Here is a 49395-nt window from a genome sequence, read left to right as displayed (position 1 = left end):
GAACGGGGCGGGAGGTACGCCGTGCGTGTGCTGTCGGGGCGGTACGAGTTGGTGGAGACCGTGGGCCGGGGCGGCATGGGCGAGGTCTGGCGCGGGATCGACCGTGAGCTCGGCCGTGCCGTGGCGGTCAAGGTGCTGCCCCCGGAGCTGACCCGGCACGAGGAGTTCCGGACCCGATTCCGCCGGGAGGCCCGTACGGTCGCCTCGCTCACCCACCGGGGGATCGCGGTGCTCCACGACGTCGGTGAGGACACCGGCGGCGAGGAGGTCGTCCCCTACCTCGTCATGGAGTTCATCGAGGGGCGCACGCTCGCCGAGGTGCTGGGCGACGGTCCCCTCACGATGGAGCGCTCGGCGGCGATCATGCGGGACGTCGCCGACGCCCTGGCCCACAGCCATGCGCAGGGGCTGGTCCACCGCGACGTCAAACCGTCCAACGTGATGATCACGGCTGACGGCCAGGTCAAGATCCTCGACTTCGGCATCGCCAAGGTCGTCGCCGACACGGCGACCCGGCTGACCGCGACCGGGATGACCGTGGGGACGCCCGCCTACCTCTCGCCGGAGCAGATCCACGGCACGGCGGTGGACGCGCGCACCGACCAGTACTCGCTGGGGTGCCTGTTCTACGAGCTGCTCACCGGCCGGCCGCCCTTCACCGGTGACTCGCCGTTCGCGGTGATGAACCAGCACCTCGCCAAGGACCCGGTGCCGCCCTCGGCACTGCGCCCGCAACTGCCCGGCGCCGTCGACTCCGTGGTGCTCCGCGCGCTGGCCAAGCAGCCCGAGCAGCGGTTCCTGGGCATGGGCGCCCTGCGCGACGCCCTGGGGAACCTGCACAGCGGCGGCAGCCTGGCGGGCACGGCTGGCGGCACCCGCCTCGCGGGGCCGCAGGAGCAGGTGGCGGTGCCGGCCGGGCCGCCCCCGGCAGCGCGTGTCGCGCAGCCGGCACCGCCGGCGCCCCCTCAGCCCGCGTCGGCGCCGACGATCCCTCCGGTGGCGGGCACGGGCGCGGCGGCGCCCCCCCGCCGCACCCGCACCGGGCGGGGTGAAGATCGGCTCCCTGTGGCGGGGCGAACGGCTGGCCCCCTTCGTGGCGACGTTGCTGGCGCTGCCCGTGGTGATCTCCACGTGGGATTCCTACGCCTACTCGAGCTCGGCCATGACGGCTCTGGTCGCCGCCTGGCTCACCGCGCTGATGCTGACCTGCCTGCGTCCCGGCCTTGCGGGGGCCTTCGCGGCGGTCGCACCGGCCACTTTGCTGTGGGTGCGCGACGACATGCCGGGCATCGTGATTCTCCTGCTGCTGGCCGTGGCGTGCGCGGTGGGGGTGTTCTACCGGTCGGGGACGGCCGCCCAGGTCCTGTCCTACGGCGCGATCCTGTGCGTCGGGCCGGTCATCGCGAGCACGTCCGGCTCCTACGGAGAGGGGGCGACGTTCCTGCTCCTGGCGGCCGCGGCCTGCACCGGCCTCGCCGCCGTCCGGCACCCGCGCCGGCGCAGCGACAGCTGACCCCACACGCATCGGCGGCCGGTGTGGGGGAGGATGGGGCCCGGCCTGTCGGCGCGTGCCGGTGGGGACGTGTCGGGGCAGGCCCGGTGGAGCAGTTGAGAGGGGGACGGTGGAGATCGCCATGCAGTCCGGAGCCACGATGCGGCCCCGCAAGCCGTTGAGCCGGGAGCGGATCCTGGGTGCCGCGGTGGCCCTGGCCGATGACGGCGGGGTCGCGGCGCTGAGCATGCGGAAGATCGCGGGGGCGCTCGGTGTGGTGCCGATGGCGCTGTACAAGCATGTGGCGAACAAGGACGAGTTGCTCGACGGCATGATCGATGCCGTGGTCGGCGAGATCGACCCGCCGGTCGCCGGGGCGGACTGGCAGGGTGCGGTGCGGGGGCGTGTGCTGTCCGCGCGCCGGATGCTGCTGCGTCATCCGTGGGCGTCCGGGGTGATCGAGGCGCGGATGAAGGCGCGGACGACCCCGACGCCGGCGGTGCTGGCGTACCTGGACTCGATGATCGGGATCTTCAGGGCCGGGGGTTTCCCGCTGGACCTGGTCCATCATGCGATGCACGTCATGGGCAGCCGTGTCCTGGGCTTCTCCCAGGAGTTGTTCGAGGACAGCCCGGGAGGCGAGCCGGATCCGGACGCACCGCCACCCGAGGAGATGGCCGCACGCTACCCCCACGTCACCGAGCTGGCCATGGCGGTCGCCCATGACGCGCAGTCCGTCGTCGGTGCCGGCTGCGACGACCAGCTGGAGTTCGAGTTCGCCCTCGACCTGATGCTGGACGGCCTGGAGCGGCTCCGGAACCGGGCCTGACGCGGCGGCAGGATCGCCGCCCGGGCGGCCTTCCCCTCCCACACCTCTTGACGGGTGTACGCCGTACACCTACCGTGCGTGACAAGGGAGTTGAGTGGCGCACCGCCCGGGCGTACCGCTCCGGGCGGTCGGCGACGAGGGGCTGGGGAGCTCGATGAAAGCGATCGTCCAGAAGAGGTTCGGTCCGCCGGAAGTCCTGCGCCTGGAGGACGTCGAGCGGCCCGAGGCGGGAGCCGGCGAGGTACTGGTGCGGGTGCGTGCGGCGGCCGTCAACCCGTACGACTGGCACATGATGCGCGGCGACCCGTATGTGGCACGGCTGATGGGCGGCATGGGGGCAACCCGGCCGAGGGTGCCGGTGGCGGGCATCGACGCGGCCGGGCACGTGGAGGCGGTCGGCGCGGGCGTGCACGGCGTCACACCCGGGGACGAGGTGCTGGGCTTCTGCCCGGGCTCCTTCGCCGAGTACGCCCGTACCACCCCCGACCTGGTGGTCCCCAAACCCGCGGGGCTGACCTTCGAACAGGCGGCGGCGGTGCCGATGGGGGCGGTGACCGCGCTGCGCGGCATCCGCACCGTGGGCCGGGCGCAGGCCGGGCAGCGGGTGCTGGTCAACGGCGCCGCCGGAGGCGTGGGCCACTTCGCGGTGCAGATCGCCGCGGCCCTGGACGCCGAGGTCACCGCGGTGTGCAGCCCCGGCAACGCCGACCTGGCACGCTCCTTGGGCGCCGCGCACGTCGTCGACTACACCCGGCAGGACTTCACCGGGTCGGGCGCACGCTACGACCTGATCCTGGACAACGTCGGCAACCACCCGCCGGCCCGGCTGCGCCGGGCACTCACCCCGGAAGGCATCCTGGTGGCCAACGGCGGCGGTTCGCCCGGCCGCGTGTTCGGTGCGGTCGCCTCCACGCTGCGCGTGGTCGCCGCCAACGCGTTCGTCCGGCAGCGGCTGCGCGTCATCTTCCCGGCGGCCCCGGCCGGGCCCACCCACGAGGACCTGCTCGCCGTCGCCGCGCTGATGGAGGCGGGCCGGCTGGCCCCCGTGGTCGACCGTACCTACCCGCTGGCGGAGGCTGCCGAGGGCATGCGCCACGTGGAGCGGGGCCATGCCCGCGGCAAGACCGTCATCACCGTCGGCCGTCAGGCACCCCCGAGTGAAGGGCCGGGAGCTGCGAAATGAGACCCCTGGTCGACCGCGTCGCGATGGAGTCGGTTTTCGGCCCCGACGAGCTGGTGACCGTGGATGACGCTGCCCTCGCCGGCGTCATCCACGAGCCGACCCGGGTCTTTCTGAGGGACGTGGGCCTTCCGGACCGGATCGGCTGGTTCATGGCGGACCAGCGGCTCGTCGACGGCGACCTGCGCATCGGCGGCGAGGCTTGGAAGGCCGTCTCGGAGAAGTACCCGAACTGCCCCTTCGACATGTCGTCGTGGCTGTCCCTCGGCGGGATCGGCATGGACGACGTCGTCGCCGACACCAGGACCGGGGCCGTGTACTGCATTCCGGAGGACGGGGGACCGCACCTGCTCAACAGCACGGTGGACGCGCTGGCGTTCTTCCTCCACGCGCTGGAGGAGGAACGGCCGGACTACGACCCCGAGGCCGCCACCGACGAGGGCGTCGACCCGGAGGGTGCGCGCGACAGGCTGCTGGCACGCATGCGTCGTGCCGACGGCGCGGTCATGGAGGACGAGGACTCCGCCTGGTACAGCGTGCTGCGCTACGTGCGGAACCTCATGCAGGACTAGGGCGTGTATCGGAAGTGGATCTTGGGTGTGGGGTGATCTCGATCTGTGGCACGCGGAGATCTGACGGATACACAGTGGGAGGTACTGAAGCCGCTGCTGCCCAAGGGCAAAAAGCCGGCTGCCGACATGGACCCTGCGGCAACTGATCGACGGCATACGGTTTCGGATCCGCACCGGTATCCCATGGCGGGACGTGCCCACCGACTACGGACCCTGGGGCCGGGTGTACGACCTGTTCCGCCGCTGGCAGCGGGGCGGAACCTGGAAACGAATCTTCACCCAGCTCCAAGCTCAGGCCGACGCGAAGAACCTGATCACCTGGGACATCAACGTCGACTCCACCGTCGTGCGCGCCCACCAGCACGCCGCCGGGGCAAGAAATAGGGGGACCTGCAGAAGGAACGGCCCGGCGGTATCGCCACCGAGCCGGACGACCACGGCCTCGGACGCTCGCGCGGCGGCCTGACCACCAAGCTGCCCCTGGCCGTCGAACGCGGAAACGTCTAAGTGTCGAGCTCGGTGAAGAGGGTCAGCTGAAGAGCGCCCGGTGCCTCAAGCCGGGAGTTCAGTGAGTTCCAGGGGGTGCGCGTCGGCCCGGCGACCACCTGAGCTCCGGCGGCGGCCAGCTTCGACGTGGTGGCGGCGGAGTCGTCGACCTGGAAGGCAACCCGAATGTGGCCAGCTACTCGCCGCCCTACCTCGACTTCGTCGATGAAGGCAGCGTGGTTTGGATCAGTCAGCTCCAAGGTGGCTCGGCCGGCATCGAGGATGGTGACGCGTCCGTCGGGAGAGGTGAAGGCGCCGCGCTCGGTCAGGCCGAGGACGTCGCGGTAGAAGTGCAGCGCCGCATCATAGTCGGCTGCCGTGACCACTAAGCGGAGCTCGCGGACAGCGGGTTCGTCGGACACGTCGGCTCCTTGAAAGATCTCGAGTACTGACTCGTCAACCCAGTGATCCGCCGGACGATTCCCCGGCCGGACGGATTCGATGATCTCGCCACCGTTGCACGATCGTGCTGGCCGCAGCCATCAACGAGTCGCTGTGACCTGCGCTTTCGATACACGCCCGAGTGCTGTGACCGCATGGGTTCGCCGGGTTGCTCGTTGATCTCACTCAAGGGCAAGTTCCCGTGCCTGTTTCAGGGGTGCGTGGCGTGTACCGGGGGACGGGTGAAGCCCGCCACTCCCGCCGGAGTAGGGAGTACACCAGGTCGTCGCGCCATGCCCCCTTGAAGAACTCCGTTCCGATGAAATGGGCCTCCCGGCGCATGCCCAGCCGTTCGAGGAGCCCGGCGGAGGCGGCGTTGTCCGCGTGGCAGCGGCCGATCACCCGGTGCAGCTCCAGTGCGTCAAATGCCAGGTGCAGGACGGCGAAGGCGGCCTCGGTGGCGAAGCCCTTGCCCTGGTGGGCGGGGTGGAAGACATAGCCGAGCTCGCCCTGGCGGTGTTCCGCGCTGATCAGGACCAGTTCGACCTGCCCGACGACCGTCCCCGTGCCCGGCTCGACGACCGCCAGGCTGAGACAGTCCCCGTCCGAGTCCAGTGTGGTCTCCCGGGCCATTTGCTCCACCGCCACCCGGACGTCCTCCGGTCCGCGCGGCTCCCATCGCATGAAGCGGGCGACGTCGGGCCGGCGCTGGTACTCGCAAACGTCCTCCGCGTCGTCGGGCCGGAACGGGCGGAGTATCAGCCGGGCAGTGGCGATCGGAAGGTCGATACACAACATCGGGCGACTGTACCCAGGCCACTGCGCCGACCAGTCGCCGTGTCACCGGATCGGTGGTGCGCGCGGCACGGCCGCTTCCGCCGCGTTCGGAACATGGACGCCCCTGGCGCTGTGACCGCGTGGGTCGGCTCCCGACCACCAACCCGGCGAACCTAATTCCTTGTTAACGGTGCCTCGAGCAGCTGTGAGCCTTGGGGTGCTGTTCGAATGCTGGACTGTGACGTCTAAACGGTGCCTGGCGACTGACGCCTCGCATCAGAGCGGCGGGCAGTCCGGCGTACTCGCGATGGCGGTCGAAGAGGTTTTCCCTCAACACCCTGACGCTGACGTGATCCTCAGCTTCCCTGGTCTCGGCGTCCAGCTCGGAGCCCGGGTGCTTGCCGAGATCGGAGACGACCGTCAGCGGTTCGCCGACGCCCGAGGTCTGAAGGCATACGCAGGCTCCTCACCCATCACCCGCGCTTCGGGAAAGAAGTCGTCCATCACCCGCCGGTGGGTGAAGAACGACCGCCTTAACCACGCCGGCTACCTGTGGGCTTTCTCAGCGATCACCGCTTCACCCGGCGCCAAAGCCCATTATCGCAAGCGGCGCAATGATCACGGAGACTGGCACGCCGCCGCCCAACGCAAGCTGTTCAACCGCATGATCGGCCAGCTCTACCACTGCCTCCAGAAGCACACACTGTTCGATGAGAGCACGGCCTTCCCCACCGAACTCGCGGTCGCCGCTTGACCTGCTAACCGCCTGAGGTGTCTGATGCGGTCACCGCACTGGTGAACCGGCCCCCACCCTCATCCGGCCCCGGGCTTCACCGCCCGGGGCCAGGAGGAACGGCGGGTCGACTGCCGCCGACTACGGACGGGTGTAGGTCCGGGTCATGACCTCCATGTTGTGACCGTCCGGGTCGGCGAAGTACGCGCCACGACCACCGAACAGGCGGTTGACCCGGCCGGGCTCGGCATGGCCGGGGTCGGCGTAGTAGGTGACCCCCACCGCTTCCAGGCGGGCGATCACCTCGTCGAACTGCTCCTCGGACACGAGGAACGCGTAATGCTGCGACTGGACCGGCTCGTCGAGCTTCTCGTAGTAGTCGAGTGTGACGCCGTTGCCGAGATCGACGGGGAGGAACGGACCGATGGGCGCGCCGACCCTCAGGCCCAGCATGACGGCCAGGAACTCGGCCGACAACTGCCGGTCCCGGGCGTAGACAGCGGTGTGGTCCAGTCGGGCGGGAGCCGCGGGCGGCTGGTTCGCGTACGGGTTCTGCTGGTCGTTCGGCATGGGTGACATCGGTCTCCGGGTCTCGAATTCGCGGGGAACAGGCACCGCGTGGGGCGCCGCGGGGAGACTCGGAAGGAAGGCGGGGCTCTTGCCCGCCTCGTGCTCACGCCGAGGCCGGCGACCCAACTCGTGCATGGCTCAAGGCCGACCCGGCAGTCACCCGATCGAACCTAGTGACTGCCACGGGCCTGGGCAACCCCTCAGAACACCTGCCGGAAGCCTGGTCAGCCGGTGGCGCTCTCGGCGGCCTGCCGGATGATGCGGGCGACGGCCTCGGGCTGGGAGACCGACACCGCGTGGGAGGCGTCGAGTTCCACCGTGCGGGCCTTGGCGCGCTCGGACATGAAGCGCTGCGCCGCCGGCGGGATGTTGCGGTCCGCGGTGGCGACCAGGCTCCACGAGGGGATCGACCGCCAGGCGGCCGCGGTGGCCGTCTCCTCCAGGGCCGCCGCGGCGACCGGGCGCTGGGTGGTGGCCATCAGGTCGGTCACGGACTGCGGCACGTCGGCGGCGAACTGGTCGTGGAAGCTGTCGGTCTTGATGTACAGGTCGGTCCCGGTGCCGCCGTCGGCCAGCGGGAAGGGCACCGCGTCGAGGTTCGGGCCGAGGGTGCTGCCCGGGTAGGCGTTGGACAGCTGCAGGGCGCTCTCGCCCTTCTCGGGGATGAAGGCGGCGACGTACACCAGGGCCTTGACCTTCGGATCCCCCTCGGCGGCCTGGCTGATCACGGCGCCGCCGTAGGAGTGCCCGGCGAGCACGACGGGTCCGTCGACGCTCTTCAGCACGCTGGCGAGGTACGCGGCGTCACTGGCCAGGCCCCGCAGCGGGTTGGCCGGCGCGAGGACCGGATGCCCCGCCTGACGCAGGTGCTCGATGACGCCGTTCCAGCTGGAGGAGTCCGCGAACGCGCCGTGCACCAGGACGACCGTGGGCCTGTGCGGGGCGGGGCGGGCGGTGGTGTCGTTCATGGTGGTTGTTCTCCTTGGGCAGTGCGGGTCGTGTCCTTCGCCGGTGCGCCGCTGGGGTGCCGCCGACACCGAGAAACCTAGCGCCATATTTCCTCGTACACAAGTCGATTGCTGGCAAGGCAAATTTGGCCTTCCCGGCGTCCTTCGCCCTGGCCCGCGTGCGCCACGGGGCGCTCTGCGCGGCGGTACTGGTCGTGGCCCCGCTCTTCGTCCTGCTGTACCCGTACGAGGTGGCGGCCGCCGTCCCCTACGCCTCCGGGACGCTGTGGGCGAGGACCGCGATCCTGACGGGCGTGGCCGCCCTCGCCATCCGCCTCGGTCTGCGTTCGCGTGCGGCCCGGGAGCGCCGCGGGACGACCTGAACCGGCGCCGTTCAAGCGCCGGGGGCGCGGTCTGACGGAGGGTGGGCGCCGCGGTGCCCACCCTCCCGACGCCGAGGCGAGAGGGCTGCGAGGACGATGAGGACTACGAGCAGTTGATCGAGTTCGGCCGGGAGTTCCGCACCACCCCTGCGGGGGGTCCACGTCGCCCGAAGGTGAGGCCGGAGCTACCGGCGGCAGTGCGTGCCGCGCCGCCTGATGTGGACGGCCGCCCCCACACGGGAAGCGGCCGAACCCCATTGGTACAACCCTGTCTGCGCATCTTCAGGGTCGGTCCTGCCTGCGTACCGACCATACGAGCCGTGTCCGATGCGTGCACGGCGTGTCAGCTTGCATTCGGCTCGACGGGTGACGGCACGCCAGGTCTGACTGCTGTAGACGGCGCGAAGGTCAGGAGGGTGACAGGCCCCGTGGACGGACGACGCGGACCCACACGCGTCTTCGGCAGGCACCCAGGGGAAAGGGTGGGCAATAGGCCTCCACCGACGGCTAGGCGTTGATGCCCACGTTGCCCGGCACGAAAGCCGACACCGCCAGGAGACCGTGCGAGCAAGGTGAAACGTCGATGGGGAGGTATGCCGTGCGGGCGGCAATCGGAGCGCCCACGATGTATGCGGAGCCGGCACGGCAGACGTCGCTCACCCCTTCCGGCACGCGTTGCCACGCGACGTTGAACGAGGCTTCGCCCGAAGGCTGCACGACAAGGCGGCGAGCGGGTTCAGTGTAGAAGGCTTGGCCGCCATCGTGCGTGATCCTGGTCGCGACGCGACTGCCATTCCTGTCTGCGACGGCAACGGAAGGATAGCCCCACAGCGCGCATGGCCGGGTCGAGGTGTTGATGAGGACGATGAGATCCCGCTGATGTCCCGCGTCGACCTGGCTGTTGCCCAGATGGGCCTCCAGTTCGGTGCACGGCCCTGGTCCCGCGGAAAGGCGATTGTTCGCCCGGGCGGGAAAGTCGGACGTCATGGTGTCGACGGTGACGGTGACGGTGACGGCGGACGCCGAGCGAGAGGGGGCCGCAGCCCCCGGGCTGCGCGTGGCGGACGAGCAGCCCGGGAGGGCTGTCGCAGCACAGACGGCACCCGTCGCCAGCAGCACGCCGGCGCGGCGGCCGGCAGACTTGGTGAGGACCACGGGAAGCTCCCTTCCGGCAGGACGCCGGTCACTTGGGTTCGGGCGGCACCGACGGTGGCGGACCGACAGGTGATGTCCTGGGTCTTCCGGGCTAACGAACCGTGGCCGAAGAGATGACGGCGCCGGCCGCCCGTGATGCGCCGCCGGGGTGACCTTTCACCGTCCGCCCCAGGGATTTCCCGGGTACGGTGCAGCGACGGCGTCGGCCGACCGCATGCGCACCGAATATTTCGCCCCTTACCTTGCGGGCGGTGAACACGGCGGGCACACGTGCTGTCCCGAACGACCGGCCTTCGCGCGGCCCGTCGCCGAGGGATGTCCGATCCCGCGGGCCTTCCGGATTCACAGGAACGTGTCCCCCGGCACTTACGGCTGCCGAGCGGATCGGAAATGACCCTGACCAGCCGAGGAGTGAGCGTTCCAAACGCATCAACAACCGTCACGCAACTCGCCAAGGTCGCCTATCCCCATTGCGTGTAGGGTCACGTTGGTTGTCCGGGAAAGGAACAAGAAAAATGGCGCAGCGCGTGCAGACTCTGCTGGTCGATGACATCGACGGCGGTACCGCTCACGAGACGGTGAACTTCGGCCTCGACGGGCGTGAGTACGAGATCGACCTCAGCGACGACAATGCGGCTGCGTTGCGCGATGCGCTCGCTCCGTTCCAGAAGGCTGCCCGCAAGCAGTCGCGCAGCCGTGGCAGGGGAGTGCCGCAGCAGCGGACGCAGGTCGGTGCCGACAATGCCGCGGTGCGTGCCTGGGCGAAGTCGAACGGCGTGGAGATCAGCGACCGCGGCCGTATCTCGGAGAGCGTCCGCCGTCAGTTCGAGGCCGCGGTCAACGGCTGAGACCCCCACTGGCACGACGGTCCGGCCGGCAGGGACACATCTGCCGGCCGGACCGCGTTGCCCGCCTCACCGCAGTGGACGCCCTGGGTCCTCCTGCCGCTGCGGCGCCGACGCCAAGCGCGGTGGTACTGGACGGGGGTGGTGACCTTCCCGACCAGTGCCGTGGCCGCGGGGCGCGCCCAGTACGGGTCGCGCAGCAGCACGCGGCCGAGGAGGACGGCGTCGGCCCTGCCGGAGGCGACGACGGCCTGCGCCTGGCCGGGTCCGGTGATCATGCCGACGGCATCCCCGGCGCGCGGCTGGAGGTGATGGCCGACACCGATCATTACCTGCCACTCCGGGCTCCAGGGCGACTTCTCGAACTCCTCCTCGACTTCGACGTCTTCGTTGATTGTCGTGGGGTCGCTCAGGCGGGTGATGTGGCGTCATAGGGCAGCGCGGGTCCGGACCCGACCGTCCCCGCCTCATTGCTCGCCATCTTGGAGTTGGTGGCGGGGAACTTCACGGCGCCTGCGTTCCGCACCTTCGCCGCGCTGGTCACGGGGCTGATCGCGCAGACAGGTGTTTGCGTGTTTCTCAGCGGGCCCAGGCGCGCCGTTGTTCCTCTCGTTGGGTGGTGACGTCGGGAATGGCGGCGATGGCTTCCGCGCAGCGGCCCTGCTGGACCAACAAGCGGGCCAGCTCGGTCGCTGACCAGCGGCCGGGGTGCTCGCGGAGGTGGGCGATGGCCTCCTCCGCGCAGCCGTCCTTCGCGAGCAGCAGTGCGATGGTCACGTCCCGGTCGTCGACCTCGTCCGGCGGCAGTGCCTCTATCTCCGCGATGGCCTCACGGCAGCGCCCCACTTCGCCCATCAGCCACCAACGGTTGGAGGGGAGCCAGTACCCGCTCTCCTCGAGGAACTCGGCGCTGCGCCCCTCCGTGAGCTCCACGGCTCTGCCGGGGTGCCCGTGTTCGGCCAGCAGGAGCATCGTGGGCTGGAGGAGGTTCTCGTAGGGGTCGTCGAACGTGGACGCCACCGCCTCGATGGCCTCCTCGAACCGACCCTGCCGGACCAGCAGCTCGAGCAGTTCGTTCCGGTACCTGGTCGCATGCTCGGCGGTGGCGATGAGGCGGCGGAGGTACGCCTCTGCGTCCCCGGCCCGTCCCAGGTCCTCCAGGGCCGTCACGTAGGGGCGGGCGGCGACGGACATCTGGGTGCCGGTGGCGAGCTCGTGCAGCTCCTCGATCCGCCCGTGCCGTACCAGCAACTCGGTATAGAACTCAACGGTGTTCTGCGGCCCGTACCGGCGCGCGGCCACATCCGCGCCAAGCAAACCGATCGCCTCATCCGCCCTGCCGGACCGCTCCAGGACGAGAGCCTGCGCAGGCAGGACCTCCCACAGGCCATGGCCGCCGCACCTGCACTGCTCCTGCCCGCGCCGGAACTCCTCGGCCATCGGGGCGAGCAGCTCCAGCACCTGGTCGTCGCGCCCCTGGCCCTCGGTCATCCGCACCAGGGACCGGAGCACCCATCCGTCGCACAGGTGCGGCACGAGCACGTCGATCGCCTCGTCCACCTGCCCGGCCTTGACCAGTACCTCGGCGTAGTCCGGCCACGTGTCGGGCGTCTCCTCGTCCCATTGCTCGGGGTCCGCCAGCTCCAATGCCTGTTCGATGCGGCCCCACCCCATCAGGACGTCGGCGCCGACTCGGACCGCGGGCTGCCAGCCGGTGGCCGCGAACGGCTCGATCACATCCCAGGCCCGCTCGAACTCACCCCCGGCGCACAGTCCGCGGACCGCGCCCTCGGCGCAGAACCAGTCCCCGCGTTCCTGCGCCGCCTCCACCAGCGTCTCCAGGCCGCCGTGTTCGAGGATCTCGTCCACGATCCGCGGCGGAACGCCGCCGAGATGGACCCGCTGCCACTCGAGATCATCAACATCCACGGGAGCACCCTAGGACCCCCCACTGACACCGCCCCGCCGTACCGGAAGCCTCGTGCACTCGCCCATGCCAATGCCCGCAAGGGCGACTCCGCTCCGTCAGCGCCCCGCTCGTGACGGTCGACGGGGGCGCGGGCAAAGGTGCGACCCGCCTGGAGCCGGCCCACCTGCTCCACGACCTCGGCGCGGTGGACGCCCTGAACATGGACGGTGGCGGCTCGGCCACCCTGGTGTGGCAGAACGCGTTCGCGAACACGCCGTCGGACGAGAGGAACGTCCCGTCGCCGACGCGGTCTTCGCCGGTCCGGGCGGATACCCCCTTCAGTGAGCCGGCGCGCCCGGCGGCGTCCGCTCCGCCGGACGAGGGCGCCGTCGCCTGAGATGCGCCGCCACCGGTCGGAATGGAAACCGGTGGCGGCGCAGGGCGGCTCATCGGAAACTCCGGCCGGGGTCGGACCGCCGACCCCGGTGACCGGGTCGGAGGAACGGAGGGTAGGGGTTGAGCGGATGACGAGGGACGGTGCTGACCGCCTATTCGTTGCCGTGGACGAGCGCTGACCCCAACGGTGTACGCCGGTAACGGATCTCGTGACGGTGTCGCGCCCCGACGACGAGGCCGCTGTCGCGCAGCACCTTCAGGTGTTCGGAGACCGTGGCGGGTGCCAGCCGGTGTCGTCGCGCCAGGCCTGTCGTCGACGCCGGCTCGTCGAGTGCGGTCAGCAGGGCGGCGCGGGTGCCCCCGACGAGTCGTGCCAGGGCGGCGCTCGGGAGTTCATGCGTCGGCTGCCAGAGGTTGCCCAGGCCCCGGGCCCGGTAGGCGACCGCCGGCTGCCAGGGCGGCTGCGTGATCACGATCGCCTCGTCCCACTTGAACACGCTGGGCATGAGCAGCACGCCACGCCCGGCGAGCGCGACGTGCCCGTTGCCGCCGGGGTCGCGTACGAGGGTGTCGCCGGTCCAGTGCAACGTCCGGTCGAGATCGGCGAACAAGCCGTCCAGACCGCCTTCGGCAAGGCGCCGCGAGCGGTAGGCGATGTCGGCCTCCAGCGCTGCGCGCACCTGCGGCCACACCGGTTCGACGAGCGCTTGCCACGCCGCGCGCACCAACTGTGTGAGGAGCCCGAGCACGTCGGCCGGGTCGCCGAGCAGCAGCCGCCCGAGTTCGCCGGCCTGGGCACCCGGGGTGTCGAGCAGTGACATCTCGATCTCGCGGCGCACGACGGAAGCGGGCGTGGCTGCCATCCGGGTGAGCTCGCCGTCGAAGTCCGGGGAGGAGGTGAGCGGGGGCAGGGAGAGGAAGTCCGGGGTGTAGCCGCGACGTGGCTGCAGCAGAGTGAGCGGCCGCAGGTCGACCGCCTGCAGACGGGGCAGCGCCTCCTGCAGCCACCGACGGTGATGCGGCCCGGGTCCAGGGCCCCGCGCTCCGGTCGCGATGCGTACTGCGGCGAGGGTCTCGAAGACCGGGGAGTAGGCGAACCGGCAGCGGGCCAGGTCGGACGGCCCGAAGCCGAGGCTGATGGCCACGCCCACCCCCGTGGGTTCCGTGTCCCGAGCGTCGTGCGCCGGCGACGGTGATTCGGCCCGTACCGAATCACTGGTGGTGATCCTAACCGCCTGGCCAGGATTGATCACCTCGGCCGGGACCGGTCGAACTCACCGGGGAATCGAAGGAGTACGGCATGCACGACGTCACCGACCATGCGGAGCCGGGCGGCCGGCACGCCGAGGTCAACCGCCGCGCCGCCGCGCTGTTCGCCGTCATCGACGACCACGAGGAGGCCGCGTTCCTCGCGCAGATCGACGCGCTCGCGGCCGAACTGCCCGAAGGAGATGCCGACGGCCTGTTCCACAGGGCCTGCGCCCGCGACTCCTGGGGCCATTCCGGCGCGGCCGTCCCGCTCTACCGCGAGGCGCTCGAACGCGGCGGCCTGACCGGCGAGAACCGCCGCCGCGCCGTGATCCAGATGTCCAGTTCCCTGCGCAACACCGGCGACGCGGCCACGGGCCTGGCGATGCTGGAGGCCGAGCGCGCCCACGGCCCGGACCACCTCGATGACGCTCTCGACGCCGTCACCGCGCTGTGCCTCGCCTCACTCGGCCGTGAGCGCGAAGGGCTGTCCCTCGTCCTGATCGCCCTGGCCGAGCATCTGCCGCGGTACAACCGGTCCATGGCCAACTACGGAAAGGCTCTGATCGAGGACTGAGCCGGCACAGCCTCGCCGGCACCCCGTACCGCGCACCCCGCCGCGGAACCGGATCGCCGCCCGTCGCGTCGGAGCGACAGCCCACCACGGAAAGGCACGCCGATGCCGAGACCTCACGCACTCCTGCTCACCGCGGTATCAGCGCTCGCGCTCACCGCGACCGCCTGCGGCTCCGATACCGAAACGGCCCCGGAGCCCCGATGGGCCGAGCCAGCGCGGTACTCCTTCACGCTGCTCTCCGAAGGCGGCGAACGCGGTGGCCTGGGCAAGTACCGGATCACCGTGGCGGACGGCAGGGTGGCCGAGGCGGTCGGTCTCGACGAGCCGGCCCGGCAGACCATCGCCCGCGAGCCGCAGAACGTGCGGACCCTGCGCGACCTCCTCACCCAGCTCCGGCAGGCCCGGGCGGACAAGGCGGATGTCGCGGACGCGGTGTTCGCGCCCGACGGACACCCCACCGAGATCCACCTCGACTGGGAGACGAACTCCGTGGACGACGAGGCCGACTACCTGATCACCGAGTACCGCGTGCACCCCTGAGGATCGTTCCCGCTTCCGCACCCCACACCACCCGGGTCGCAGAGCACGACCGTACCCCTGCCCTCTGCTCCTCTACAGCGCCGTCGACGGGAGAGGGACGCCGCGGTCCGCGGCCACGGCGCGGGCCGCTTCGGCGCAAGCCGAGAACCGCTTTCCGGCGCGGTCGACCACCCCGGTCACGGGGTCGTCCGTACACGGGTGCGCACGGTCGCCGTGCCAGGTGCACCGGGCGGCGGACACGCTGCCCGGGTCGAGTTCGGACAGATCGATCCACACCGTACTTTTCTCCATGCCGCACAGACTGGCACGCCCGGCATCCTCCGCGGGCGGGAAAGCGGCCTGCGCCGGCCTGCTCAGCCCTGACCAGGAGGCTTCCGGTCGGACACGACCGCCTCGTTCCTCACCCGGACCCCGTCGATGGACCACGCGCACAGTCCCACCAGGAGGGCCCGCTCCGGCCGCGTAGACCGGCAGCGACCGGACGGACGTCTCGCCGACCGCCCGGGGCGGTCGTCAGCGGATGCCGGCCTCGGCCCGCGCGTAGAACGCGGCGAGTTCCTGGGCGTTCTTGGTGTAGACGTCGATCTTGCGCACCGCGCCGTCCTCGACCTGGTGGATCTCCACCATGGTCAGCGGGAACTCCTCACCGGTGGTGTGGGCCGTGAGCGTTCCGGTGAGCGTGCCGACGACGCCGGCCGGCCCCTCGTACACCTCGGCCGCGGTGATGGCGACGGCGGCGTAGCCCATCATCGCGCCGAGGACCGACTGCACGAACACCTCGCGGCCCTGGTGCACACCGCCGTACGGGAGCTGGTTCGGCTCGTCGACGATCACCTCGGGGGCGAGCCTTTCCAGGACACCCGGTACGTCGTCCCTGCTCAGCGCTGCGTACAGCCCCCGCACGACATCCGCGGGGCTCTGAGTCACCGTCTCGGTCGTCTTGTTCATCGTCTGCGTCCTTCCGGTCCTGTCCACCCATGAAGGTGGGGCCCCGGGCGATCGGGGCACACACCATGCAACGCCGGACGGCCGGGGCGGGGGAGTCCCTGCCGTGAGGGGTACTGCCAGGTCCCCCACGCTTCGCGCGGCCTGCCTACCCTGTCCGTATGGACAACCGGGACGCCGTCAGCGCCTTCCTCCGCTCCAGACGCGACAAGATCACCCCCGAGCAGGCCGGGCTGCCGACGTACGGTCAGCGGAGGGTGCCCGGACTGCGCAGGGGTGAGGTGGCCACGCTCGCCGGGGTCAGCGTCGAGTACTACACGCGCCTGGAGCGCGGCAACCTCAAAGGTGTCTCCGACAGCGTGCTGGACGCCCTCGCCCAGGCGCTGCGGCTCGACGCCACCGAGCGCATGTACCTGTACGACCTCGCCCGTGCCGCGGGACCGGCGCCCGCGGCGCGGGTACGGGTGCCGCAGCAGAGCCGGCCCGCGGTGCGGCCGAGCGTGGCGCGGATCGTCGAGGGGATGCCGCGGATGCCGGCGTTCGTGATGAACAACCGCCTCGACACGCTGGCCGCCAACCCCCTGGGCCGGGCCCTGTACGCGGAGATGTACGCCGACCCGACCTGCGGAGCGAACGTCGCCCGGTTCGCGTTCCTCCATCCCGCGGCCGGGCGGTTCTACGCCGACTGGGAACGCATGGCCCGTTTCGCCGTCGGCGCCCTGCGTGTCGAAGCGGGAAGGCACCCCTACGACCGGGAACTGACGAACCTGGTCGGTGAACTGTCCACCCGCAGCGACGCCTTCCGCATGCTGTGGGGAGCCCACGACGTGCATGTCTTCCGCGACAGCACCAAGCGCCTCAACCATTTTCTCGTGGGCGACCTGGAACTCGATCAGGAAACGATGAGCCTGCCCGACGAAAGCGGCCTGAGCGTGGTCGTCTACAGCGCGCCCCCCGGGTCCGCCGCCGAGGACGCGTTGACGATCCTCGCCAACTGGTCCGCGACCGGAGCGGAGCAGGAGGCGGACCACATCGACGAGCGGCGCAAGGGCTAGCGATCGGCGATGCGGCGCCGGCCCCCACCAATGCGCGGTGCGCGGTGCGGGCCGGCGCCGCCGGAGTGCCGCGGTGCCGGGGTGCCGGGGTGCCGGGGTGCCGGACAGGCTGTCAGAAGCCGCAGTACTGGTTGGACCCGTTGTAGGGCAGCAGTGAGTCCTTCACCCATCCGGTGCGGTCGTCGTGCTGGTTGTAGAGGTACGTCCAGGTGCCGTTCTGGCCGGACGTCCAGCAGTAGTAGATCAGGACGTCCTGGTTGTCGGCCCAGCCGACGACCCCGCACGCCGCGCTGGAGCCGCTGCGCATGTTCGCGCTGACGCCCGGCGTCATGCGCACGTCCGTGCCGTCCGTGCCCCAGGCGCCCTGACCGCAGGACGCGTTGGCCGTCGCCGGCCCCGCGGTGCTCACGACCAGGGCCGCCGGTACGGCGAGCACTCCGGCGGCCAGTGCCGCCCATTTCGCCTTGCGTGTCGATCGCATGCTTGATCCCCTCCCGTTGGCGCCGGCGTGGTTCCGGTGGGGCGAACCCGCCGGCGGCGGCTGTCAGAAACCGGACGGCGGTGCGACGTTCGTGCTGATCTTGCCGTAGGTCGAGTTGGAGCCGTAGGCGATCCTGATGAAGATGTTGGTGGCCCGGCCGCTGAAGGTCGCCGACTTCGCGGTGTAGAGGCCGTTGCACTCGCTCGCCTGCGAGCTGGCCCCGGTGGGCGACAGGATCACGTTCGACTTGGCGCAGACGCCGTCGGTGAGGGCGTCGTACAGCTCGAACTTCACCGTCTGCCAGTAGGAGCCGTCGAAGATGTTCTTGCCCCAGGTGACGGAGCAGTTCCGGAGCCTGGCGTGGGTCGTGCCACCGGAGTCGTTGACCCACAGGGACGCGCAGGCCACGGTCGACGTGCGGTCGCCCGTGTCGGCGGCGGCGGTGGTCGGCGCGACGGCGGCGCCCGCGAGCGTCGATCCCAGGGCTAAGGCGAAGGCGCCTGCGGCGCTGGTCAGCGACCTGCGCGACGGACGTACGGACATGGTTCCCCCTCGTTGGTGTGCTGCGTACGGCGGACCGCCACCGGGGCGGCGGTCCGGGCGGTCGGACGCGACCGCGGTGATCACGTCACCGCGATTCGATTCTTTGTGCGAATCGACGCCAGTGTGCTCTATGGATCATGTCCACAACAAGCACCCGTGTACGACACACTGACGTACCGTCAGAAACGATCATCGTGTGCGGGATGCCGGTCGGGACGGCGCACCCCGTCAGGGGCGGCTCGACGCCGGCTCCGGCTCCGGCTCTCGCGGGTGCGCTGCCGCGCGGCGGGGGAGCAGCAGCGGGGTCGCCAGCAGGAGCACGCCGGCCAGGCCGATGGCCGTACGTGCCCCGAGCAGACCTCCCAGCACGCCCCAGACGGCCGTCAGGAGCGCGGTCGAGGCCTTGGTCGTCACCGCCCACGCGGACAGCGTGCGGGCGACCCGGTCGGCCGGGGTGCGCTCGAGGCGGTAGGTGGCGTGGACGGGGTTGAAGATCCCGCAGCAGAAGATGAGCCCCAGCTCGACCCCCATCACCAGCAGCAGACCTCCGGTGCCCGGCCCCAGGAAGGCCAGGCCGACGGGCCAGAGCGCGCGCAGCGCCCCCGTGACGACCAGGACCTGGCGCTGTCCGAACCGGGTGACGAACGGCCGGGCCAGCCGCGAACCGAGCAGCCCGCCGATCGACGGCGCCGCGAAGGCGAGGCCGTACTCCCATGCTGTGAACCCGAGCCTGCCGAGCATCAGGACGGCGAGCAACGGCTGGACGGCCATCACCAGGCCGTTGAACAGGGCGGTGTTGAAGAACAGCGGACGAAGCGCCCGGTCGGCGAGGACGTACCGCCAGCCGTCGAGCAGGTCCCGGGTCCGCATGCGCGTGGCCTGCCGGCGCTCGAGCCGCGGCTCGTGCCCGCCCGTCGCGCGGATGCCCAGGGCCGAGAGCAGGTAGCTGGCCGCGTCGGCCACCACCGTCGCCACCGGGCCGAGGAGCCCGATCGCCGCGCCCCCCAGCGGTGGTCCGATGATCGTGGTCGTCCATGCCGTGGACTCGAAGCGGGCGTTGGCGACGAGCAGGTCCTCGGCCGGCAGCAGGGTCTTCACGTAGGCGCCGGAGGCGGCGCGGAAGGTGATGTCGGCCGCCGCGACGGCGACCGAGACCAGCAGGAGCTGGAGGAAGGTGAGGACGTCGAGCGCGAACGCGGCGGGGATCGTCAGCAGCGCCGCGAACCGCACCAGGTCCATCGCGATCAGCACGTGCCGCTTGCGGCGGAACTCCACCCACGGGCCGAGGGGCACCGCCACGGCCGCGCCCACCGCGGACCCCACGGAGGCGAGCGCGGCGACCTCGGCCGGTCCGGCGTGCAGCACCTGGATGGCGATCAGCGGGAACGCGCCGAAGGCCAGCCACGTGCCGAGCGCGCTGGTCCCGTACGCTGCCCACAGCCACCCGAACCGCCGTCCCAGCCGGTGCCCGCTCCCCATGCCCGACGCCCCTCGCCACTCACCCTGCACAACCGATCCGCGATCGGAATCATCAAAGCGAGACCCGCGGCCTGGGATCAAACAACCGCAGAGCCGTCGGCCACAACCAACGGTTGTGGCCGTAGGGTGCCGACATGGACATCGACACCGTCCGGACCTTCGTCGCCGCCGCCGACGCGGGGCGGTTCCAGGAGGCCGCCGGCGAGCTGGCGGTCACCCAGCAGGCCGTCTCCAAGCGCATCGCCGCGCTGGAGCGCAGCCTCGGCGTGCGGCTGTTCACCCGCACGGCGCGCGGCGCCGAGCTCACCATCGACGGGCAGGCGTTCCTGCCCCACGCGCGCGAGCTGCTGCGCGTCGCCGAGCGCGCGGTCGCGTCGGTGCGCACCGGCCGCCGTCCGCTGCGCGTCGACATCATCGCCTCGCGTGGCGCGGCGTCGGGCCTGATGCGCGGCTTCCACCGCGCGCACCCCGAGATCGAGCTCGACGTGGTGATGCTGTTCGACATCGGCACGGCCGTCGCCGCCATCCGGTCCGGTGAGATCGACGCGTCCTTCCGCGCCGTCGCCGCGCCCGGCCGGCCCCTTCCCGAGGACATCGAGTCCGTCCGGGTGCTCGACGAACCGCTCGAGCTCCTCACCGGCCCCGCCCACGCGCTGGCGAGCGCCCGGGCGGTGACGGTCGCCCAGCTCGCCGGGCACCGGATCTGGATGCCAGGCATCGTGCCGGGTACCGAGTGGGCCGCCTACTACGACGACCTCGTCGCCGAGTTCGGCCTCACCATCGAGGCGACCGGCCCGAACTTCGGTTCCGACGCGCTCCTCGACACCGTCGCCGACACCCCGGCCCTGGCCACCTTCATGGGCGGGAACACCAGCCTCGTCTGGCCGGCGGGCCACGGCCTGCGCCGCATCCCGGTGACCGACCCGACACCCGTCTACCCGCACTCGCTCCTGTGGCACCGCGACAACCCCCACCCGGCGCTGGCCACCCTCCGCGCCCACCTCGCCGCCGCCGCGGCCGGCCACGACGCCGCCGGGGCCTGGACGCCGGACTGGGTGACCGCGCGCTGAACGCCGCCGCGTCCGCGATGATCCCGGCAGGACTGCGACGGCGCGGGGCTCGCCCTACGTCGCCCTGCGCTCGCGGGCTTCCGGTTCCTCCGCCGCCCCTCGAGACGGGACACGGGGCCGCGTGAGCGGCGCGAGCCGCTGGACGGCGCTCTCCACGAGTTCCAGGTCCGCCTTGGTGTGGGCGATGGCGGCGTCGATGAGGAGTGCCACCAGAGGGTCGTCGGTGTGGCCGCGCCGCAGGCGGGTGAGACCGGCGAGTTCGGAGAGGTAGGTCTGGCGCTGGGTCTCCACCAGGGCGTGCACGGCGTCGGAGCCCAGTGAGGCGGCTCCGAACAGCTTGAGGAACAACTCGTCGCGGAATCCGCCCGTGCGGACCCATGCCGTGGTCGCCCAGGAGTGCAACTCGTCCTGGCCCTGTGCGGTGAGGGTGTAGCGCGTCTTGTCGGGGCGGTCGCTCTGTGCCACTTGGGACCGGGTGACGTGGCCGTCGCGCACCAGGCGGTCCAGGATCTGGTACAGGTGCCCGATGTTGAGGCCGCCCCACTGCGGGCCGATGGCGTCCTCGAAACGGCTCTTGAGCTCGTAGCCGTGGCTCGGTCCCTCGGACAGCAGTGCGAGCACTGCGTGGTGCAGCGGCATTTTGCGTCCCCTCTGTATTGTGACAATGTACCCCTGCATTGCCGCAATGCATGAGGGGTGGTCGGAAGCATGAGCGTGACCCTGCGGGACGTGTCCCGCCGGCACCCGGGAGTCGTGGCGCTGGACGGCGTCGACCTGGAGATCGGGGACGGCGAATCCGTCGCCCTCACCGGCCCGTCCGGCGCCGGCAAGTCGACCGTGCTGCACCTGGTCGGTGGCATGGACCTGCCCGATTCCGGCACGGTGGAGGTCGACGGCACCGCGCTGACACCGGGCGGACTCGACGCCCATCGCCGTCGGATCGGCTTCGTCTTCCAGCGCTTCCACCTCCTGCCCGCGCTGACGGTGCTGGACAACGTCCTGGCGCCGGTGCTGCCCCGCCGGGTGGACTTCGACCGGCGGGCCCGCGCCATGGAACTCCTGGAGGCCGTGGGCCTGGCGCAGCGGGCGGGGGCCTTGCCCTCGGAGCTGTCGGGCGGTCAGCAGCAGCGCGTGGCGGTCGCCCGGGCGCTGATCAACCGGCCCGGCCTGCTGCTCGCGGACGAACCGACCGGCAACCTGGACAGCGCGACCGGCCGGGAGATCGTCGACCTGCTGCTATCGCTGACCGAGCAGTACGGGATGACGCTGCTCGTCGCGACGCACGACGTGGAGGTGGCCGCGAGCTGCGACCGGATCGTGCGCCTGCGCGACGGACGGATCGTGGCCGACGAACGCGTGACGCCGGCCGCCGACGTCCTCGACCGGCTCGGAGGGCTCCGCCCGTGATCGCCATGATCTGGTCCCAGTTGCGGCGTCATCGGGCCCGCGCGCTGGCACTGGCCGCCGGCATCCTCGTGGCCGCGACCAGCTTCACCCTGCTCACCTCGACGGTGACCACCAGTCAGGCGCGGACGACCGAGACCGTCCGGGAGAACGCCCGCTCCGCGTACGACGTCCTGGTGCGCCCCCACGCGAGCCGGACCGCGGTCGAGCGCGGCGACGGACTGGTCGAGGCGAACTTCCTGTCCGGGATCTTCGGCGGCATCGGCCTCGGCCAGTACGACCGGATCAAGAAGATCCCCGGGATCGAGGTCGCCGCGCCGGTCGCCAACGTCGGCTACCTGATGGTGCCGGGAACGCTGAAGGTCGACGTGTCGTCCTTCCTGGACGGCACGGCGCCCGCCCAGCTACTGCGGATCAAGCCGACCCTGACCGCGGGACTGGGCCGCTACCGGACCGCCGACCAGTACGTGTATCTGAGCCGCAATCCGATCGAGCCGTCCAAGACCTTCTCCGACTCCACGTTCCCAGGGCTGCTGGAGGAGCACGCGGACCATCGGACCTATCCGGTGTGCTGGTACTACAACTACAACAAGACCGACGTCCACATCGAGCACACCGACGACGGCGGATTCGGGCCCCTCCAGCCCAATCTCATCCGTGAGGACCGCCGCGAGGCGTCGCCGTTCGACCCCGACATGAACACCTGGCTCACCTGCCGGTCGGGGCGGGACAAGGCGGTCGCCGAGATCCCGGTCTCCTATCCGGTGCTCCTGTCGGCGGTGGACCCCGCCGCCGAGGACCGGTTGGTCGGCCTCGGACGCGCCATCACCTCCGGCCGCATGCTCACCGACCGGGACAAGCCCGTCTGGGGCAGCAAGGAGGGCTGGTCGAACGAGCCCTACTGGACGATCCCTGCCGTGCTCAGCGACCAGACCCTCACCTCCGGGAGGGTGAACGCCACGGTGGAACGGCTGGACGCGGGCGACCCCGCGGCCCTGCGCGCGAAGCTCGGCAGCCCCGCCGCCCACGACTTCGTCGACGACCTTCGCGGCACGCCGGTGGGACGCGTCAGCGCCGACCTGGAGCGGGGCTTTCCCGGGAAGTCCCTCTTCGCCCCGCAGGTCGACAGCTACTGGACGGTCGGCCCCGTCGACTACCGCCGCGCCGGGGCGGGCCTGGCCCCGCGCGCCCGCGCCGACCAGTCCCCGGAGGTGTGGCGCACCAACGCCGACCGCCAGTTCGTCGAGTTCGTGCCCGAGGAGAACACCGGCACCCAGTTCCGCGAGGTCGTCAGCCACCCCGGAACCTCTTGCTGGGGCACCCGCACGTGCGCGCACGAGGACTACGGCAGGACGCCGATCCCGTACCTGACCCCGGTCGGCCGCTACGACGCCACCGAGCTGCCCGGCTTCTCCTCGCTGTCCGAGGTACCGCTGGAGACCTACCGCTCGCCCCAGGTCACCGGCGCCGACGAGGCCGGGCGGACGGCGCTGCACAACCGGCCGCTGCGTCCGGACCGCAATCTCGGCGGCTACCTCGCCGCACCGCCCACCATGCTCACCTCCCTGGACGCGCTCCCCGTCCTCACCACGAGCCGCCGGCAGCCGACCGCGCAGGACAAGGCGCCCATCAGCGCCATCCGCATCCGGGTCGCCGGCGTCACCGGAGTCGACCCCGCCTCACAGGCCCGGGTCAACGCGGTCGCGGGCCGCATCCGCACCGCGTACCCCGGTCTCCAGGTGGACATCACCATCGGCAGCTCACCGGCGCCGCAGACCATCGCGCTGCCCGGCGTCGACGTCGTCGAGAACTGGACCGCCAAGGGCGTGGCCCTGCGCATCCTCAAGGCCGTCGACGCCAAGAGCGCCGTGCTGTTCGTACTGGTCCTCGTCGTCTGTGCGCTCTTCCTCGCCCAGGCCGCCCTGGCCTCCGTGCGGTCACGCCGCACCGAGATCGGCACCCTGCGCTGCCTGGGCTGGAGCCCGCCGGAGATCCTCCGGCTCATCCTCGGCGAACTCGTGGCCATCGGCCTCGGCGCGGGCGCCGTGGGCGCCGTGCTCGCCTACGTCCTGGGCCTGCTGCTGAAGCTGCCCGACGCGGGGACCAAGGCGGCTCTCGTGCTGCCCGTTTCGCTGCTGCTCGCGGTCACCGCCGGGCTGTTCCCGGCCTGGCGCGCCACCCGGCTCAGGCCCCTGGACGCGATCACGCCCCCGGTGACCGCCACCGGCCGCGCGGCGCCGGTACGTTCGGTCCTCGGACTCGCCGTACGCAACCTGCTGCGGGTACGCGGCCGCACCGCGCTCGGCGCGGCGGGACTGGCCCTGGCGGTGGCGGCCTTCACCGTCCTGCTCGCCCTCACCCTGGGCTTCCGCGGCGAGGCGGCCGGGTCACTGCTGGGCAACGCCGTCGTCGCGCAGGCCCGTACCGCGGACTACCTGAGCGTCGCCCTGTCGCTGCTCCTGGGAGCCGCCGGCGCCGTGGACGTCCTGGTGCTGTCCATGCGCGAACGGGCCGCCGACCTCGCCGTCCTGCGCGCCACCGGCTGGACGACCCGTGAACTCGCCCTGCTCAGCTACCACGAAGGTGCCCTGCTCGCCCTCCTGGGCGGCCTCACCGGTGCGGTCACCGGGCTCGGGACGGTCCTCGCGATCGGCTGGGGCACCCTGGACGGGCGGCTCCCGGCCGTCGGCGGGGCGGCGCTCCTCGCCACCCTGGCCGCCGTGGTCCTCGTCTGCGCCGCGCTGGCCCTCCCGGTCCGCGCCCAGTCACGCATCGCCCCCGCCCATCTGCTGGCGGTGGGATGACGGACGCCGGGAACGGCGGGGACACCACCCGCCGTCGGGACCGTCCTGCGGCCCGGGACCCGAGGGCCCCGGGCCGCAGGACGGCCTGGGGAGTCGTCGTCACGGCCGGTCGGCCGCCTCCTCCGGCCGAGGGCCGATGTAGCCCTCGTGGACGTCCTGGCCACGGGCGTACCCGGGCTGGAAGCGCACGCCGGCGTAGTGCGAGGCCTTCTCCGCCTCCTGCGCCCGCCGGCCCAGCTCGGAGGTGTCGCCGAAGCCGAGCACGTCGCGGGCGAGCTGGGTGAGCGGCCCGTCGACCTGGTACTCGGTGCGCTGCATGGTGAGCATGTTGATCAGGTAGAGCGGCGTGCCGTTGAACTTCTCGAACATCTCGTGGCGGGTGCCCCACTCGGTGAGGAAGCGCTCGCTGATCTGCCGGAAGATCTTGATCCGGTCCCGGGCGCTGATCTCGGCACCACGCAGCGCCTCCTCCAGCTTGGGGCCGATGTAGGGGTCGTCCAGCTCGCGCTTGGTCGGCTGGATGACCACGCCGCGGCCGCAGAAGTCGATCAGCTTGTTGACCATGTCGTGCTGGTTCTCGAGGTAGTGGGCCCGGCCGAAGTCGATGTAGACGTTGTTCGGCTTGTACAGCCCGCCCGGGGTCTCAAAACCGGTCTCCTCGGCCGCGAGCATGAACGCGCGGCAGGTCTCGCGGAACCGGATCAGTTCGGCGAGCTGCGACTGCACCACGGGCTGGCGGCTGGTGCCCAGGGCCTGGGTGATGAGCAGTGCGAGGCCGACCATGAGTTCGGCGTGCGTGCACTGCCGGATCTGGGTCTCCAGGTGCACCCAGTCGAACTGCCGCTGCGGGTACCACTTGGCGTGGTCGGGGTTGCCGATGTGCTGGACCTGCGGCCAGGGGATCAGCACGTCGTCGAAGTAGACCATCCCGTCGAGCTCGTCACCGATGGTCGCCAGCGGACGGTCGTAGGGGTCGGCGTCGGGCTGGGCCCGCGATTCCCGAGCCACCACGGTCACGCCCTCAGTGGCCAGCGGCACCATCGCGTAGATGGTCTGCTCGGGCGTCTGGCCGGGCCGCCACAGGTTGCCGATCAGGAGGTTGTTGACGAAGGGGAGCGAGGTGCCGATGGCCTTCCAGCCCCGGACGACGATGCCCTCGTCGTTCTCCTCCATGATGCGCAGCATGGGGGTCTCGGCCAGCGCGTCGTCGCGGCCGCGGTCGAACTGCACGTCGACGAACATCGGCGAGATCGCGAGGTCCTTGGAGGTGACCTCTTCCCACTGGCGCTGGATGTTGCCCGAAAGGTCGCGGCGGGGGCCGGTGAAGCGGGAGTTCTCGGCCCACGGCTGCTGGTCGTCGACCTGGGTGAACATGACGACGTTCATACCGGCCGGCGGGCGGGTGAAGATGCCGCCCTTGAAGTGCCGGAACAGGAACTCGGCGTACTTGCGGCGGCGGACGGCGTCCTCCTTCGACCGCGGCAGGAACCAGTGCATCGACTGGCGCTTGCCGTTCCCGTCGATGAAGGTGGTGGTCTCCTGGTGCTCGGGGTCCAGGTGCAGGTCGTAGTACTCGGCGATCGCCTGGGCGTACCCGCGGGTCTTGGGGTGGGTGGTGACGTCCTCGACGAGTTCGCCCCCGACGTAGACCTTGCGGCCGTCGCGCAGCGACTCCAGGTATTCCTTGCCGGTCCTCATGGCGTGTCTCCCGTGGTGCTGTCGTTCGTGTGACGGTGGAAGGTGGCGGCCTCGTACAGGCGGGCCGCCGGACCGGCCGGCGTCATGCCACCGCCTCCGTCATCGCCGGTACCGCCTCCATGTCCACGCCGCGCTGGTAGCGTCCCTGCCCGAACAGCAGGGGGGAGCGGAGGTCGGGCGCGACGACGGCCCGCACGTTGCCTATGACGACGAGGTGGCTGCCCACGGGCCGTGCCTCGGTCGTCTCGCAGTCGAAGGTCACCAGCGAATCCCGCAGCACCGGCGAATTCACCTCGGCCGGCAGTTCGCTGCCCGCGACGACGTGGTCGTCGACGAACTTCACGGTTCCCTGGCGTGAGCACAGCTGTGACACGGGGACTTGGTCCAGGCTGAGCAGGTTGACGGCGAAACGGCTCTCGCGGTGGATGTCCGCAGCGGTGACCGTGCGCTCGTTGACGCACACCAGCACCGTCGGCGGCTCCAGACAGACCGAGGCGAACGCGCTGACGGTCATTCCCCAGGCGCGGCCGTCATGACGGGTGGTCACCACGGCCAATCCGCCGACCACCCGGCGCATTGCGGAGCGGAACACATCGGCATCCGTCGTCCTTTCCGTCGGCCGCGACGCGGCGTCGAGCCGCACGGTGTCTTTCCCGTACGGGCCGTTGCCGGTATTTCCTGATTCCATCATCCGATCTCTCCAAACCGGCGACGGCGCGGGTGCCACCGCCCAGGAGGGGAAACCTGACGCAGTTTCGGCCGTCCGGGCCGCACCGCTGGACCGGGACGCTATGATCTGCGCAACACAACCGTCAAATGCATATGTTGAATTCGCGGTATTTGCGCCGCGAATATATGGACTGGTCAGGGAAGATGAACCTGCGGAACGTCGATCTGAATCTGCTCGTGGCTCTGGACGCCCTGCTGGCCGAGCGCAACGTCAGCCGCGCGGGGCGGCGTCTGGGCCTCAGTCAGCCCGCGACCAGCTCGTCGCTCGCCCGCCTCAGGAAACTGTTCGGTGACCCGCTCCTGGTGCGGCAGGGCAGGGAACTCGCCCTCACGGCAGAGGCCGAGCGGCTGGTGCGACCCGTACGGGAGATCCTCGACCTGGTCGAGCGGACCATGGCGCAGCGTTCCGAATTCGACCCGGCCACGGACGTACGGAGCTTCTCCATCAGCGCGTCCGACTACGCGACGCTGGTATTGCTGAGCCCCTTCGTTCAAGCGGTGGCCGCCGAGGCCCCCGGCGTGACGATCCACGTCCTTCCCCGATCGAGAGATCCGCGGCAATTGCTCGACTCCGATGTTGCCGAGCTGATCATCGAACCGAAAGAGTTGATGGGCGACACCGGATTCCCGTCGTATCCGTTGTTCGGCGACCAATGGCTGTGCGCCGTCGACGCCGCGAACCCGGCCGGCTCGACGCAGCGAATAACGATCGACGAATATCTCCGTCTTCCGCACCTCGTGTACAGCATCGGGCCGGACCGGCAACTCAACCTGGCCGACCAGCACCTCGCCCGGCTCGGCACGCCACGCCGGATCGAGTTCACGGTGGAGAGTTTCCTCCTCGTCCCCTTCTTGATCCGGGGTACGTCCCTGGCCAGCCTGGTCCTTGAGCGGGCGGCACGCCAACTCGCCGCCGCGACAGCCGACATCCGCTTCCTGCCCCCGCCCGTCGCCCTGCCCGACATCCACGAGAGGATGTACTGGCACCCCCGTCACACCAGCGACCCGGCGCACCTCTGGCTGCGCGAGCGCCTGCTCGCCTCCGCGAGTGTCCTCGGCGGCATGGACGGACCTCACACGCGCCAGGACTGACCCACCCGCTCGGTGGTGCGGGCGGGCCGTCCGTGGATCCCGATCGTTTCGCCCGGACCGTCAGCACTGTCATTGAAAGCATTCATCGCCCTCGGGCGTGTGCGTCGCCGAGGTCTGCCACGTCACCGCCGCCGACGCCCCCGGACGTTCCGGGCCCCCGCCGACCGCGCCCCCGCCCTGCCGGCGGCTGGATCTCCGCGTCGTACCTGGTCGGAAACGACCGGAATCGAATGCATGGGTCCGGGTAAGGGGGATATGTGGAATGACCAAAATGGCGGGAGATGGTCCGTATGTCGCGCACACAACCCGGCATCGAGCAGCACCCCGATCTGCTGGAACTTCGCGCCGATTACGAGCGTGCGACCGCGACCCATCGCGGTCAGGCCATCAGGGCCATGGGTCTGCTCACCGGCGTCTATCTGGCCACGTCACCGTGGATCGCGGGTTTCAACGCGCTGTTGGGCTTCAATGCGCTGTCGACGATCGCCGTCAACAACCTCATCGCCGGTATCGCGTACGCCCTGCTCATGGGCGGGGCGGGGCGAGGCTTCGAGCGCACCCACTCCAAGGCCTGGGCTGCGGCGGTCATCGCCCTGTGGACGATCATCTCGCCCTGGTGCATCGCGGGAGATGTCAGTACGTGGCGCACCATCACGAACAACGTGATCGTCGGAGCGATCGGCCTGGTCCTCGCGCTCGCTGCGGCAACAACGCGTCCCGGTGGCGCTCGCGCCCAGGAGCACGGCATGTCACGCACCCCTGGCGGGCTGGGGCGCGGGTGACGCCGACCGGTCGGCGCGGGCCCGGCTGAGGCCCGCGCCCCGCGTCATCGGCGCGGAGCTGCCTCACAGGGTGCGGTCGACCGGACGGAGGGGCAGGCTGGAGGAGCGGAGCACCGGGTGACGACCGTGATGCCCCGCCTTGGGACAGCGGCGGCTCCCACGTGCACGTGGACGACGAGGTCCTCGGCACTGCGTCTGCCCCTGTGCGCCACGCAATTCTCGCCCGTCACGTCGAAGCCGCGTCGTACTCGTCGAGGGCGGCGAGGACTTCCGCGGGCAGGCTGTTCCTCGTGCGTCTGAGGGCGGCGACGATTCGTGCCGCCCGGGCGTCCTCGTCGGCGTCCTCGCGGGCGATGTCGCGCATGCTGTGCAGGTCGTGGACGCCCAGGGCGCCGGTCGGATGGTCGATCCCCGCCTCGCGGAGCACCTCGTCAACGGCTTCGAGTTCGGCGCGCAGCCGCTCGATCTCGGCCCGCCGGGCGTCGGGGGTGCGCAGTGCGTCCACGATGGCGACGAACGCGGAGAGGTGCTCGTCGGCGATGCCGAGGCAGTCGGCGGCCTCTTCGGCTGTCATGTGCGGCACGCGGGAATCCTCTCGCGCCGGCGCCCGGCTTGGCGGGTAGCCGTGGGGCGCCCGGCGAGCCGCTCGGTCGGGCGCGGCCATGAGGTGCTGATCGTCGACGCCGTCCGTGACGAACAGCGGCGCGCCACTCCACACGTCCAGGGCATGGGGTGGCTGCGACGGCGTGCGCTGCTCGCCCGCCTCGGCGTTTCCCCTCATTCCGGCTGAAGCTTTGATTTCCGGCATTTCGTACGGGTAGGTCACCTAAGGGGGAACTTGGTCGCCGACCGAGGGGGCGCGTCGGCCGGCCATTCACCTACTGCACGCGGCAGGAGGGGCATGGACCCGTGGCTGATCTGGCTCATCGCCGCGGCAGGGCTGGCCGTGGCGGAGCTCTTCACGCTCACTGCCGCGCTGGGGCTGCTGGGTGGGGCTGCGCTGGTCGCGGCGGGATCCGCGGCAGTCGGGCTCCCGCTGCCCTTGCAGTTCGTGGTGTTCACCGTCGTTGCTGCGAGCACCGTCCTGTTCATCCGTCCCGTCGTGCTGCGCCACGTGCGCCGGCCCCAGGCGGAGCGGTTCGGCGTAGAGGCGCTGGTCGGCAGGAGCGCCTATGTCGTCTCGGAGGTCACGGGCATGGGCGGCAGGGTCCGCATAGGCGGCGAGGAATGGACGGCCCGGGCCTATGACGAAACGCTGGTGATCCCTCCCGGAACGACCGTCGACGTCATCGAGATCAGCGGCGCCACCGCACTCGTCTACCCCCAGGAGTGAACCATGGAATCGGGGCTCCTCGTCGCCGGAGTGATCGTCGCGCTCTTCGTCGTCTTCACCGTCCTGCGGGCGGTGCGCATCGTCCCCCAGGCACGTGCTCGCAATGTCGAACGGCTCGGCCGTTACCACCGCACCCTGAAGCCCGGGCTCAACGTCGTCATCCCTTACATCGACCGTGTCTATCCGGTGATCGACCTGCGAGAACAGGTCGTCTCCTTCCGACCGCAACCGGTGATCACCGAGGACAACCTGGTCGTGGAGATCGACACCGTCCTGTACTTCCAGGTCACCGACCCTCGGGCGGCCGCCTATGAGATCGCCAACTACCTCCAGGCGGTCGAGCAGCTCACCGTCACCACCTTGCGCAACGTCGTCGGGTCCATGGACCTGGAGAAGGTCCTCACCTCGCGCGACACCATCAACAGCCAGCTCCGCGGTGTGCTGGACGAGGCCACCGGCAAATGGGGGCTGAGGGTCAACCGGGTGGAGATCAAGGCCATCGACCCGCCGCAGTCCATCAAGGACGCGATGGAGAAGCAGATGCGGGCCGAGCGGGACAAGCGTGCCGTGATTCTCGGGGCCGAAGGACAACGTCAGTCGCAGATACTGACTGCCGAAGGCGACAAGCAGGCCGCCGTCCTGCGCGCGGAGGGCAACCGCACGGCTGAGATCCTCAAGGCCGAGGGCCAGTCACGGGCCATCGACGAGGTGTTCCAGGCCGTGCACCGCAACGACCCCGACCCCAAGCTGCTCGCGTACCAGTACATGCAGATGCTGCCCCAGCTCGCGCAAGGCGCGGGCAGCACGTTCTGGGTGATCCCCAGCGAGGTCACCTCCGCACTGGAGGGTGTGTCCCGCGCATTCAGCGAAGTGCTGCCGCAGTCGCCGGCCACGCGGGAGAAGTCCTCGGACGACAAGGCCGCCCAGGCCGCCGCCGACGCCGCGCGGGCCGCAGAAGCGGCTGCCGAGGCCCTTGCCGACGCCGCCGAGGCCGAGGCGCCCTCGGTACGCCCCCCAGCTGACCCCCTCGCCGGTCCTGGGTGAGGAACCGGCGGACCCTCCGCGGGGTCCAGCCCGTCTCAGGCTGCGCCCGTGGGATCCGTCGATCCGGCGGCGCGGCGGTATTCGGCGTTGATCCGCTGGGCTTCTGCGAGCTGGTCCTCGAGGATGACGATGCGGCAGGCGGCATCGACGGGGGTGCCCTGGTCGACGAGTTCACGGGCTCGGGCCGCGATGCGCAGCTGGTACCGGGAGTAGCGCCGATGTCCGCCTTCGGAGCGGAGCGGGGTGATCAGGCGGGCCTCGCCGATGGCACGGAGGAAGCCCGGGGTGGTTCCGAGCATCTCGGCGGCCCGGCCCATGGTGTAGGCGGGGTAGTCGTCGTCATCGATCCGGCCGAAGGAGTCAGCTGCCGTCATTGCACCTCTTTGTGGAACATGTGGAGGGGCCTTGACGCCGTCCCGCCACCAGGGCCCCGAAGGAACTGCTACGCCTGCTGACGGCCCTGGTCCGCGCCGACCTCTTGTTTCCTCGCAATGGTTGTGGTGTGTCTTGGTCGAAGATATACGGATCCGGCCATGCCAGGCATGGTCCCGCTCCGTGGGCCGGCAGGGGCAGCGCCCGAACGACGGCCGGCGGCACTCCCGGCGGGTGAGATAGAGGTCGGTTCCATGCCGAACGTCGACCTGTCGGCGCGTGAGTACGGGGACGGCCGGGGAGTGCCGCTTGCCGTCCACGGACGGCAGACCACGGGAAGCCGCACCGGGCGCCCCACGCGATGAGGGCTCGGCCGGCATGCGCCGGCCGAGCCCTCATGCCGCCATGGTCGGGCCAGGGCGTCGTCCCTCTCCCGGCTACCCGGCGGTGGGGACGCCGAGCAGGGCCGACGCTTCCTGGAGCGGGGTGAGCCCGGGCGCCGGTGCTGTGGCAGGGAGGGCGCGGCAGGTGAAGCCGAGGCGCGTCATGGCCCGCAGGACCTCGCCGGCGGTGAAGTCACGGCGGTCCTGCCGGGTGATGACCTCGCCCACTTGCATGACGGGGTAGTGGCGGCGGCCGATGATCACGGACTCACCGGTGACCGGCTCGGGCCTGATGCCTTTCATCGACGCCACCACCCCGGTCTTGGACAGGTCGAACGCGAAACGGGCGATGACGCAGCGCATGGTGCCTCGCAGGAAGAGTGGGAAGCGATGGGACCGGTGGGCGACGGGTCAGCGTGAGCGCGTGAGAACACCCACGGCGCAGCCGTGCTCGTCGACGACAGGCACGGCCGCGAGCTGCCGGTGGCGCATGATGTGCTGTGCCTCGGTCATCTTGGTCATTGGCGAGGCGAACGGCCCGCCGTTACCGGCGACCTCCCGCAGGCGGACCCGATCGGTGTAGCCGTAGCCGTCACGGACGGCGGTGAGCTGGGCATGGGTGACCAGACTCGTGCACCGGCCGTCCTCGTCACAGACGACCAGATGCCCGGTACGGGCGCTGGCCATGACCGACAGGGCCACCTCGACGGTCATGTCGTCCCAGACCTGCGGTCCGGGCACGTCCATGGCGTCGGCCACCGTTCCGTGGGCGGATTCCGCAGGGCGTGGCAAGGCGTGTGCCAGGGTCAAGAAGTGCCTCCTGGAGAAGTGGATGGGCGGCGTGACGACACGGACTAGGCCACCGCGTCGTAGGCGGGCCGCCGCTGGGCCGTGCGGCGTGCCGCCCGGCCGGTGCGGCGGTCCTGAGCGGTGGCACGGCTGCGCCCCCCGCGGGAGGTGGGGGTGCCGTCCCTGCGTTCGGCAGCCGGTGCGGTGATGACGACCGGGATGCCCGAGGGGGTCTGCGCGCCGGTGATGCGGATCAGGTCGTCCCCGGACGGGTGGACCTCGGTGGTGTGCGGGCGGATTCCGGCGTGCTGCATGAGACGGGCCATGTCGCGGCGCTGGTTGGGCGTGACCAGCGTGACCACGATGCCGGACCGGCCGGCGCGGGCCGTGCGGCCACCCCTGTGGAGGTAGTCCTTGTGGTCGTTGGGCGGGTCCACGTTGACGACCAGGTCGAGGTTGTCGACGTGGATCCCGCGTGCGGCGACGTTGGTCGCCACCAGTACGGTCACGTGTCCCGTCTTGAACTGGGCCAGGGTCCGGGTGCGCTGCGGCTGCGACTTGCCGCCGTGCAGCGCGGCGGCGCGGACGCCGCTTCTGAGCAGGTGCTCGGTCAGCCTGTCGACGGCGTGCTTGGTGTCCAGGAACATGATCACCTGACCCTCCCGCGCCGCGATCTCGGTCGTCGCCTGGTGCTTGTCGGCGGCGTGCACGTGCAGCACGTGGTGCTCCATCGTGCTGACCGCGCCCGCGGAGGGATCCACGGAGTGGACCACCGGGTCGTGCAGGTAGCGGCGGACCAGCCGGTCGACGTTGCGGTCCAAGGTGGCCGAGAACAGCATGCGCTGCCCCTCGGGGTGCACCTGGTCCAGCAGCGCTGTGACCTGCGGCATGAAGCCCATGTCGGCCATCTGGTCGGCCTCGTCCAGGACGGTGACGGCGACCCGGTCCAGGCGGCAGTCGCCGCGCTCGACGAGGTCCCTCAGCCGGCCCGGCGTGGCGACGAGGACCTCCGACCCGTTGCGCAGCGCGCCGGCCTGACGGCCGATCGGCATCCCGCCGACCGCGGTGGCCAGCCGAAGCCTCATCGAACGGGCGTAGGGGGCAAGCGCGTCGGTGACCTGCTGGGCCAACTCCCGGGTGGGTACGAGCACCAGGGCCAGTGGCTGCCGGGGTTCGGCGCGCTGTCCGGCGGTGCGGGCCAGCAGCGCGAGGCCGAAGGCGAGGGTCTTGCCGGACCCGGTCCGCCCGCGGCCCAGCACGTCACGGCCGGCGAGGGAATTGGGCAAGGTCGCCGCCTGGATCGGGAACGGCACGGTCACGCCTTCGGCGGTGAGCGCGGCCAGCAGCGGCCGGGGCATGTCGAGATCGGCGAACGCCCCGGCGGCGGGCAGTGCCGGAGTCGCCGTGTCCGGCAGGGCGAACTCCCCCTGCGGTGCGGCGGGGCGACGGCGTCGGCCCCCGGAACGGCTCGGGTCGGTGAAACGGTCGTTCGTACGTGTACGGCTCATGCAGAACCTTCCTTGAAGCGGCCGCATCAAGGGATTCCGCTGCGATGAGCAGGACGGAGAATCGCAAGAATGGGCCAAGCAAATGCGATGGCGAATTCAGCCGGCGGGAGAAGTCCGCGGGCCGAGGCGCCGAACGGGTGGGGTGATCTGGTCCGCGTCCGAAAGACCGGGGTTACGGGCGTCGGGGAGCTCTGACGGATGTGCATCCGGAGCCTGACGGGAACGTCCGTTGCCGGCGGGATCGCGGCACCCTCAAAATCGTGGGACCAGTGAGGTCGTCACGGCGTCACCAGGGCAGGGTGCGTCCTGATGTGCAGCAAGCTGGGGCCCGCACCCAAGGTGCGGGCCCCAGCTGCGATGCGTGCGCTCGGCGTCAGGCGGGAACGATGTTCTCGGCCGTGGGGCCCTTCTGGCCCTGCGCGATGTCGAAGCTCACCTTCTGGCCCTCCTGCAGCTCGCGGAAGCCCTGGGCGGCGATGTTCGAGTAGTGGGCGAACACGTCAGCGCCGCCACCGTCCTGCTCGATGAAGCCGAAACCCTTTTCCGCGTTGAACCACTTCACGGTGCCAGTAGCCATGTGGTGCATCTCCTTTGGGGCAGTGCCCGGAATCCGTACTGTACGGACCCCGCGTCGCCGCGATGATTGCCCCGCCAGCAAATGAACCGGAATTTCGGGAACCACAACTGCAACTTATTCGAGAGTAGCATGGCGCGATCGGCTGTGCACGGTTAATAACCGGGCGCCGCCCTGGCGTGTGAGAAACCTCATCGCGCGTCGCGCTAATTTCTCACTTCGCGAGCACAGATATTCAGCTTCCCCGGACAATACCGTTCGGCATGTCGCGCCGCGCACCACGGCCCGGCGACGGTCGGCGCTCCGCCTCGCGTGCCCCCGCGCGCACGGCCGGATCCGGCGCGCCTGGAGGCGGGCCTCCACGGGGCGGCCCGCGGGCGGCCGACGATCCGGTCGGCGTGGCGGGATGGAAACGCATCACCGCCAGCGTTAGACAGATCTGTCCAGGGAAAATGAACAGACCGGTCTACTCAAGATGGGGACGGTGGCATGCCCGAGCAGCCCACCTCGCAGGACCGCGGCAACGTGGTCACCACGCCGGCGGCCGATGCCGGCCCGGTCGGCGCGGAGACAGGGGGCCCGGCCCCGCTCACCTCGGCAGCGCCCAAGCGGAGAGGGCGCGTCGCAGGCGGCGTACTGCCTCAGCGCGCGGCCTTCTACCTCCTGGCGTCGATCGTCGTGTCGTTCCTGGCGGGCTCAAGCGCCCCCACCCCGCTCTACGCGGTCTACCAGGCGGAGTGGGGCTTCAGCCCGGTGACCACCACGCTGGTGTTCGGCGTGTACGCGATCGCGGTCCTGGTCTCGCTGCTCACCCTGGGACGGCTGTCGGACCACCTGGGCCGCCGCCCGGTCCTGCTCGCGGCCCTCGCCGCACAGGCGGCCGCGATGGTGGTGTTCGCGACGGCCCACGGCGTGCCGGAACTGATGGTCGGCCGGGTGGTCCAGGGACTGTCCACCGGTGCCGCGCTGGGCGCGATCGGGGCCGGGATGCTGGACATCGACCGCCGCCGCGGGACCGTCGCCAACTCCTTCGCCCCCGGTCTCGGCACCGCCACCGGCTCTTTGGCGTCGGCGTTCCTCGTGCAGTACCTTCCCGCGCCGACACACCTGGTCTACCTGGCCCTGCTCGTCGTGATGGCGGTGCAGGCACTGGGCGTCGTCCTGATGCGGGAGACCCTCACACCCACCCCGGGCGCGCTCGCCACCCTGGTCCCGGACGTGAAGCTCCCGAGGACCGTGCGGCGCGCGGTGCTCAACGCCGCCCCGGTCCTGTTCGCGGTCTGGGCCCTCGCGGGCTTCTACGCCTCCCTGGGCCCGGCGCTCGTGCGGACCCTGACCCATTCCACGTCGGCCGTCTACGGCGGACTGGCCCTGTTCGTCCTGGCCGGGGTGGCCGCGGCCGCCACCCTCGTCCTGCGTACGGCACCCGCCCGCGGCGTCATGGTCGGCGGAATCATCAGCCTCGTCGTCGGCGTCGGCCTCACCCTGGTCTCGGTGCAGAACGGCTCGCCCGCCCTGTTCTTCACCGGTTCGGCCATCGCCGGCATCGGCTTCGGCAGCGGCTTCCAGGGCGGCATCCGCACCGTGATCCCGCTGACGGCCGCCCACGAACGTTCCGGAGTGCTGTCCCTGCTCTACGTGGTGTCCTATCTGGGGATGGGAGTGCCGTCGGTGATCGCCGGCTACCTCGTCGTCCACGCCGGTGGCCTGCTCGCCACCGCCCGCGAGTACGGCGCGGCCGTCATCGTCCTGGCACTGCTGGCCCTGCTCGGTCTGCTGACGGAACGGCGCAGCAGCCGTTCGCGACCCGTGATTGCCTAAAGTGAGCCTCGAGGCCCGGACGATGGCACGAACCAGCAGGGAGGCTGCGATGGTTGCCGACAGCACCAGGGCGCACGACGCGCGCGCCGAGGTCAAGGCTCCGGCACGCGAGCGTCTGCTGTCCGCCGCCAACGAGCTCTTCTACGCCGAGGGTGTGCAGAGCGTCGGGATCGACCGGATCATCGAACGCGCCGGGGTGGCCAAGGCCTCCCTCTACAACACGTTCGGCAGCAAGGACGAGCTGGTCCACGCGTACCTGAAGTCCCGGCACGCCGCCACCTCCGCCCGCCTCCTGGCCGCCCTCGAGCGCTTCGAGAACCCCCGCGACCGGCTGCTCGGCGTCTTCGACGCGCTGTCGGAATCCTTCAAGGGCCCCAGCTACCGCGGCTGCGCGTTCATCGCGGCGAGCGCGGAGGCCGAGCCGGGCAGCAGCACCGAACAGGCCTCCAACGACTACCGGGCATGGGTACGGAGCCTGTTCACCGACCTCGCCCGGCAAGCCGGCGTTCCCGACCCGGAGACCCTCGGCCGCCGTCTGCACCTGCTCTACGACGGGTGCGCGGTCTCGGTCCGCATGGACGGCGACCCCGGCGCCGCCGCCGCGGCCCGGGCCACAGCCGAGGTCCTCCTGGACGCCGCCCTGACCCCGGCGCCGCAGGCCGACCACCGGGGCTGAGGCGTACAGCAGCGGTTCCTCGCCGTCCGCTACGAGGCGGACGTTCGCATCGCGGCTCGGTCGGAGTCGCTGCGCAGGACGCAGAATTCGTTGCCCTCAGGGTCGGCAAGGACCGCCCAGCCGGCGCCGTCGGGATTCCGGAGATCGGCGACCATGTTGGCACCGAGGCCCAGCAGCCGTTCCACCTCCTGCTCGCGCGAGGTCTCAGGGCGCAGACACAGATGGATCCGGTTCTTGACCTTCTTGGGCTCGGGCACCTGGTTGAAGTACAGCACCGGGCCCTCCGCGAGCATCACCTGAGTCTCGCGGTCACCCGGCTTGTCCTCGGGATGCAGCGGACGCCCGGTCACCCCGCTCCAGAACCGGGCCAACTCGTAGGCATCCGCGCAGTCAATCGCCACGTTCTGCAAGACCGAAACCATGCGCGCAAGCCTTCCCGACCCCCACCCCGGAACGCCACCGAGTTCTCAGGCGGACGGCCGCCGGCGGCGGCCAGGGGGCTGAGGACGTCGCGGCACGTACGGTCTGGGCCCGGTGGGCCTCGTCGTTTTCGGCGTTGACCGCCTCAGCACTCTTCCGCTGTCCGAACAGCGGCTCAGCGGTAGTCCTCGGGGTGGCCCTGCATCCAGCGGTTGATCCGGTCGCGCGTCGCCACGAGTTCGTCCTGGTGCGCCTTGAGGTTCTCGAAGGAGGTGTCCGCGCCGAGGAGGTCGCGCAGATCCGTCATCCAGGCGAGGGGCTCGCGGAAGTGGCCGGGGCCTTGGGGATCGGCCTTCATCGCGGCGTCGAGTTCGACGAGTTCGTCGTGCACCCGGGTCAGGAAGTACTCGCACTCGCCCCGGGACGTGGTGGCGGTGCAGCCGGAGTGGTAGGTGGCCTGCAAGGTGGCGAAGGCGTCGCGTACCTTCTCCACCGGTCCCGCCGGCTCGGCGTCCGAAGCAGACGCGGACGCGGACGCCGAAGCGGCCGCCGGCGCGGGGGTGCCGCCGGCTGCCCGGTCCGTGCCGGTGTCCGATGGGGCAGAGCACGACAGCAGCAGCGCGGCGAGCGGGAGGACGAGCAACGTGGCGCCGGGCAGGCGTCGTCCGGGTTCTTTGATCATGGCGGGTACGACGTACGCCGGGACCGTACGGTTCCCGACGGCATACGGGAAACCGCCGTGACTACTGCTGCAGGGCGTAGCGGAAGACGCGGGAGTCCCGTACCTCGAAGCCGAGCCGCTCGTACAGCCGGTTCGCCGCCTGCCGAGAGGGGCGCGAGGTGAGATCCACCGTGCGGGCTCCCGCCGCGTCGGCCAGGCGCACCGCCTCCTCGGTGAGGGCGGCCCCGACGCCGTAACCGCGGGCGGCCTCATCGACCACCACGTCCTCGATCCAGGCCCGCATCCCGGTCGGGAGGGGAAACAGGACCAGCGTGAGCGTCCCGACGACACGGCCGTCGACCCGCGCCACCAGCACCGTGTTCGCCTCTGCGGCCAGGAGCCGTCGGAGCGTCTCGTGGGTCAGCGGCGCGGCGCTGCGGGACAGTTGGGGCAGCAGGCGGGTGAACGCCTCGACCATCTCGTCGTCCGCCTCGCGGACGACCGCAACCTCAAGACTCATGATCCGGTTCCTATCCAGGCTGTCACGGCACCGGACGGCCTCGGCGACGCCCGGAGGTGCGGCCTCGTACGGCCACCGCACCAGTCTTCTCACGATCGGCCCGGGCGGCCATTCCTGCTCATCCAGACGTGGGCGGGGCTGTCGGTGCCACGATCGAGCCGTCCGGCCGCGGGACGGCCGGGCGATTCAGGGGGCCCCGGTCCCGGCGACCGGGTGCCGCCCGTGTGGTCCTGCTGCTTCCGCCTTCCCTGCGCTCAGCCGCCGTCCTCGTCGTCCCCGGTCATGTCGTACTCGTCCACGTCGAGCTCGGCGCCCGTGGCGCTGAGGAAGTCCAGGACGTCGCGGTCCAGATGCCAGCCGAACAGGTTGGGGGCATCCGCGTGATCGGGCTGGTCAGGGTCGGTGTCGTTGTGGTGGCGTACGACCTGGAGAACCGCTCCGCCGCCGTGGTCGGCCAGGCGGCTGGCGAGGTCGGCGATGCGGTCCGTATGGGGCTGGAGCCTGTTGAGAACGCGGGCGATCTGCTCGTCGACGCACAGGTTGGGTTCCCGGCAGACGGCCTTCCAGTAGTGGTTGACCGGAATCGCTCTCGGTGTGGTGCGTCTGCTGCCGCGAATGGACACGTCGTCAGGAGCGATGCCCAGGTGCGCGGTCATCTCATCTGCCGAGGTATGCCGGCTGAACAGCGCGAAATAGGCGTACTGGCCAAGAGGCATCCCGGGAGGACAGCCGCGCGGGAGGCGGGCCGAGCAGGATTATTCGGTGCCCGGGGCCGGGCGTCACACGCCGCGATCCCCCTTCCAGGAGTGAACGCATGCGCCCGGCACCACGGCGTCAGTCACCGTCGCGGTGGTACGCGGCGAGGAGGAAGGTCCAGATCTCGCTGATGGTGGGGAAGCAGGCGACGGCGTGCCGCAGCCGCTTGAGGGGGATCTCGCCCGCGACGGCGACGGTCGCGGAGTGCAGCAGTTCACTGACCCCGTGGCCGACGAAGGTCACCCCGAGCAGGACCTCGCGGTCGGTGTCGACGACCATCCGGGCGTGACCGCGGTAGCCGTCGGCGTAGAGGTTGGCGCCCTGCGCGGCGGTGAAGTCGAGGTCGACGACCTTGACGGGGAGACCGGCCGCCGCGGCCTGTGCTGCGGACAGGCCCACGGCGCCGGCTTCGGGGTCGGTGAAGAAGACCTGCGGTACGGCGTGCTGATCGGCCGTGGTGGCGTGGTCGCCCCACGGGGCGTCGTCCAGGGGACGGCCGGCGGCACGCGCGCCGATGGCGTCGCCGGCGGTGCGCCCCTGGTATTTGCCCTGGTGGGTGAGGAGGGCGCGGTGGTTGACGTCGCCGAGCGCGTACAGCCACTCGCCCGGGATCTCGCGGACCAGGCACGTGGTGTCGGCGTCCAGCCAGGACCCCGGGGTGAGGCCCACGGTGTCCAGACCGATGTCGTCGGTCAGCGGGGCGCGTCCGGTGGCGAACATGATCTCGTCCGCTTCCAGTTCACTGCCGTCGTCCAGGATGCAGGTGACCGGCCCGGCGGGGTCGGGGCGGCGCAGGGAGGTCACCCGGACGCCGATGCGGACCTGCGCGCCGGCGTCGGTCAACCCGGCTGCGACGAGTTCGCCGGCGAAAGGCTCCATCCGGGGGAGCAGAGGACGCCTGGCGAGGAGGGTGACCTGGGAGCCCAGGCCCTGCCAGAGGGTGGCCATCTCCACCCCGACCCCGCCACCGCCGACGACGATCAGGCGGCCGGGGACGGTGCTGGAGTCCGTGCCGTGCCGGTTGGTCCACGGCCGGGCTTCCCCGATGCCGTCGATGTCGGGCAGCACCGGGCGGCTGCCGGTGGCGATGGCGACCGCGTGCCGCGCCGCAAGGGTGTGGCGGGAGCCGTCCGCCGCGGTGACGGTCACCTTCCGCGGCCCGTCGAGCCGGCCGTGGCCGCGGAAGAGGTCGGCGCCGATGGACTTCACCCAGCGCGCCTGGCCGGTGTCGTCCCAGTCGGTGACGTAGTGGTCCCGGCGGGCGAACACCCTGCCGGTGTCCAGCGACCCGGTCACGGCCTGCCGGGCGCCGTCGACCCGCCGCGCGTCGGCGACGGCGATGACCGGGCGCAGCAGCGCCTTGCTGGGCACGCACGCCCAGTACGAGCACTCCCCGCCCACCAGTTCCCGTTCCACCACGGCCACCGAGAGTCCCGCGGCGCGGGCGTGTTCGGCTACGTTCTGCCCGACCGGGCCGGCTCCCAGCACGATCACGTCGTAGGTGCCGTGATCCTGGATCCCGGATGCTTCGGTCATTGCTGCCTCACTTCGTTTTCGGTGCTGATCCGCAGGTGGCATCGCGGAGCGTCCTACGACCGGACGCGCAGCGAATACAAGAAGACATCACGCATCATGCGGGCGCGCCACTGGATGAGAATGTCCCTCGTCGCGATCCCATGCCTTCCCTCCTGACGGCCGACCTGCCAATTGGGTGGCCACCGTCCCGACGCCACGTGCAGTACGGCCGCCTTGCGGGCGGAAGAGCATCGGGCCTACGGGCCCAGTGTCGCAGCACCGGTCCGCCGCTGTGCGGATGCCTGGGGAGAATTCCATTCGATTTACTTGTGTCCGGGTTTCACCATCCGAATGGCACGCACATCGCAGTTCGCGGCCCGGACGCGACGCCGACGGACCGGCAGAGCATCCCTGTGCCGTCCACAGTGGCGAACGACTGCTCGACCGGGCTCTGCCGGATGGCGCGGAGCCACCGATCGGCTTGAGATCTCCCTTGTGTGGACACTTTTTGAGCGAAGGCGAAGAATGGGCGATGGAAATCCGATGAATTGGGCGGCATCGCGGATGGCGGGATGAGCGCCGGAAATCGCAGATCGGAGAGGAGGACGGAATGGCAACGGATCCCATGAAGGGCGAGCAGGCATCGCTGGTTCTGGTCCACGCGGCCTGGGCGGACGGGTCCAGTTGGTCCCGGGTGATCACAGCGCTGCGGGCGAAGGGAGTGCAATGCCACGCCGCGCAGTTGTCGTTGACTTCCGTCGAGGACGATGTGGCCGCGGTGGAGAGGACGATCGAGCGGGTGGCGGCCGGCTCTGTGGCCCTGGTGGGCCACGCGTACTCGAGCGCTGTCATCAGTTCTGTGCGAAGCGACCAGGTGACGGGGCTGGTGCACGTGACCGGTCTGACACCGGCCGAGAAGGAGACCGTCGCCGACGTCTTCCACCGGGCGGCGCCTGACCCCAGGGCTCCCGCGCTCGAACCCGACGCGCACGGCTATGTGTGGCTTCCCGACACCGCGTTCGCGGAGGTCTTCGCTCAGGACGCCTCGCCGGAGGACCAGGCGGTACTGGCTGCCGTGCAACGGCCGATCGCAGCAGTGTGCATCGGCACGCCACTGGGACGCCCGCTGTGGGCCGACCTGCCGAGTTGGTACGTCGTGGCGGAGAAGGACCGCATGATCTCGCCCGGGACGCAGCGGTTCCTGGCCGAGCGGATGAACGCCCACGTGCGGTCCCTCCCCAGCGGACACGTACCGATGGTGACCGCGGCCGCATCCTTGGCGGCCCTGCTGCACGAGGCGGCTTGCGAACTGCGTTGACCATCAACGGCGTCCGGGCCCCGGACGCCGGCGCACCGGGCGATCACGCCCTCCCTCGTCCGGGGCCGTGACGCAAGTCACGGTCAACGCAGGACCTGCGCAGCCCACTTGGCGTCTGGCTGGTGTGAGACCGCGCAGGAAAGCACTGGACGAGCTCGACGAGGAACGCCTCCTCCGTCTGGTGGCCAAAGGCGACCGCGGGGCGTCCGACCCACCGGCCGCACTCCCTGCGAATGCCGTAGCGGCGCGCCACACCGCCAGGTGGGTCTCCTGCGGGACTTCGGCGACGATCTGCTCGTCCGCGCACTTGTGGCGGAGACCGGCGGTACGGTCACGGCCTGGCGCTCGACCTGAGCCGGCCGGCCGACATCGCCGCCGCGCTCGAGCCGGTGCGGCACGTGGACCGGGTGGCTCTGGTCGGCATGGTCCGCGACATGAACACGGCCCGCACCTATGACGTCGCCACGGCGACGACGCTGGCCACGACGAAGATCGTCGGCTACACGACCGTGGTCGCCTCGCTGTATCCGCGGATGTCCGCGGACGCCTCGGTACTGTTGTTCGGTGGCATGGCCAAGGACTTCCCGTACCCGGGTTCGACCACGCTGACGGCGGTCAGTGGCGCCGTGCAGGGTCTGGTGCGTACGCTGAGCGTCGAACTGGCACCGGTGCGGGTGAACTCGCTGCACCCGTGGGCCATCGCGGACAGCCCGTTCGTCGCGGGCAACGAACAATTGCAGGACTCCGCCCGGAAGATGACGCTCACCGGACGGCTCGCCACCATGGCGGACATCGTCGACGGTTGCCTTTTCCTTCTCGAGAACCCGATGGCCAACGCCATTGATCTCACCTTGAACGGTGGTATCGCCTGACGCCATAGGCCGCACCGCTGTGCGGTCGGTGATGCGCCGGCGGCGAGCAGCCCCGGGACCGTTCGGAGCGGCCCGGGGCGTGCCGTCGGGCTGGTGAATTGCCGTGGAAGTTTCGCCGACGTTCTGCCGAACCGGCCGGTGCTGGACGGCGTTTCTTTGATGCAGGTCACATGGCCGGGCTTCTGGACCGAGGTACAGTTAGTTGACCGTTAAACCAGTTCTGATGGGTGTGCTTGTCGATGACCGAGAATCGTCCGAACTCGTCTTCCGAGACCGCGAATGCCGGTGTCCTGATGCAGATGCTCAGCGGCTACTGGGTGACTCAGATCGTCCGGGCCGCAGTCGAGCTTTCCCTTCCGGACCATCTGGCTGATGGGCCCCTTGCCGCAGAGGACATAGCCGAGCGCGAGGCCAGCGATCCCGCGACCACCTACCGGCTGCTGCGTGCTTGCGCTTCCCTCGGCCTGGTGGCCTACGAGGGCGAGCGCCGGTTCTCCGGTACGCCCCTGAGCCGGCTGCTCCGTAGCGGGGTGCCGAACACCCTGCGGGAGGTGGCCCTCACGTGGGGCGGTCCCTCCCACTGGCGTGCCTGGGAGCGGTTCCCGGAGGCCGTCCGCAAGGGCGGCACCCAGATCGAAAGCGCGCTCGGCACGGACTTCTTCACCTACCTCGGCGACAACCCTGCCGAGGCGGAACTCTTCTCGGTCGCCATGTCCGGCATGGCGGAACGGCTGAACGGCGACCTCACCGAGGCGCTCGACACCACCGGCGCCACGGTCGCGGTCGATGTCGGCGGTGGCACGGGGGCGCTCGTGCAGGGGCTCCTGCTGGCGAACCCGGACCTCCGAGGGCAGAGCCTGGACCTGCCCCACGCCGCTGCCGGGGCGCAGGCGGCAGCCGAGAAGCGGGGGGTGGGTAACCGGTTCACCGCGGTCACCGGAGACTTCTTCGAGTCCGTCCCGCCGGCCGACCTGTACCTGCTCAAGATGGTTCTGCACGACTGGAACGACGCCGACTGCGTCAAGATCCTCGAGAACTGCCGTGCTTCCGCACGGCCGGGCGCGCGGGCCGTGGTGGTGGAGAACGTGATCGGGGAGATCGGAGCGCCCGGCTTCGAGCCCCTTGCGGACATGCACATGCTCGCGATGCTGTCGGGGCAGGAGCGTGACCTCCCCGAGTTCGACGCGCTCTTCGCCGCATCCGGGTGGCGGCGCACCGCCGTCACCCCGACGGGATTCCAGTTCAAGATCATCGAGCTGGAGGCGGTCTGAGACTCCGGAACTCCCGCCTCCCGCGCCAGACGACGGGAACCAGCCGACCGGCCCCCACCGCTCCCTGCGGTGGGGGCCGGAGGCATGAGCCGTGAAACCGGCCTCCTACTCGGTGCGCAGGGCCGTGGCGGAACGGGCCCTGGCGGCCCAGCCGGCGGGCAGCAGCGCGCCCAGGGTGGCGATGAGCAGGCCGCCGAGCGCGAGCGGCAGCAGTTCGGCCCCGTGGTAGACGGCGATGACGGAACCGGGCAGGCGCAGCCCCACGCTGTCGCCCATCGCGGGGATGACCCAGCCGTGCAGGGCCACGCCCAGCGGAACGCCCAGGACGCCCGCGACCAGTCCGGTCACGACGACCGAGGTGATGACCATCGCGACGGTCTGACGGGGGGTCATGCCGAGCGCCTTGTGGACACCGAGCTCCCGGACGCGCTCGCGGGTGTCGAGCAGTACCCCGTTGAGCACGCCGAGCGCGGCGACGGCGACGAGCATCAGCGTGAGGACCACGGACAGCGCGTTGAGCGTGACGACCATGTCGCTGCCCGAGTCGAGCCCGCCGGCCCGGGCGGTGACCCCCAGCGGTCCCAGGTGCTTGTTCAGCGCCTTGACGTAGCCGGTCACGTCCGTGCCCGGCGCGACCGCGATGTGATGGCTCGTCTCCGTCAGGCCGGGACGCGCGGACGCCAGGGTCGAGGTGTCGGTGAAGACCTGCATGCCGCCCTTGCGGGTGTCCAGGACCTCACCGACGATCCTGACCGTGACCGGCTCGGCCAGGCCGTCCAGGGTGACGGTGTCGCCGGTGCGGGTGCCGGTGGCGGTCAGGAACGGGGTCGGGACCACGGCCTCGCCGGGCCCGTCGATCCATCGGCCCGAGACCATCGTGTAGCCGCCCCAGGAGGCGTCGCCGGTGAAGGCGATCACGTCGACGGTGCCCGTCAGGCCGGACACGGTCGCCCGTACCGTCGCGGCGCTGTAGTACCTCCCGGTTCCCACGGCGGTCCCGATGGCCCGCACGACCGCGGCGGGATCGGCCGAGGGCCGGGCGGGCCGCTTCCCAGGGACGGGGCCTTGAGGCCCGAAGTCCGGCAAGGGCGCGGGTACGACGACATCGGCGGCGTCGTGTGCCCTGGCTTTCATCACCTGGCCGAGCGAGGCGCTCATCCCCACGGTGAATGTGACGGCGACGGCGCCGAACAGGATCGCCGTGCCCATGGCCAGCGCGCGGGCGGGCCGCACGAAGGGCCGGACCAGGCCCAGGGCCACCGGCTGCGGCAACGGCAGCCGTCCCGCCAGACGTGCCGCCCACCGGCCGCGCCCTGCCGAACCGGTACGCCCCACCTCGAGCGCGTCGACCGTACGCAGCCGGCCGGCCCGCCAGGCACTCGCCCACGCGGTGGCCGCCACCAGGACGAGCACCCCGGCGATCACCGCCAGGTCGACCCAGGGCGCGACGGCCAGGGACGCAGTGCCGTACACCTCCCCGGTCTCGGCCAGCACGGGGACGGCGAGCAGGTGGCCGGCGAGGACACCGAGGGCCGTGCCGACGGCGGCCGGGATCAGCGCCTGCCCCACGTAGGCCCGTACGACCTGGGCCGGGGTGAAGCCGAGGGCCTTGAGGATGCCGATGCGGCGCGTCCCCATGCCGACGGCCGACGCGACGACGTTGCCGACGATGAGCACCGACATGACCAGGCCCAGGGCGCCGAACGCGACGAGGAACGGGACGTAGAGGGCGGTGTCGCGCTCGACGGTCTTCTTGACGGTGAGCCATGACTGTTCGCCGACGGCCGATCCCGGCGGCAGGGCTCCCGTCACGGCCTTGCCGCCCGCGGTGATCTGCGCGGCGGTGCCCGCGTCGGTGAAGCGGTACAGCATCTGGTAGCCGCCACTGCCGGGCGCGGTGAGCGCCGGCATCTGGGACGGAACCACCCAGGCGTCGGCGGTCTGGGTGACCGAACGGGCCACACCGACGACCGTCAGCGCCAGGCCGCCGGACAGATCGGGGAAGGTGATCTTCATGCCCATGGTCGGGACGAGGGAGGAGTCGGCGGACAGCACGATCTCGCCGTCGCGCGTGGGCCACCGCCCGTCGAGCAGCGACACCTCGTCCACGTCACGGCCGGCATCGCCCCGGCCGACCACGGTCATCGGCCACCCGGGGCCCGCCCCGTCGGACCGCGGGGTGACCGTCGCCGTACGGAACGGCCCGGCCGCACCGCTCACCCCTTCGGCGTCCCTGGACGCCGACAATTGCCCGGCGTTCACCTTGCCCGCGTCGAACCGCACGGACAGGTGCGCGCCGTGCTGCCTGGCGAAGGCGTCCTCGAAGGGCGCGCCGGACACCACGAGCAGCGATCCGCCGAGGACGGAGGCCGCCACCGCCATCATCGTGGCGAGCCCGATCACCAGGGTCTGCACCCTGCGGCGTCTCACCCCCGAGCGCACCACCGCACCGAGCGCGCTCATCGGACGGCCTCCGGGGCCACGGCCTGCGATCGGACGTCCTCGGTGATCCGGCCGTCGGCGATCCGGACCGTACGGCCTGTGCAGGACCGGGCCAACGCCAGGTCGTGGGTGACCACGACGATGGTCTGGCCCTCGGCGTTGAGGCCGGCGAGCAGCCTGCTGACGTCCTGTCCGGCCGCCGTGTCCAGGGCTCCGGTCGGCTCGTCGGCCAGGAGCAGCGCCGGCCGGTTCATCAACGCCCGGGCCACCGCGACGCGCTGCCGTTCACCGCCGGACAGCCGCCCCGGGCAGGCGCGGGCGTGCCGGTCGATGCCGAGCAGTTGCAGGAGTTCCGCCGCGCGGCGATCCGCCGCGCCACGTGCCATGCCCGCCAGGCGCGCCGGCAGGACGACGTTGTCGGTGACGGTCAGATCGTCGAGCAGGTTGAAGAACTGGAAGATCATGCCGATCTTCGACCGCCGGAACAGCGCCGATCCGGCCTCGCCCAGCTGGTCCACCCGCACCCCGTCCACGGTGACGGTCCCCGTGTCGGGCCGGTCCAGGCCCGCGATCAGATTGAGCAGCGTGGACTTGCCGCTGCCGGAGGGGCCGAGGATCGCGACGGCCTCGCCGGGCCGCACGGTCAGCGCCGCCTCGTGCAGGGCGGGCGGGCCGTCGTCGTATCGGCGGCTCACCTCGCGCAGTTCGATCACCGGCACGGTCATGAAGGGCTCCTCGGGTCGGGGCGGTCGGCTGCGTGAACGCTAGGAGCGGGCCCGGCCCGCACGCGTCGCCCACCCGGACCCATTGCGGTACCGCGCTGGGACGATCCCCGGAAACGTCATCCCTGCGATGTAGGCGGGTGATGTACCGGGGGCGCCGGGAATGACCACCGGGACGGACTCCGCGGGTCCGCGCGGCCGCGACAATGAACCGGTGATGGACGCAACTACGACGCGGGAGCGGCTGCGGGAGGCCGCCCGCCGCACGGTCCGCGACGCCAGGCTCCCGAGCGGTCCACCGCTGCGGCCCACACGGCGCGCCTGCTACTTCGACCTGCTGCTGACCCTGGTCATCGGGATCTCCACCGTCTACTACGGCATCGACAACGCCGACAACGTCGTGACGCGGGAGATCGCACCCGGCGTGGTGCGGGTCGTACCGCGCCCGTCCGGCCCCGGCGGCATGGCCTTCATGGTGACCCTCGCGGCCGTCGCCTCGGGTGCCCTGGCCCTGCGCCGCCGCTACCCGCTCGCCGTGCTGTGCGTCGTGACGGCCGCGACCCTGGCGACACCGCAGAGCGTCCTGCGGCTGACCTTCTACGCGTTCGTCATCGCCGTCTACAGCGCAGCCGTGTTCAGCCCGTACCGGGTGGCGACCCTGGCGGCGCTGCCGGTGTCGGTCGTCCTGGTCGGCACGTCGGGGAACTCGGTGACCCCGATCGTCCCCAACGAGTACATCGCCCTGCTGATCCTGGTCCCGATGGCCGTGGCCGCCGTCGGACTGCGCACCTGGAAGCTCCGCACCGACGAGGGCCGCACCCGGCTCTCCGCGCTGGAACGCGAGCAGGGCGAGGCGCTGCGCCGGGCCGTCGAGCACGAGCGGGCCAGGATCGCCCGCGAACTGCACGACGTCGTCACGCACAACGTCAGCGTGATGATCATCCAGGCGGGCGCCGCCCGCAAGATCATGGAAACCTCAGCCGAACAGGCCGGCGAGGCACTGCTCGCCGTCGAGGCGGGCGGCCGGGCGGCCATGACCGAACTGCGCCACGTCATGGGACTGCTCACCATGGCCGAGCAGGGCGAGGAGACGGACGGAGCCGCGGACCTGGACCTGGCCGGCACCTCGGCGGAGTTGGCCCCGCAACCTGGCCTGGACCAGCTGGAATCGCTGGTCGGACGGGTCCGCGACACCGGACTGCCCGTCGACCTGACCGTCACCGGCCCGCCCCGCCC

At 70.9% G+C, this 49395-nt stretch carries 53 protein-coding genes and 2 pseudogenes; 26 read left to right on the top strand and 29 right to left on the bottom strand.

Annotated elements, in window-relative coordinates; genetic code table 11:
• Positions 1-75: 75 nt before the first annotated feature.
• From PV341_RS11155 to PV341_RS11130, 6 genes and pseudogenes are all read left to right on the top strand, one after another.
• Positions 76-735 (top strand): annotated as a pseudogene (locus PV341_RS11155) (serine/threonine-protein kinase); the annotation flags it as partial.
• A gap of 313 nt (positions 736-1048) precedes the next feature.
• On the top strand, positions 1049-1513 hold the full coding sequence (locus tag PV341_RS11150) for a hypothetical protein (RefSeq protein ID WP_500357543.1): 465 nt from the start codon (positions 1049-1051) through the stop codon (positions 1511-1513).
• Between the two features lie 121 nt (positions 1514-1634).
• The gene (locus tag PV341_RS11145; protein WP_500332237.1) at positions 1635-2321 is read left to right on the top strand and encodes a TetR/AcrR family transcriptional regulator; all 687 of its coding nucleotides are present in this window, start codon (positions 1635-1637) and stop codon (positions 2319-2321) included.
• A 154-nt stretch (positions 2322-2475) separates the two neighbouring features.
• A complete protein-coding gene (locus tag PV341_RS11140) occupies positions 2476-3504 on the top strand; it encodes an NAD(P)-dependent alcohol dehydrogenase (protein ID WP_500357537.1) in 1029 nt (342 codons plus the stop codon).
• Positions 3501-4073, top strand: coding sequence for an SUKH-4 family immunity protein (locus tag PV341_RS11135; protein ID WP_500332235.1), 573 nt, complete (start codon positions 3501-3503; stop codon positions 4071-4073). The genes PV341_RS11140 and PV341_RS11135 overlap by 4 nt, the downstream gene beginning before the upstream one ends.
• Before the next feature lie 118 nt (positions 4074-4191).
• Entirely contained in the window at positions 4192-4539 is a 348-nt protein-coding gene (locus tag PV341_RS11130; RefSeq protein ID WP_500357541.1) for a transposase, read from the top strand.
• Positions 4540-4576: 37 nt separating this feature from the next.
• Here PV341_RS11130 and PV341_RS11125 read toward each other — a convergent pair whose 3' ends face one another.
• Positions 4577-4981: a VOC family protein gene (locus PV341_RS11125; RefSeq protein WP_500357535.1), complete on the bottom strand. Its 405-nt coding sequence runs from the start codon at positions 4979-4981 to the stop codon at positions 4577-4579.
• Positions 4982-5186: 205 nt separating this feature from the next.
• Entirely contained in the window at positions 5187-5798 is a 612-nt protein-coding gene (locus tag PV341_RS11120) for a GNAT family N-acetyltransferase (protein WP_500357533.1), read from the bottom strand.
• Positions 5799-6078: 280 nt separating this feature from the next.
• On the opposite strand from PV341_RS11120, the pseudogene PV341_RS11115 reads away from it, so the two are divergent.
• Positions 6079-6531, top strand: a pseudogene (locus PV341_RS11115) (IS110 family transposase); the annotation flags it as partial.
• Between the two features lie 120 nt (positions 6532-6651).
• Here the strand turns inward: PV341_RS11115 and PV341_RS11110 are convergent.
• Together PV341_RS11110 and PV341_RS11105 are read right to left on the bottom strand one after the other, a co-directional pair.
• Positions 6652-7080, bottom strand: a complete 429-nt coding sequence (locus PV341_RS11110) for a VOC family protein (RefSeq protein ID WP_500329225.1) — start codon at positions 7078-7080, stop codon at positions 6652-6654.
• A gap of 224 nt (positions 7081-7304) precedes the next feature.
• A complete protein-coding gene (locus tag PV341_RS11105) occupies positions 7305-8048 on the bottom strand; it encodes an alpha/beta fold hydrolase (RefSeq protein WP_500329226.1) in 744 nt (247 codons plus the stop codon).
• Between the two features lie 125 nt (positions 8049-8173).
• Between PV341_RS11105 and PV341_RS11100 the strand changes: the two genes are divergently transcribed.
• Positions 8174-8410 (top strand): hypothetical protein, encoded by a 237-nt coding sequence (locus tag PV341_RS11100; RefSeq protein ID WP_500329227.1) that lies wholly within the window; start codon positions 8174-8176, stop codon positions 8408-8410.
• A 507-nt stretch (positions 8411-8917) separates the two neighbouring features.
• Here PV341_RS11100 and PV341_RS11095 read toward each other — a convergent pair.
• Entirely contained in the window at positions 8918-9565 is a 648-nt protein-coding gene (locus tag PV341_RS11095) for a DUF4232 domain-containing protein (protein ID WP_500329228.1), read from the bottom strand.
• Between the two features lie 515 nt (positions 9566-10080).
• Between PV341_RS11095 and PV341_RS11090 the strand changes: the two genes are divergently transcribed.
• Positions 10081-10413 carry a histone-like nucleoid-structuring protein Lsr2 gene (locus PV341_RS11090; protein WP_500329229.1) on the top strand — a complete coding sequence of 111 codons (333 nt, stop codon included), beginning with the start codon at positions 10081-10083 and terminating at the stop codon, positions 10411-10413.
• Here PV341_RS11090 and PV341_RS11085 read toward each other — a convergent pair.
• Positions 10386-10688, bottom strand: coding sequence for a hypothetical protein (locus PV341_RS11085; protein WP_500329230.1), 303 nt, complete (start codon positions 10686-10688; stop codon positions 10386-10388). The two genes, PV341_RS11090 and PV341_RS11085, sit on opposite strands and share 28 nt — an antisense overlap.
• A gap of 301 nt (positions 10689-10989) precedes the next feature.
• A complete protein-coding gene (locus tag PV341_RS11080) occupies positions 10990-12339 on the bottom strand; it encodes a tetratricopeptide repeat protein (protein ID WP_500329231.1) in 1350 nt (449 codons plus the stop codon).
• A gap of 110 nt (positions 12340-12449) precedes the next feature.
• Here PV341_RS11080 and PV341_RS11075 point away from each other — a divergent pair, with 110 nt between their 5' ends.
• Entirely contained in the window at positions 12450-12716 is a 267-nt protein-coding gene (locus PV341_RS11075; protein ID WP_500329232.1) for a phosphodiester glycosidase family protein, read from the top strand.
• Positions 12717-12867: 151 nt separating this feature from the next.
• Here the strand turns inward: PV341_RS11075 and PV341_RS11070 are convergent, their stop codons facing one another.
• The gene (locus PV341_RS11070; protein ID WP_500357531.1) at positions 12868-13860 is read right to left on the bottom strand and encodes a DUF5937 family protein; all 993 of its coding nucleotides are present in this window, start codon (positions 13858-13860) and stop codon (positions 12868-12870) included.
• Between the two features lie 155 nt (positions 13861-14015).
• Here PV341_RS11070 and PV341_RS11065 point away from each other — a divergent pair, with 155 nt between their 5' ends.
• Together PV341_RS11065 and PV341_RS11060 are read left to right on the top strand one after the other, a co-directional pair.
• Positions 14016-14540 carry a tetratricopeptide repeat protein gene (locus PV341_RS11065; protein ID WP_500329234.1) on the top strand — a complete coding sequence of 175 codons (525 nt, stop codon included), beginning with the start codon at positions 14016-14018 and terminating at the stop codon, positions 14538-14540.
• 102 nt (positions 14541-14642) lie between these two features.
• Positions 14643-15080 (top strand): DUF6174 domain-containing protein, encoded by a 438-nt coding sequence (locus tag PV341_RS11060; RefSeq protein WP_500329235.1) that lies wholly within the window; start codon positions 14643-14645, stop codon positions 15078-15080.
• Positions 15081-15152: 72 nt separating this feature from the next.
• Here PV341_RS11060 and PV341_RS11055 read toward each other — a convergent pair whose 3' ends face one another.
• Entirely contained in the window at positions 15153-15371 is a 219-nt protein-coding gene (locus tag PV341_RS11055) for a hypothetical protein (RefSeq protein WP_500329236.1), read from the bottom strand.
• Positions 15372-15593: 222 nt separating this feature from the next.
• The gene (locus PV341_RS11050; RefSeq protein ID WP_500357529.1) at positions 15594-16028 is read right to left on the bottom strand and encodes a nuclear transport factor 2 family protein; all 435 of its coding nucleotides are present in this window, start codon (positions 16026-16028) and stop codon (positions 15594-15596) included.
• A 158-nt stretch (positions 16029-16186) separates the two neighbouring features.
• Between PV341_RS11050 and PV341_RS11045 the strand changes: the two genes are divergently transcribed.
• Complete coding sequence (locus tag PV341_RS11045) at positions 16187-17080, top strand: helix-turn-helix domain-containing protein (RefSeq protein WP_500357527.1); 894 nt, start codon at positions 16187-16189, stop codon at positions 17078-17080.
• Positions 17081-17192: 112 nt separating this feature from the next.
• On the opposite strand, the gene PV341_RS11040 is transcribed toward PV341_RS11045, so the two are convergent.
• The 3 genes from PV341_RS11040 to PV341_RS11030 all read right to left on the bottom strand — a co-directional run bounded on the left by PV341_RS11040 (position 17193) and on the right by PV341_RS11030 (position 19583).
• Positions 17193-17561: an SH3 domain-containing protein gene (locus PV341_RS11040; RefSeq protein ID WP_500329239.1), complete on the bottom strand. Its 369-nt coding sequence runs from the start codon at positions 17559-17561 to the stop codon at positions 17193-17195.
• Positions 17562-17624: 63 nt separating this feature from the next.
• On the bottom strand, positions 17625-18104 hold the full coding sequence (locus PV341_RS11035) for a hypothetical protein (protein ID WP_500329240.1): 480 nt from the start codon (positions 18102-18104) through the stop codon (positions 17625-17627).
• 228 nt (positions 18105-18332) lie between these two features.
• Positions 18333-19583, bottom strand: coding sequence for an MFS transporter (locus PV341_RS11030; RefSeq protein WP_500357526.1), 1251 nt, complete (start codon positions 19581-19583; stop codon positions 18333-18335).
• A 134-nt stretch (positions 19584-19717) separates the two neighbouring features.
• Here PV341_RS11030 and PV341_RS11025 point away from each other — a divergent pair, with 134 nt between their 5' ends.
• A complete protein-coding gene (locus PV341_RS11025) occupies positions 19718-20653 on the top strand; it encodes a LysR family transcriptional regulator (RefSeq protein WP_500357524.1) in 936 nt (311 codons plus the stop codon).
• Positions 20654-20707: 54 nt separating this feature from the next.
• Here the strand turns inward: PV341_RS11025 and PV341_RS11020 are convergent, their stop codons facing one another.
• Positions 20708-21292, bottom strand: a complete 585-nt coding sequence (locus PV341_RS11020; protein WP_500357522.1) for a PadR family transcriptional regulator — start codon at positions 21290-21292, stop codon at positions 20708-20710.
• Between the two features lie 69 nt (positions 21293-21361).
• Here PV341_RS11020 and PV341_RS11015 point away from each other — a divergent pair, with 69 nt between their 5' ends.
• Entirely contained in the window at positions 21362-22060 is a 699-nt protein-coding gene (locus tag PV341_RS11015; protein WP_500329244.1) for an ABC transporter ATP-binding protein, read from the top strand.
• Positions 22061-22065: 5 nt separating this feature from the next.
• The gene (locus tag PV341_RS11010; protein WP_500357539.1) at positions 22066-24861 is read left to right on the top strand and encodes an ABC transporter permease; all 2796 of its coding nucleotides are present in this window, start codon (positions 22066-22068) and stop codon (positions 24859-24861) included.
• A 99-nt stretch (positions 24862-24960) separates the two neighbouring features.
• Here PV341_RS11010 and PV341_RS11005 read toward each other — a convergent pair whose 3' ends face one another.
• Entirely contained in the window at positions 24961-26559 is a 1599-nt protein-coding gene (locus PV341_RS11005) for a 4-hydroxyphenylacetate 3-hydroxylase family protein (RefSeq protein WP_500329245.1), read from the bottom strand.
• Positions 26560-26641: 82 nt separating this feature from the next.
• On the bottom strand, positions 26642-27202 hold the full coding sequence (locus PV341_RS11000; RefSeq protein WP_500329246.1) for a flavin reductase family protein: 561 nt from the start codon (positions 27200-27202) through the stop codon (positions 26642-26644).
• Positions 27203-27432: 230 nt separating this feature from the next.
• Between PV341_RS11000 and PV341_RS10995 the strand changes: the two genes are divergently transcribed.
• Both PV341_RS10995 and PV341_RS10990 read left to right on the top strand, forming a co-directional pair.
• Positions 27433-28380 carry a LysR family transcriptional regulator gene (locus tag PV341_RS10995; RefSeq protein WP_500329247.1) on the top strand — a complete coding sequence of 316 codons (948 nt, stop codon included), beginning with the start codon at positions 27433-27435 and terminating at the stop codon, positions 28378-28380.
• A gap of 290 nt (positions 28381-28670) precedes the next feature.
• Complete coding sequence (locus tag PV341_RS10990) at positions 28671-29162, top strand: SPW repeat protein (protein ID WP_500329248.1); 492 nt, start codon at positions 28671-28673, stop codon at positions 29160-29162.
• Between the two features lie 226 nt (positions 29163-29388).
• On the opposite strand, the gene PV341_RS10985 is transcribed toward PV341_RS10990, so the two are convergent.
• Positions 29389-29745 carry a hypothetical protein gene (locus tag PV341_RS10985; protein WP_500329249.1) on the bottom strand — a complete coding sequence of 119 codons (357 nt, stop codon included), beginning with the start codon at positions 29743-29745 and terminating at the stop codon, positions 29389-29391.
• Positions 29746-30063: 318 nt separating this feature from the next.
• Between PV341_RS10985 and PV341_RS10980 the strand changes: the two genes are divergently transcribed.
• The gene (locus tag PV341_RS10980) at positions 30064-30495 is read left to right on the top strand and encodes an NfeD family protein (RefSeq protein WP_500329250.1); all 432 of its coding nucleotides are present in this window, start codon (positions 30064-30066) and stop codon (positions 30493-30495) included.
• A gap of 3 nt (positions 30496-30498) precedes the next feature.
• The gene (locus tag PV341_RS10975) at positions 30499-31539 is read left to right on the top strand and encodes an SPFH domain-containing protein (RefSeq protein WP_500329251.1); all 1041 of its coding nucleotides are present in this window, start codon (positions 30499-30501) and stop codon (positions 31537-31539) included.
• Positions 31540-31574: 35 nt separating this feature from the next.
• On the opposite strand, the gene PV341_RS10970 is transcribed toward PV341_RS10975, so the two are convergent.
• The 5 genes from PV341_RS10970 to PV341_RS10950 form a co-directional block, all read right to left on the bottom strand.
• On the bottom strand, positions 31575-31913 hold the full coding sequence (locus PV341_RS10970) for a helix-turn-helix domain-containing protein (RefSeq protein WP_500329252.1): 339 nt from the start codon (positions 31911-31913) through the stop codon (positions 31575-31577).
• Positions 31914-32348: 435 nt separating this feature from the next.
• Positions 32349-32657: an SCO5918 family protein gene (locus tag PV341_RS10965; RefSeq protein ID WP_500329253.1), complete on the bottom strand. Its 309-nt coding sequence runs from the start codon at positions 32655-32657 to the stop codon at positions 32349-32351.
• A 48-nt stretch (positions 32658-32705) separates the two neighbouring features.
• A complete protein-coding gene (locus tag PV341_RS10960) occupies positions 32706-33104 on the bottom strand; it encodes a CBS domain-containing protein (RefSeq protein WP_500329254.1) in 399 nt (132 codons plus the stop codon).
• 44 nt (positions 33105-33148) lie between these two features.
• Positions 33149-34591: a DEAD/DEAH box helicase gene (locus PV341_RS10955; protein ID WP_500357520.1), complete on the bottom strand. Its 1443-nt coding sequence runs from the start codon at positions 34589-34591 to the stop codon at positions 33149-33151.
• A 373-nt stretch (positions 34592-34964) separates the two neighbouring features.
• Complete coding sequence (locus tag PV341_RS10950; RefSeq protein WP_030224351.1) at positions 34965-35168, bottom strand: cold-shock protein; 204 nt, start codon at positions 35166-35168, stop codon at positions 34965-34967.
• Positions 35169-35654: 486 nt separating this feature from the next.
• Between PV341_RS10950 and PV341_RS10945 the strand changes: the two genes are divergently transcribed.
• On the top strand, positions 35655-36986 hold the full coding sequence (locus PV341_RS10945) for an MFS transporter (RefSeq protein WP_500329256.1): 1332 nt from the start codon (positions 35655-35657) through the stop codon (positions 36984-36986).
• 49 nt (positions 36987-37035) lie between these two features.
• Positions 37036-37662, top strand: coding sequence for a TetR/AcrR family transcriptional regulator (locus PV341_RS10940; protein ID WP_500357518.1), 627 nt, complete (start codon positions 37036-37038; stop codon positions 37660-37662).
• A 29-nt stretch (positions 37663-37691) separates the two neighbouring features.
• Here the strand turns inward: PV341_RS10940 and PV341_RS10935 are convergent, their stop codons facing one another.
• The 5 genes from PV341_RS10935 to PV341_RS10915 all read right to left on the bottom strand — a co-directional run bounded on the left by PV341_RS10935 (position 37692) and on the right by PV341_RS10915 (position 41555).
• The gene (locus PV341_RS10935) at positions 37692-38084 is read right to left on the bottom strand and encodes a VOC family protein (RefSeq protein ID WP_500329258.1); all 393 of its coding nucleotides are present in this window, start codon (positions 38082-38084) and stop codon (positions 37692-37694) included.
• A 173-nt stretch (positions 38085-38257) separates the two neighbouring features.
• Entirely contained in the window at positions 38258-38764 is a 507-nt protein-coding gene (locus tag PV341_RS10930) for a hypothetical protein (protein ID WP_500329259.1), read from the bottom strand.
• Positions 38765-38825: 61 nt separating this feature from the next.
• Entirely contained in the window at positions 38826-39344 is a 519-nt protein-coding gene (locus PV341_RS10925; protein ID WP_499516318.1) for a GNAT family N-acetyltransferase, read from the bottom strand.
• A 173-nt stretch (positions 39345-39517) separates the two neighbouring features.
• On the bottom strand, positions 39518-39979 hold the full coding sequence (locus PV341_RS10920) for a DUF4279 domain-containing protein (RefSeq protein WP_500357516.1): 462 nt from the start codon (positions 39977-39979) through the stop codon (positions 39518-39520).
• A gap of 118 nt (positions 39980-40097) precedes the next feature.
• Entirely contained in the window at positions 40098-41555 is a 1458-nt protein-coding gene (locus PV341_RS10915) for a dihydrolipoyl dehydrogenase family protein (RefSeq protein WP_500357514.1), read from the bottom strand.
• Positions 41556-42159: 604 nt separating this feature from the next.
• Between PV341_RS10915 and PV341_RS10910 the strand changes: the two genes are divergently transcribed.
• The 3 genes from PV341_RS10910 (at position 42160) to PV341_RS10900 (ending at position 44995) form a co-directional block, all read left to right on the top strand.
• The gene (locus PV341_RS10910; protein ID WP_500357513.1) at positions 42160-42852 is read left to right on the top strand and encodes an alpha/beta fold hydrolase; all 693 of its coding nucleotides are present in this window, start codon (positions 42160-42162) and stop codon (positions 42850-42852) included.
• 398 nt (positions 42853-43250) lie between these two features.
• Positions 43251-43724 carry an SDR family oxidoreductase gene (locus PV341_RS10905; protein ID WP_500357511.1) on the top strand — a complete coding sequence of 158 codons (474 nt, stop codon included), beginning with the start codon at positions 43251-43253 and terminating at the stop codon, positions 43722-43724.
• Between the two features lie 239 nt (positions 43725-43963).
• Complete coding sequence (locus PV341_RS10900; protein ID WP_500329263.1) at positions 43964-44995, top strand: methyltransferase; 1032 nt, start codon at positions 43964-43966, stop codon at positions 44993-44995.
• 105 nt (positions 44996-45100) lie between these two features.
• On the opposite strand, the gene PV341_RS10895 is transcribed toward PV341_RS10900, so the two are convergent.
• Positions 45101-47458 (bottom strand): ABC transporter permease, encoded by a 2358-nt coding sequence (locus PV341_RS10895; protein ID WP_500357509.1) that lies wholly within the window; start codon positions 47456-47458, stop codon positions 45101-45103.
• Positions 47455-48162, bottom strand: coding sequence for an ABC transporter ATP-binding protein (locus PV341_RS10890; RefSeq protein WP_500357507.1), 708 nt, complete (start codon positions 48160-48162; stop codon positions 47455-47457). Before PV341_RS10890 ends, PV341_RS10895 begins: the two co-directional genes overlap by 4 nt.
• 214 nt (positions 48163-48376) lie before the next feature.
• On the opposite strand from PV341_RS10890, the gene PV341_RS10885 reads away from it, so the two are divergent.
• A partial coding sequence (locus tag PV341_RS10885; RefSeq protein ID WP_500357506.1) for a sensor histidine kinase occupies positions 48377-49395 on the top strand: 1019 nt, incomplete at its 3' end.

The organism is Streptomyces sp. PA03-1a (genome assembly GCF_033792805.1).
Classification (GTDB): Bacteria; Actinomycetota; Actinomycetes; order Streptomycetales; family Streptomycetaceae; genus Actinacidiphila.
The sequence above is the reverse complement of the archived record's forward strand: the minus strand, read 5'-3'. Positions and strand labels throughout refer to the sequence as shown.

Coding starts and splice junctions, on each gene's coding strand:
- PV341_RS11140 (WP_500357537.1), top strand. CDS start 2,476: ATGAAAGCGATCGTCCAGAAGAGGTTCGGTCCGCCGGAAGTCCTGCGC.
- PV341_RS10950 (WP_030224351.1), bottom strand. CDS start 35,168: ATGGCTACTGGCACCGTGAAGTGGTTCAACGCGGAAAAGGGTTTCGGC.
- PV341_RS10895 (WP_500357509.1), bottom strand. CDS start 47,458: ATGAGCGCGCTCGGTGCGGTGGTGCGCTCGGGGGTGAGACGCCGCAGG.
- PV341_RS11055 (WP_500329236.1), bottom strand. CDS start 15,371: ATGGAGAAAAGTACGGTGTGGATCGATCTGTCCGAACTCGACCCGGGC.
- PV341_RS10970 (WP_500329252.1), bottom strand. CDS start 31,913: ATGACGGCAGCTGACTCCTTCGGCCGGATCGATGACGACGACTACCCC.
- PV341_RS11010 (WP_500357539.1), top strand. CDS start 22,066: ATGATCTGGTCCCAGTTGCGGCGTCATCGGGCCCGCGCGCTGGCACTG.
- PV341_RS11145 (WP_500332237.1), top strand. CDS start 1,635: ATGCAGTCCGGAGCCACGATGCGGCCCCGCAAGCCGTTGAGCCGGGAG.
- PV341_RS10945 (WP_500329256.1), top strand. CDS start 35,655: ATGCCCGAGCAGCCCACCTCGCAGGACCGCGGCAACGTGGTCACCACG.
- PV341_RS11045 (WP_500357527.1), top strand. CDS start 16,187: ATGGACAACCGGGACGCCGTCAGCGCCTTCCTCCGCTCCAGACGCGAC.
- PV341_RS10910 (WP_500357513.1), top strand. CDS start 42,160: ATGAAGGGCGAGCAGGCATCGCTGGTTCTGGTCCACGCGGCCTGGGCG.
- PV341_RS11030 (WP_500357526.1), bottom strand. CDS start 19,583: ATGGGGAGCGGGCACCGGCTGGGACGGCGGTTCGGGTGGCTGTGGGCA.
- PV341_RS11110 (WP_500329225.1), bottom strand. CDS start 7,080: ATGCCGAACGACCAGCAGAACCCGTACGCGAACCAGCCGCCCGCGGCT.
- PV341_RS10915 (WP_500357514.1), bottom strand. CDS start 41,555: ATGACCGAAGCATCCGGGATCCAGGATCACGGCACCTACGACGTGATC.
- PV341_RS11015 (WP_500329244.1), top strand. CDS start 21,362: ATGAGCGTGACCCTGCGGGACGTGTCCCGCCGGCACCCGGGAGTCGTG.
- PV341_RS11065 (WP_500329234.1), top strand. CDS start 14,016: ATGCACGACGTCACCGACCATGCGGAGCCGGGCGGCCGGCACGCCGAG.
- PV341_RS10900 (WP_500329263.1), top strand. CDS start 43,964: ATGACCGAGAATCGTCCGAACTCGTCTTCCGAGACCGCGAATGCCGGT.
- PV341_RS11060 (WP_500329235.1), top strand. CDS start 14,643: ATGCCGAGACCTCACGCACTCCTGCTCACCGCGGTATCAGCGCTCGCG.
- PV341_RS10920 (WP_500357516.1), bottom strand. CDS start 39,979: ATGCCTCTTGGCCAGTACGCCTATTTCGCGCTGTTCAGCCGGCATACC.
- PV341_RS11020 (WP_500357522.1), bottom strand. CDS start 21,292: ATGCCGCTGCACCACGCAGTGCTCGCACTGCTGTCCGAGGGACCGAGC.
- PV341_RS10965 (WP_500329253.1), bottom strand. CDS start 32,657: ATGCGCTGCGTCATCGCCCGTTTCGCGTTCGACCTGTCCAAGACCGGG.
- PV341_RS11035 (WP_500329240.1), bottom strand. CDS start 18,104: ATGTCCGTACGTCCGTCGCGCAGGTCGCTGACCAGCGCCGCAGGCGCC.
- PV341_RS10995 (WP_500329247.1), top strand. CDS start 27,433: ATGAACCTGCGGAACGTCGATCTGAATCTGCTCGTGGCTCTGGACGCC.
- PV341_RS10890 (WP_500357507.1), bottom strand. CDS start 48,162: ATGACCGTGCCGGTGATCGAACTGCGCGAGGTGAGCCGCCGATACGAC.
- PV341_RS10955 (WP_500357520.1), bottom strand. CDS start 34,591: ATGAGCCGTACACGTACGAACGACCGTTTCACCGACCCGAGCCGTTCC.
- PV341_RS11090 (WP_500329229.1), top strand. CDS start 10,081: ATGGCGCAGCGCGTGCAGACTCTGCTGGTCGATGACATCGACGGCGGT.
- PV341_RS11050 (WP_500357529.1), bottom strand. CDS start 16,028: ATGAACAAGACGACCGAGACGGTGACTCAGAGCCCCGCGGATGTCGTG.
- PV341_RS10935 (WP_500329258.1), bottom strand. CDS start 38,084: ATGGTTTCGGTCTTGCAGAACGTGGCGATTGACTGCGCGGATGCCTAC.
- PV341_RS11040 (WP_500329239.1), bottom strand. CDS start 17,561: ATGCGATCGACACGCAAGGCGAAATGGGCGGCACTGGCCGCCGGAGTG.
- PV341_RS11105 (WP_500329226.1), bottom strand. CDS start 8,048: ATGAACGACACCACCGCCCGCCCCGCCCCGCACAGGCCCACGGTCGTC.
- PV341_RS10980 (WP_500329250.1), top strand. CDS start 30,064: ATGGACCCGTGGCTGATCTGGCTCATCGCCGCGGCAGGGCTGGCCGTG.
- PV341_RS11120 (WP_500357533.1), bottom strand. CDS start 5,798: ATGTTGTGTATCGACCTTCCGATCGCCACTGCCCGGCTGATACTCCGC.
- PV341_RS11005 (WP_500329245.1), bottom strand. CDS start 26,559: ATGAGGACCGGCAAGGAATACCTGGAGTCGCTGCGCGACGGCCGCAAG.
- PV341_RS11025 (WP_500357524.1), top strand. CDS start 19,718: ATGGACATCGACACCGTCCGGACCTTCGTCGCCGCCGCCGACGCGGGG.
- PV341_RS10930 (WP_500329259.1), bottom strand. CDS start 38,764: ATGATCAAAGAACCCGGACGACGCCTGCCCGGCGCCACGTTGCTCGTC.
- PV341_RS10975 (WP_500329251.1), top strand. CDS start 30,499: ATGGAATCGGGGCTCCTCGTCGCCGGAGTGATCGTCGCGCTCTTCGTC.
- PV341_RS10990 (WP_500329248.1), top strand. CDS start 28,671: ATGTCGCGCACACAACCCGGCATCGAGCAGCACCCCGATCTGCTGGAA.
- PV341_RS11135 (WP_500332235.1), top strand. CDS start 3,501: ATGAGACCCCTGGTCGACCGCGTCGCGATGGAGTCGGTTTTCGGCCCC.
- PV341_RS11085 (WP_500329230.1), bottom strand. CDS start 10,688: ATGATCACCGGACCCGGCCAGGCGCAGGCCGTCGTCGCCTCCGGCAGG.
- PV341_RS10940 (WP_500357518.1), top strand. CDS start 37,036: ATGGTTGCCGACAGCACCAGGGCGCACGACGCGCGCGCCGAGGTCAAG.